The sequence below is a fragment of the Algoriphagus resistens genome, from assembly GCF_001442615.1.
GTDB lineage: Bacteria > Bacteroidota > Bacteroidia > Cytophagales > Cyclobacteriaceae > Algoriphagus > Algoriphagus resistens.
In genome coordinates this window covers 57672-115342 of the sequence record NZ_LMXN01000003.1, presented here as the reverse complement: position 1 = coordinate 115342, position 57671 = coordinate 57672, and the positions used below count along the sequence as shown (strand labels likewise).

The following is a 57671-nucleotide window of genomic DNA, read 5'->3' as shown; positions in this document are numbered from 1 at the left end:
GGCTTTCGTACTGATCGCATCTGTAAAGGGAGCTTCCCCTATGTATTTTCTGATTTCAAATGGGTTTGTCTCATAGAGCAATTCATTTTCCACAAAATGTGACCAGATTAATTCCTCATTGTCAAAGCTCTCAGCAATCGCTTCAGGGGGGTAGCCTATGATGTATTGATCCGAGGTGCAGGGCAAAATCGCTTTGGTGAAATGATAGGTTTTGCCGTAATAAATCATCTCTGCCAGCAGCGTATTGTCCAATGGATCGGTTTGATTATATCTTGCAGAAATAGCCATCACAATCATCGGAACGATGTATGGCTTATCGTATCGCTCGGCCATATATCTAGGAAGTTCAGGTTGGAATGTATGTGTGGGTGGTAGAAAATAATCGAGTCCTATGACAATCAAATCATCGGTAACGATCAAATCAGAATTGAAGCCGGACACAAAGGTGTAAACTTTTGGTACCTGAAATTCGGGGAAGTTATATTTTATGGCTTTGAAGGCATTTTCAAGTTCTTTTTCTACTTCTGAAATATCGCTAAAAACTACTTTGACAGAATCATATAACACATTCATGGAGGAATCTTGATGGATCGCAAGAAGCTCAGCAGCTAATGAATCGGAGTTTGGATAGAGATCCATCTGCAGGTATTCTTTGGTAAACTCTGGATGTTCTTCAAATAGGTATTTGAATTCCTCTGTTGATTTTGCATTGAAAAAATCCTTTTCTAATCGGCTGATAGTGACAGACAGATCTTGATCCATTATTTCCTGTGATAGCTCACAGCTTTCATCCTTTTTGCCGCAGGCGAAAGCAAAAAGTAGAAGTAAAGGAAGGAATAAATATCGTGTTGTTAGATTGCGCATGAATCAGTTTTTGTCAAAAATAGAAATTGGAAAGGTAACAGACTCAACGAATTGCCAATTAGCATTATTTGATAAGTATGCCAGCTACTTTCATCCGATCCCATTTAAATCTTCAATCTTAAATCAATTTCCTCTCACAGCTTTTAAAATCACATCAAAAACCGCTGTGGGCTTCATGGTCTTTTGACTTATTAAATTCTCATTTGCTACTAACAGAGGCTTATCCAGGTCATCCTCACTCAATCTACCGTGAGCGCCTTTCACTAAAGTAGCATCCAGCGGAATGACATCCATCAAGTACCGGAAACCTAGCTTTTTCTTTAGCACTTTTGATCCAACTGTAAGTATGGGGATTTTAATATCCGGATTCAAAACAAGTTCAACTGGATCATAGCCAGGCTTTTTGTGAATATCCACACAACGGGCATAGTCTGGAGCCTTCGCATCATCGAGCCAGAAATAATAGGTGAACCAGGAATCTTTGTCCGCCATCACAACCAAATCCCCAGAGCGCGTATGATTTATTTGGTGCTTCTTTTTTCCTTCTTCATCCAGAACCAACTCTACACCTGGAGTCTCTTCCAAAAGCTTTTTTACCTTGGGCAGAATTGCAGGATCGTTAACATGCACATGTGCCACTTGATGATCTGCCACGGCAAAGGCCTTGGAAGTTCCTGCGTCCAAAGTCTCTAGCCCACGCTCATCTTTCACCTGGATCCACCCTTGTTTTCTAAAAATGCGGTTTAAATGAACGGGCTTGCTTACCGAAGTAATCGCATATTCAGAGAGCAAAATCACCTGTGTGCCCTGTTTTTCAAAATAAGAAATCAAGTCTTCGGCAAGCTCATCTACCTCTTTCAGATACTTTCCGATTTTCTCAAAATCAATTCCATACTTCTGAAGGGAATAATCCAGATGGGGGATGTAGATCAAATTCAGCGTTGGATTATGCCATTCGTCTACTTTCTTGGAAGCTTCTGCGATCCACTTACTTGATTCGATACTTGCATTGGGGCCCCAAAAGGAAAAAAGTGGAAATTGTCCCAATTCCTTCTGAAGACGGTCGCGTAATTCCATTGGCTGGCTATGACAGTCGGGTTCTTTCCTACCATCGGCAAGATATAAAGGCCTAGGAGTCACTGCAAAATCAGCGCTGGAATACATATTGTACCACCAAAACATATTGGCAACAGTGAAAGTGGGATCTTCTTTTTTAAGTATTTCCCAGACTTTTGGCGACTGTACCAGCTTGTTTGATTGTCTCCAAAATTTGATTTCACATTCTTCTTGAAAGTACCATCCGTTGCCAACAATCCCGTTTTCACCTGGCATTTTTCCAGTTAAGTATACGGATTGTGCAGCACAGGTCACGGCTGGTAAAACCGGCTCAATTACCGCCTGCTTGCCTTTTTCAATCCACTTTTTCAGGAAAGGTGTATACTCTCCAATAACCCGGGGAGAAAGTGCGACGATATCTAGGACAACGGTTTTCTTCATTTCATTTCATTTTTTCGATTACCCACGCTAGCTCCCGAGCAATGGACTCGCCTATAGGCAGGCGCGAATTTTCAGGCAAAACCTCCCATGTGTATGTTTCCACTTCAAGATGATTAGTCAATGAAGGATCTTTTAAAATTTCATTAAGCACAATTAAAATATGATCCTGTGTAGATGCCAACGAACCGTAATTATCCAAAAAAACGGGGACGTGAAAATGGATTCTCCATTCCTTTTCTTCCGTGGAATCCAAAGCTTTCAATGCATCGGGTAAATCAGAATAGGAGTGCAGGCTGCCGTCCTTGGCTTTGGCAACCACCTGATGTAGGTAGGTGGATTCTTCAAAGGCTAAAAGATTTACTTTCAACAAATCACGGGCTTCCTGCGAATCTGGAACCAATGCTTTGAGCGCAGCAGAAATCTGGATCTTACCGATTTTGATGCCAGCTTTTTCAAACCTTGCGAAGGTATCTTCTGGTCTTTCATAGACTATCGCAAAGTGGCAGACATCATAACAAACCTGTATGTGTTCCTTTAAAAGAACCTCAGCCTGCTCTTGCGAAATATCTAATTTCCCGGCAAGCCAAGGTTTTCCTATGGGCAATAGCCAATCAGAAAAAAGCCAGACCATTTCATCAGAATTCTCCAAAATCCCATCCGGTTCCGGCTCAATGTCTAGGTGGAGGGTCTTCCCCGTTTGCTTTTTGATTTCGGCCAATACCGTCACCACTTCCAGCAAATGCTTGGTGGCAACTTCCATTCCGGCATTTAAGTCACTTTCATTCTTAAACCAATGTCTATAAGAGATGGGTGATGTGGAAATCCCCCCATCAAGCCCTTCGGGTAATAGCTGGGCTAGAATCCGAAACGAGCGAATTGTATAGTCCCGGCGATCTGTGGTAGTCCAATCTGGAAAATGAACCTGGTCTTTCACAGTAGTCCGGTGGAAATCTCCGTAAGGAAACCCATTTAAAGTGAAAACATAAGCATTTTCATCAGCAAGCCACTGTTGGAATTCCTGAAGATTGGATGGATTTTCCAGCATCAAACTCGCCTCATTTGACAGACGAAGTCCAATTCCCAATGCTTTGTTCGAACCCAGTCGTTCTTTAATCTCGGGAATGTACTTTTTCAGGTTTTCAAAAGTCGCATCCCAGGTTTCTCCAGGATGAATATTGCTGCAATAAGTGAGTTGAAAACCTTTGATTTCCATAAATGAACTAGATTTTAGGTGAACTAGCTGTTGATTAAAGTGCCGTTTCTTTGAAAATCTTTTAGCATGTCAACAGCTTTGAATATAAGTGCATGATCCATATGATGCACTTCTTCGCCTTTGCCAAGTTTGGTCAAAAGCATGATTGTTAATTGTCCTCCAAGATGCTCTTGGAATTCTTGAAGACCTTTTATCAGGTTTTCTCCGGCCAGCTCTGGCGCAAATAGCTCAAACCCTAAGTGCTTAAAAAGTGTTACAATCCTATTCAGGTCCTCCGCCGAGATCCATCCCTTTAGATGCGAATAGGTAGAGTCTAAGACTATTCCTATAGCCACCGCCTCGCCATGGCGGATACGGAATCTGCTCAGATGTTCTAATTTGTGCGCTGCCCAGTGCCCAAAATCCAAAGGTCTAGAGGAGCCAAATTCGAAAGGATCACTGCCTGAAATATGATCCAAATGCATCTGTGCGCATCGGATGATCAGTTTTTTCATCGGTTCCATATCTCGTTCTGCAAGGGCAGAAGCATTCGCTTCCATCCAGGTGAAAAAGCTCAAATCCTTGATGAGTGCCACCTTGATTGCCTCAGAAATCCCTGACCTCCAATCCCTATCGTCCAGAGTTTTTAGGAAATTAAAATCATTTAAAACAGCATAAGGAGGAGTAAATGTGCCTAGGTAATTCTTTTTTCCGAAGGCGTTCACGGAATTTTTCACCCCTACCGCAGAATCATTTTGCGAAAGTACAGTAGTAGGAATACGGATCAAACGAATCCCTCGATGGGAGATCGCGGCGGCGAAACCAACCATGTCGATTACTGCTCCCCCACCAATTACGGCTAGGTACGAATGGCGGTCTATTCCATACAAATGAGTTGCTTCCACAATTTGTTTGTAGATCGCTTCATCGTTTTTGCTGGCTTCACCGCCAGGTACCACGATAGGGTCTGAAGCCAAAATAAACCTATCCGTATGCGCCTGGGCGTAAACTTTGATCTGATCCAAAATACCAGGATGAGCCTGAGAAACTCCCTCATCTAAAACAAACAACACTTTGGACAGTCTATCTTTTGCCAACAGGTCTACAAATAAATCACTTGCAGGATCAAAGACATCTTCAGTGAAGCATACGGGGTACTGATACGGTACGGAAAACTTTTGTTGGATAATGGTATTCATAGGAAATAGGTGACTGCAGGCGCTGTTGTTTGGAATAATACAATTCCAAACTCCAATAAGTTTATTTTACCTCAGGTAACAGCAAATTTTTTGGCTAGCCAAAGAGAAATTGGCAGCAACAATAATACAATTATTCCAATCTTCCATCCTGCAAATGCAGCTGCAAGTGATGAGTTGACAATAATCAGAGAAATAACGGCAGCTTTGACTGATTTACCAATCAATTTTGGATCGTGTGTACGGATAGCTTTGATCAAAGGTGGGAAAACCATGTAGCTGAGTAAGGCGAGAAAGGGCAATACCTCCCAAATCTCAGTATTATGTAAGATCGGCATGCTTCCAATTGTAACAATCACAAACACATACATTAACAAGCCTGTGTAAAGCGCCATTCTGTTTTTGCCATGTACTTCCCCACGGCTGATCATGGTAATGGCAGCCACGTAGATCAAAGGGAGTAGTCCCAAAGGCCAAAATGTGAGTAAACTTTCAGGGACCACTGAAATACCGAGAAGTAAATTGCCGGTCCGGCAAAGTCCCATATTTATCGGACCCAAGAAATGCTGGTGCTTTCCCCAGTAATCATAAAGCACGGCCAGAAAAGCAACAGCCAGCGCAATACCGGCAGAGACCAGATTTACCTGAGCGGCTGCTAAAACTCCGATTAGTATAAGGAGAAGTGACATCCAAGCAGCAGATTTTCTGCTTACTCTTCCGCTTGGAATCGGTCTTTCGGGTCTTTCTACGGCATCCAGCTCAGCATCAAAAACATCATTAAACGCAACTCCTCCAGCATACAATCCAATTGTACTCAATGAAAGCCAGCCTAGGTTTATTAGAAGTTCATGAGTGCCTGATCCCCAATCAGCTACTAGTAGTGTCCATGTGCCGGCAATGGCAAAGCCCGCCCAAATATCTGCGATAGCAGTGACTACATTAGCCGGACGGGTGAGTTGTATATAGGCGAAAAGACGGGAAGAGCCCATAATTAATTTTCTACGATATCAGATGGTCCTTCTACCCTGGGGGTTTGGCCGCCCCGGAGTACAGAATTTCCACTCATTTTTTTGGTTTGATCCAACGGCGCGGCGTTTAACCAGTCCTGCTCATCCATTTGTCCACTTTGTCCAAAGGCAGTAAGCGCATTTTGGTAGGTTACTAATTTGATATGTTCTTCAGGAATTCCGGATTTGCGCATCAGGTCAGCAGTTTTTGGCACAGCCAAAGGATCAGAAATACCCCAATCCGCGGCGGAATTGACAATTATGCGCTCTGGACCATATTGCCTCACAATTTCTACCATGCGTTCAGAACCCATTTTGGTATGTGGATAAATTGTAAATCCTGCGTAATAACCACGTTCCAAAACTTCTTTCACAGTCTCCTCATTGTTATGATCAACGATGACCATCTTTGGATCAAGACCATGTTCTTCTGAAACATCCATACTGCGGATGGTGCCTTTTCTTTTATCCCGATGTGGCGTGTGAATAAGTACAGGAAGATCAACATCCTTGGCCAACTCCAGCTGCAGCCTGTAAAACTTATCTTCAGCTTCAGTCTGATCATCGTAACCGATCTCACCAATAGCAACAACACCTTCTTTTCCCACATACAGTGGCAATAGCTCCATCACCTGCTCAGCCAACGCTTCGTTATTTGCCTCTTTTGAATTCAAACCCATTGTGCAGTAATGTACTATCCCAAATTGACTGGCGCGAAAACGCTCCCAGCCCACCAAAGTGCTGAAATAATCTTTGAAACTCCCAACTTCCGTGCGTGGCTGTCCCAGCCAAAATGCAGGTTCAATCACTGCTACAATACCAGCTTTCCGCATGGCTTCATAGTCATCGGTGGTTCGGGATACGACGTGGATATGTGGATCTATATACATAGGTAGTTGAATTTAAAGTAGGAGAATGTAAAATTAGGGATTATACCCGGGTTCTTTGGAATTCTGAACCAATGCTTTCCCAAGCAAGGGTATCCATATCTAATGTGGAGACTTGATTGGGGTAAGACTCCAAGAGTTCTTGTGCAGGCAGATATGCAGATTCTCTTAAAGCCAAAAGCGCCGCTTTCATCTGAAGATTATCCTGTGTTTGTAAGGTTTTCTTTAGATCAGCCAAATAGTTTTCATCAACAAAAGGAGATACCAATCGCCAGATCTCAGGCATTACATCTCTTCCTGCTGCCCAGCGTTCATGCGCAAAATCACGCGCTATAGCAGCCAGCGCAGGGTTTCTTCTTTCTTCCAAACCTTTAATTCTATACAATGGACGCTGCATAAAGATCGCTTTCAACACCAGTTGATTCCAATTGGCCTGGGGGAAATATTTTGCAGGAAAAGGATTATTCAAAGCAATCGCATCGAATACCAACGAAATATTCGTCCTTAGCCCATCAATTGCCCTTGGTATCAAATCTTCCTGAAAAGGTAAAACCGGCAAGGCTGCAAAAAGTGCCTGGTGCTCGTACATATCGGCAGTTTCGAAGAGCTGGTTAATCGTATTAAACCAAGTTTCCTTTTCTGCCTGGTAGCTTAGTAAAAGCACTGTTCGAGCGGTTTGCAACTCATCCCAAAACTGTGGCTGAAGACCTGGGGTTAGGTGATCTGCCTGATCGATCTGCTCCCTGGAGAGGGTCAATTTAGCTTTTTTGAAGAATCGGGATGACTGGCTGAACGCCAAATATAACTTGACGGGAACAGCAGTGGTGCTGATTATTTGGGTTTGCTTACCCAGCCAGTCCAAGCCTTTGGCATTGCTTTGGGACTGGAGCAATCGGGTAAGATAGTCGCTTACTTGATCTTGCATGGTGAGAGTTGCCGATTAGGGATTTGCGTCAACTTTTTGATTTTCTAAAATTCGTGGAAATCTACCAGAATATCCACTTAGAAAATGCTCAGTGGTAGGAAAAAAATACCATTATTGACAAAAATCAGGTTTTGAGCATGTTTGATACAGCGTTTGTGAAGTTCTATTCTGGATCGGCATCACCTATGGAAACCTTCATATTGGCATAAAACCAAGAACACGACAAACAAAATTGAAAAAAATCTTTATTTTGAGGACGACTTCGGAAAGCCCATCCTTTAAGCTTAAAATCAAGTTGATACAAACAAAAATCCTAACAACATTGAGAAATTGATCATAAAATTCGAACAAAATGCGAAAATTACATCCATTCTTTATCATCGGAACTGTGGGAATGATCATTACATCCATACTACATATATTCTTGACTTTGGGCTTATCAATTCCATCAGCCCATTCATCTTTTTATGTCATCTATCCAATTTTTATTGCTTTTCTGGCCATCGGTTTTGGGCTAACATTAAAAAATCAAAGGGAGCTTGAAACAGCAAAGCAATAAAGTGAAGTCCCGGTAAATCTAAACCTATTGGCTTTAGAGCAACAGACGATCTTGTGTTTTGAAATATCTTCGAAATAAGACTTCGAAGCTTTGGGATCAGGTGCATGGATGAATCCTTGTTTCGGTTGAGAATTGGCAGTAAGAAGACCATTAGCCTAATCTAAATATAATGAAAACATTAGTAGTTGGAGCAAGCGGGGCAATAGGAAGACTTTTGGTGGAACAGCTTTTAGCATCAGGGCGAAGTGTTAAAGTCGTCGTTCGTTCTACAAGTGATTTTTTTGATGCTTGGCGTTATGACGGTCATTTGACAGTAATCAAAAGGAATATTACAGAAATCACCGTGGAGGAGATGTCAGAATTATTAGCAGACTGTGATTCTGTGGTGTCTTGTCTTGGGCACAATTTGACGTTGAAGGGAATCTATGGTAAACCCAGAAGGCTTGTAGCAGATACAGTAAGCGTGATAAGCGAAGCAATTTTAATAAATGCCTTTGAAATGCCCATTAGATTTGTTTTAATGAATACAGCAGGAAACGCTAACAGAGATTTAGATGAACCTCTTTCAACAGGACAAAAACTTGTGATAGGATTGGTTAGGTTATTTCTTCCCCCACATCAAGACAATGAAAAAGCGGCAGACTATTTAAGGATAAAAATAGGTCAGAATAATCGGTTTATTGAATGGGTCGTCGTCAGACCAGATACTTTAATTGACGAAGCAAAGGTGTCAGCGTATTCTTTGCACAATTCACCTACAAGAAGTGCAATTTTTGATCCAGGGAAAACCAGCCGCGTAAATGTAGGGCATTTTATGACAGCACTTGTATCAGATGATCAAATGTGGAGTAAGTGGAAAGGTAAAATGCCTGTAATTTATAATGTAACAGAGGAGATGAAATATGCAATATTATCCTCCAATCGCAATCATGCTTCGATTATCGGAATGAAGTGCTGGATCGGATAATTTTTCCATGCTATCCATTCCTGCGCGCACGGCTTTTTTCTTCAGGATAGATTCTAAAATCAGTTTTTCTACATCTTCCCCTGTACGCATTGCCGTTAGCAAATCTGTTTCCTTATTTGAGAAAAGGCAGTTTTTTATCCTGCCGTTTGCAGTGAGCCGTATTCGGTTGCAGGTTCCACAGAAAGGATTGGTTACTGAACTGATGATTCCAAAATCACCTAGATACCCGACTATCTTGAACTTCCGCGCGGTGAAATTCTCCTCATTTGGGAGGGAGCTTATTCGTTCTGTCCCGAAATAAGATCCCAATTGGCCTAGTACTTCTTTCTCAGAAACCATCTTTGAGCGATCCCAGCTATTGCCGTCAAAAGGCATAAACTCTATAAACCGTACGGATACATTGAAGTCTTTGGTAAGATTCACCAGATCGACCAACTCATCTTCATTAGTTCCTTTTACCAACACAGTATTGATCTTCAGATTGAATCCCTGATCATGAAGGAGTCTGAAATTATCCATCGTTTTAGCAAACCCTGTCCTTCGGGTAATATCAAAAAACCGATCTTCCCGTAAGGTATCCAAACTGAAGTTGATGTTTTTGACTCCCAGTTTCAGAAAGTTATCCACATGCCTGTCGATTAGTAAACCGTTGGTTGTCAGGGATAGATCCACGGGAAGCTTGGAGAGCCCTTCGAGGATATCGTAAATATCCTTGCGAAGCAGGGGTTCGCCACCAGTCAAGCGGATTTTATTCACACCCAGTCCGACAAATATTCTGGCAAATTCAAGTATTTCCTCTGCATTCATCAGCGAAGCTTTTGGACTTAGCGGAATTCCATCAGCAGGCATGCAGTATTTGCAGCGCAGATTACACTTCTCTATCAGGGAGATTCGCAGGTAATTGTGAATCCGCCCAAAAGTGTCTTTTAGCTCATGTATATTACTCGCTGGGCTCATGATTGGCTCCTTTTAATATTCTAAATACGTGCAGTAAATGTGGAAAAACTGCATCCATTGATTCCTTTGCACCATTGGTAGACCCCGGCAAAGCCAGAACTATGCTGTCTCCAATAGTGCCGGCCACGGATCTAGAAAGCATTGCAAAAGGCATAATTTTCTGTCCATAGCTTCGGATAGCTTCCTCTACACCAGGAATTCTCCGCTCCAAAATTGGTTCCAACGCCTCTGGGGTAACATCGCGCTGGGAAAGTCCTGTTCCACCTGTGAAAATAACCAATTGATGCTTCTCAGTAAGTTCAAAAGTTCGTTCCCGTATCAGCTCCAACTCATCCGGGATGACCTCATAGGAGTTTACTTGCACTCCATGTGACTTCAACTTATCCACAATTGCTTTTCCTGCGCGATCTTCTTTTATCCCCTTCGAAATGGAGTCTGAGCAGACTACTACCGCTGCTTGAATAGGGGCTGGGTTTTTATCTTTAAAACTTGATTTTCCTCCAGTTTTCTGAACCAAACCGATTTCTCGAATAGAAATTCCCTTGTCGATGGGTTTGAGCATATCGTACATGGTTAGGGCAATTACCGATGCACCGTGCATTGCTTCCACTTCCACTCCTGTCTTATACACTGTTTTTACTGTAATATAAATACGTATTTCCAACCCTTCTACCTCATACGCTACTGCGGTATATTCCACAGGCAATGGATGACAATCCGGAATGGTGATGTGGGTGTTTTTCACTGCGAAAAGCCCTGCAACTTTCGCCATTTCAAATACATTTCCTTTTGGAACGCGATTTTCAACTACTGCTGCGATAGTTTCAGCAGAACTGACATGGACAATCGCCTGGGCTTTTGCGGTGCGAAGTGTAGTGACTTTATGTGTGATATCTACCATTTATTTATCTTATTATCTGCAAGCATGCCCGTTGCCATATTTTCTTTGTTTTTCAGGTGGGAAGACCAAAGAAGGGTGACCGAAGTTACAGTAATGCTAATGTTTGCCATAGTATAAGTCGCTTTTAGTCTTTTACTGGTGCAATTGCGGATTTACAAATTTCCTTCAACTGTTTACTTTCCATTGATGCTCAGCATTGTCAAGTATCTCCTTGCCGAAGATCGGAACATGCTCCTTTACTTGATTGACTAGATACTCTGTGGCTTCATAGACCTGCTTCCTGCGCTTGGAGGAGACAAAGACGAAAATACAGATTTCTCCGACCTTCACGGTTCCCAGACTGTGGTAAATATGTAGGCAAGTCAAATCAAATTTTTCGAAAGCTGACTCGCGGATTTCATGTAGTTTTTCGTTAGCCATTTCCTCGTATGCAGTGTATTCAATTGCCACTACTTTCTGGTCCTCCACTTGGTCTGCCCGAACTTGACCCAAGAAAATATTGTGTGCTCCGATGCTATGCTTGCTTTGATGCTTGGCAATAGAATCAGCTATAAATTCGGAAGAAATCGCTCCTTCAATAAATACTTTTTTCATTTGTATATAGTTGATTTCTGATTCATATGAAATTCCTGAAAAACTTTTTCTATTACTTCTATGATAAATTAAGTTGTCTTGCTCATTTCATTTTTTATCAAGTTCAAAATATCCCTTGCTCCACCCCGAATGGCTTTTACGTTAGAGAAACCTGCCTTTTTCAGCAATTTCCCTGCTTTTATTGCTCTTCCCCCCGCTTGACAAAATAGTGTGATTTCACGCTCCTTGTCCAATTCGCCCAATCTACTTTCTAGTTCAGAAAGTGGGAGTTTATGGCAAAACCCAGAAGGAATCTCAGGTTTCTCGCCGACCTCTCTTACATCGAGAAGAATTCCTTTCATCGCAAAAGCCAACTCAGGATTTATCAAATCCACTTTTTCAATTCTGGAATTAAAAGAGGGGGCTACAGACTGACCCCCCAATTCGAAAATCTGCTGGTCGTTAGTGAGCATATTATAAATCAGGAGTCTCCCTGAAAGCACTTCTCCAATTCCCAGAATGATTTTTAGCGCTTCATTTGCCTGGAGCATTCCGATAATACCTACTGTTGTTCCCAACACCCCAGCTTCCTCACAGTTCAAAACAGCCTTCTCTTCCTTTGGGAAAAGACTGCTATATGAAGGGCCTCCCTTATAATTGAACACCGAAACCTGACCCTGAAATCTGAAGATAGATCCATAAATCAGAGGCTTTTTAAAGCTGCTGCTAGCCTTATCCAACGTGTATCGAACTTCCAGATTATCTGTGGCATCGATGATCAAATCATAGGAGCGAATCAAGCTTTCTACATTTCCCTCTGACAAAAACTCGGGAATTGCCACAATCTGAGCAGTGGAATTCATTTGCTGAAGGGTTTGCTTTGCAGCGTCTACTTTCAGTACCCCAATCGAACTCTCAGTATATAAAACTTGTCTATGAAGATTGCTTTCTTCTACACGATCCCCATCCACAATTCCGATTTTTCCTACCCCGGCAGCAACCAAATAGGGCAAAACAGCACAGCCCAAACCACCAGCTCCGATCACCAATACGCTACATGCTTTTAGCTTATTTTGGCCCGCAGTTCCGACTCCCGGAAGGATGATTTGTCGCTGGAATCTCTCCATATCAACCTCCTGCAAATGGTGGAAGCAAGGCAATCTCATCAGAATCTGAAAGGCTCAAAATCTGTTGCTTTGAGACGATCTTACGGTTGACGGCGACTTGGAAAGGAAATTTTCCAATAGCATATTTCGAATCCAGCAGGTCTAAGAGCTCAGCCAAACTCAACGTATTGTATTCAAGAGTTTCTGAGTCACTTTGTGCCGCTTCTGCGATATTTCCAAAATAGTTGACGGTAATCATAGCTTTAAGTTAATACAGATAGCCCGAATTAATTACTGAATGGCAAAGTATTGAGGTTTTGGAAAATAAATTCGTCCTCCAAAACCCAGTCTTCTTTGAGTTGTTTTCTCAACCTTGCCAAGTGCACCACCTCGCCGATCACTAGGACTGCAGGGGCTCCGATTCCTTGGTTTTCGCTGATTTCAAGAATATTCTGAATGGTTCCCACCACTTCCTTTTGTTCAGGCTGTGTTCCATTTTGGATAATGGCTACCGGCAAATCCTGCTTTCCAAAAGAAGAATAAATTTCCGTGATTTCCTTCAGTTTGGCCATTCCCATCAGTACGATCACTGTAGCAGACGATTGGGCTGCCAGGGTAAGATCTTTGGAAAGCGCTCTTTCGCTCGTCGTCCCTGTGATTACCCAAAAACTTTCGGCCACCCCGCGGCTTGTTACCGGGATACCCACGGATGCCGGAACTGCTACACTTGAAGATATTCCCGGGATCACTTCTACCTCTATTCCATGTTCCAAGGCATGGATTTCTTCTTCCTTTCCCCTGCCAAAAACAAAGGGGTCTCCACCTTTCACGCGAACCACATGACCAAATTCAATCGCGTAGCCCACGATCAGCTCATTAATCTCATCCTGAGTATGACTGTGATTTCCCTTTCTTTTACCTACAAAAACCAATAATGCACGATTGGCATGCTTAAGTATTTCCTCATTGACCAAAGAATCATAAAGAACAACATCTGCATTGGATAGCGCATTCACGGCTTTGAGTGTAAGCAACTCCGGATCGCCAGGGCCGGCACCAAGGAGGGTGACTTTCGGGGATTTTCCTGTGATGGTTTTCATTGGTCCAGTAGGTTTAGTGAGAGTAATTCGGCTTTGCTGTTGATGTTCTGGACCAGGGACTTCTGATCCGAATTGATGATAAGTTTGTGATGAGACATCAGATTCACCAACGGGCACAGCTTCAATTTATCTGCAGATATGGCGTCAACCAGGGTTTCTAGGGCTTCTTTTTTGTAAACACCGATTAACGGATAATCATTCTTACCGTCGCTGAGAAAAGTTACTGATGCTTCTTTCTTCTCTGATTCCTGCTTCAGATCCCAGAGCAGATCGGATGTGATCTTTGGCACGTCACAGCTGAGGATCAGATTTCGATCAGATCTGCTGTGGCTCAGTGCAGTATAAATTCCGCCTACAGGCCCCTTGTCTGCAAGGATGTCTTCTATCATTGGCAAACCCACCAAACTATAATCACCATTACTGGTGACCAAAATGATATTCGAAGTAAGTGGCATTATCGCCTCAATTATCCAGCGGATAAACGGTTTGCCCTTGTAAAGAACCAAGCCTTTTTCCGTTTGCATGCGGACACTTTTCCCTCCGCAAAGTACATATGCCGTTATTTCCTTTGGATTTTCCATGGACTAAACTGTCATCAGTTTTATAAATGCAATGAATAACACGATAGAAAGGATGTATTTCAATGTCACATTTGAGAACTTTTTACTGCCGTATATCGCCCCAAATGTACCGCCGACTACCGCCGCTGGAATTAAATAACTGGCCTCCATGGGGATCTCACCCCCGCCGAGCACAAAACCCAAGGCTCCGGAAACTGAGTTGACCCAGATGAATAGGGCCGAAACTGCCGCGGCTTCCTTCATGTTTCCCCACCGGAGCAACAATATCACGGGGCTGAGAATAATACCACCACCTATTCCGATCATCCCTGAGAAAAAACCTATTCCCAAACCGATTAACAGAGCTAAAGTCGTATTCACTGGTTCATTCCGGTCTGGATTTGTTTTGCCAAAAACTCCTAAAATCCTCAAAATCGCAATCAGAAGGAATACGCCAAGGATCTGCTTGTACAGCGTGGCATTGATCGTGATCATGCCTCCGGCAAAAGCTGCCGGGATAGATGTAATGGCAAATGGATAAAAGAGTTTCCAGCGAAAATGCTTGGCTTGACGAAAGAATATAAAGGAAATCCCGGCCACGAAAATATTTAAGATCAATGCTGTAGGTTTCATCACCAACAGCGGAATTCCAGCCAGAGCCATCATCGCGAGGTAGCCGCTGGCTCCTCCATGTCCTACGCTGGCATACATAAAAGCAACCACAGCGAGGATCGCAGAAAACACAATTATGAAAACAGGATCCTGAAAATCAATCATCTTAGTTTCTGTTTACAGCCAAGAATTGAACAGATTCACCTGCATTTAAGACTTCCAAATCCTCCGGAATCAAAACCAGGGCATTTCCCAAAGCATAAGAAATCAACATGCTAGAGGCTTGCTTGGGGTAAATTTCAACTTCTCCGTTTGTCTCTGTTCCGAGGATGAAGAGCGTCTTTCCAAACTTGTTAAATGTGGGGTGCTTCAGAACTCCTGTCTGGAAGTTCAAGTCAACATCTGGATTGCCTGACATGATTTTCAAGGCTGAAAGTGCATAAATCAGAAAGCAAGTCAACGAAGATGCTGGATTTCCGGGAAGTGCAAAAACTAGCTTATCCTGCTTTTTTCCAAACCAAAGGGGTTTACCTGGCTTTTGATTCACTTTGTAAAAAATCTCTTGAACCCCATTGGCCTGCAATGCTTCATTGACGAAGTCGTAGTCACCTACAGATATACCGCCAGAGAGTAGCAGAACATCAGCCTCAAGACCAAGCGCAACAGATTTCTTGGTTGCCTCCAGATCATCGGCAACTTTTAAAATCTGCACTGAATCGAATCCTCGTGACTTCAGCGCAGATTCCAGCATGATCGCATTGCTTTCGTAAATGCATCCGGGCTTCAGTTGACTTCCGGCCTCCTGAAGCTCATTTCCCGTTACGATAAGCGTAATTTTGGGTTTGTTAAAGACTAAAACCTCAGTGATCCCAAAACTGGCTAAAAAGCCAATAATGGATTCATTGACCCTTGTTCCGGCAGGCAATACTTGCTCACCCGCCTGTATTTGCTCTCCGACTTCCCGTACATTTGAATGTTTTTCCGGTAGTTGGTGAACAGTTATTTTACATCCATCCACTTCCACATGTTCTTGCATGATGACTGTATCGGCTTGATCGGGTACACGGGCACCAGTGAAAATTCGAACGGCTTGATTTTCTCCAAGTTCAAACTCTAATGCATCCCCTGCCTTGCATTCTCCGATGACTTCCAGCTCAGTGATTTTTCCACTTCGGAATGCATACCCATCCATGGCAGATTGCCGGAATGAGGGCAAACTAATCGGAGCCATAACTTCTTCCGCCAGAAAACATCCATAAGAATCCCTGAGAGACATTTTTACGGTTGGTAGCTGACCAGTATTGGTTTTAATTAAATCTAAGGCTTCAGATACTGAAATCATGTTGGTATGGAATCTTGGCTAAACTTATAAAAAATTACGTATAAATACTTATTTTTCTACGTATTTATTTGCTGGATTTCGCTTTTAGGAGCTCAATTCATTTCGATTAATGAAGCTCTGGTATTTTTCGCGCAAAAAAAAACGCTAATCAAAGCGTTTTTAATTCTTAAGCCTTCGTTCTTGTATTATCTTCAAAAAGCGAGCTCTTTCTGCGGTCAATTACTTATGAGAAAGCCATTTGCTGATTACTTTCCTAATGGAAAATTCAAATAGGATTACTCCAAAGCTAGTAGTTTAGATACTTTGCCCTTTCTGGGTGGGGCGGGTCTTCACTTAGCGTCCAACTTATTTACCAGCTACCTCCAGCTCCACCGCCGCCGAAGCCGCCTCCTCCGAAACCTCCAAAGCCTCCGCCTCCGCTTCCTCCACCAAACCCACCACCGCCGAAGCCGCCACCGGAAGATCTGCCACCGCCGCCTAACATACCTGCCAGCATAATTGTAGTCCAGAGATCTACTCCTCCGCCCCGGCCACCCATGTGGTTGTTATTGTCATTTCGATTTCTCAAAAGAGGAAGAATCACAAATATGAAAATTAAGAACAGGATCATGAAGATTGCTCCTCCACTATTGCCTTTGGATTCTAAATCCTCGGCTTTGTATTCACCGGACGCGAGCTTGAAAATCATATCTGTAGCCTCATTAAGACCTTCATAATAAGCTTCCTTTCGGAAATTGGGAAGTATCAAATTTTCTACAATACGCTTGGCCAACGCGTCAGGAACTGCTCCTTCCATGCCATAACCGGTTGCGATAAACACCTTGCGGTCATCCATTGCGGCCAGAATCAAGATTCCATTGTCATTTTCTCCACCTCCGATTCCCCAAGATTGGCCTAGGCGAAAAGCATAATCAGAAATGTCATACTGACCTACTGACCGCATTATCACGATGGCTATCTGGGTAGAAGTGCTATCGTTGTAAGCAACCAGTTTGCTTTCCAGTTGAGACACTTCTGCCGATGAAAGTGTATTGGTAAAATCATTCACCAACTTGGGCGGATTGGGTGCAGGAGGGAAATCCTGAGCCTGAAGGCCAAGTGGGAAAAACAATAAAATGAATAAAAGGGGACGGATCTTATGACCCAAAAGAAATATCATCAGGAAGCTCGTTTATGTCTGAATCACCCTGATAAGGGAAATGCGCTCCTAGTTGCTCTCCGGCCATATTGATGCCGTCGATCAGACCTTGTGTAAATTGACCCTGCTTGAATAAGGCGGTCATGTGTTCTTTTATTTTTTCCCAGAAATCGTCCGGAACCATTTCATTGATGCCTTTGTCGCCTAAAATCGCAAAGCGTTTATCGACTACGGCAAGATAGAATAAAACGCCATTCCGATCCTTGGTTTGATGCATTTTGAGGGTGTCAAACACCCGCACAGCACGATCGAGAACCTCGCCTTTGCAACGACTTTCTATGTGAACTTGGATTTCTCCAGAGGTGGAAACTTCAGCAGACCGGATCGCATTAACTATAGCTTCCCGGTCTGCTGTTGAGAATAATTTCTCAGCCATGATGATTTGTATTAAAACTGAACAGCGGGTGCATTTTCGGATCCTTCGGATGCTTCGAAATAACCTTTCTGTTCAAAGCCGTACCATCCCGCAAAGATGTTGTTCGGGAAAGTCCGAAGATTCGAGTTGTAATCCTGTACTGACTGATTGAAATTACGTCTGGCTACAGCGATTCTATTTTCGGTACCTTCCAGCTGAGCCTGTAGTTCCAGGAAGTTTTGGTTGGCTTTTAATTCGGGATAGCGCTCCACACTTACCAATAATCTTCCTAAAGCACCGGATAGTTGATCCTGGGCCCCTTGGAATTCTGCCAGCTTCTCAGGCGTAAGATTTGAGGCATCCACATTAACAGAGGTAGCTTTTGCCCTTGCCTCAATAACACCGGTCAATGTCTCTTGCTCAAATTCTGCATACCCCTTTACCGTGTTTACCAGATTGGGAATCAGGTCAGATCGACGCTGGTATTGTGTCTCCACCTCAGCCCATTGGCCATTGATCACTTCTTCTTTTTGGACGAAAGTATTATACGTTCCTACTGCCTTGGTATAAATAAAAATACCGAGCACCAGAAGGATACCAATAGGAATTAAGAATTTTTTCATGTTTTACGAATTGATTTTTACAACTTGATTACTCACGTATTTAACAGGTAGAGGTTTGATTATTTTCCTCTCTTCACTCAAAATTACCGCTTTTATCTTAATACAGCCCAAATGGCGCCTAAATCTGCTTTTGTAGAGTGAAAGTGAACGTATGATCTGTCCATTTGTTGAGATCATCTCCTTCGTACCTACGGATTTCCACTTCAACCTCCTTATTGGGCTCGGATCTGAGCAGCTTATTGATCTCGGCTAATTCCCATATAAATGTGGGCACTTTATTTATCGATAAAATTTCATCAAAAGCTTGGATTCCTGCACGGTGCGCAGGTGATCCTGGACGAAGATCCGATACATAGATCCTATTGTCATCATTTGGAATTTTCTTTAAAGACATTCCACTCATATCGTACTCAAATGGTGCGTAAAAATTTTCAGCTTTTCGCACCCAAAGTCTATTTCTCGGGTAATCAAAAATAAGCCGTGTTCTCCCCAATACTTCTGCTCCCAGGCTACCAAATCGTCCGGAATCCTTGATGACATAGCTGAAAGGGGTTTCATCGGGATAGGAGGTGAGTACCTCATCCAATTTGAAATTTGCAAGCTTCATATAATCCACCCGGCCGATGTATCCATACAATACTCCTCCCAGACTCTGGCCTAACGCTGATTCAATAAATAGCGGTGGCATGGTGATCTTCTCTGTGGTCTCCCGATTAAGAAGTAGGCCGTGATTGGCGCCAGTATCGATTAGCAGTTTAGGGTAAATGTGCGTACCGTCTTTTTGCTTTACTGCGGCATTGATGTACGGCTTGTTATCGTAGATGGTCATGTCTAGTTTTCTGTAGAGAAGCTGGGGCCACTTCAGTGCACTAGATTTGTAGAAAGTTATTTTACCTTCATCGTAATTGATTTTCACAGGATTGTATTTGAAAAACTCATATCCCAAAATCCCATAAATTGGAACGCCTGTGACTGATTCCAGCTCTAGAAATTCCTGCTCCAGTACTAGTAAACTCTGGAATATACCTTCTATCGGTCCTAGATCAAAGTGATTTATAGGAGAGACGGAGGCCATTAAATCATCCGTACCATCTGCACCTACGAGTTTTAATCTGCGTGTATATTCTAATCCCAGCGCATCTCCAAGTTTTTTGCTGAACAGAATATTTGACCGTACACCGGTATCTACCAGGAAGTTTATTGCTATGTTGTCATTGATCGAGACTGGAATGATGATCAGACTATTAGACGATTGGAAAGGGATACTAACTTTACGCTGCTCTTCTTTCATAAAGAATCCGGGTACTTGGGCAAGACACGGAATCCGTGTAACCAGAAGTAGTAGAAGTAATAGCAGTAATCGTATATTCATAAATTAATGAAAATCCAGATCTCACAAATAAGTTACTTTGTTTTACGAAATTTAGAAGCATGTATGCCAAAAACCAGTGTCTTTGTTTTTTTCTGTTTAGGGAAATCAGGACTCAAGTTTTAATTAGATTGAAACCAAATTACAGGGATTACACGTTTAGGTTTGCCAAAAAATGGATTATGACTCATCTTTAATTCAAATTAGTTTGAACCCATGGCAGACAAGGCCCTCATAGAAAAGGCTAAAAAAATCTTTGAAAATTTCCTCACCAAGCAAGGAAGTAGGAAAACCCCTGAAAGATTTTCAGTAATAGACGAACTTTATTCTCTTCCGGAAGACGAGCATATGGATGTGGAAGGGCTCTTCCTGAGCATGAGAAATAAGGGATATACGATTAGCCGCGCCACTATTTACAATACGCTAGACTTATTGGTGGAGAGCGGTTTGGCCGTAAAACACCAGTTTAAAGATAAGGTAGCCCTATACGAACAAGCGCTCACTTACAAGCATCATGATCACCACGTGTGTAATCAATGCCGTAAAATCAGAGAATTTTCCGATCCCAAAATCAATGAGATTAAGGAAGAAACAGGCAAATCGTTCAGATCCTCCATTACAAGCCATTCACTTGTTTTGTATGGGGATTGTGAAATAGAAAATTGTGAAAATCTTCAGGAATTTTAAGCAAAGACCTTTTTATAAATAGGCTTTCTGTACGCAAACTGTAGGTAAAAGGCCGGATAAAGCAAAAGGTTTAAAAGTCCCGAAGAGGCCTCAAATTCAATCTCATCTCCGATAATTGTGTGAGTTCCTGATTTGATAATCCTATGCCTATGTTTCCATCTTTTGAGAAAAAAGGGCAATTCTATACCCTCATCGATAAAGGAAAATTCCTTCTCAGAAGATTTATTTTCGGTGATTTCACTGGTCCAACGCTGCCTGAAAAGCAAAAAATTCAATTCCAGCGATACTAAATCCCCGGTTTCTGATCCGTCAAACCGGACTATTTTCACGGGCGGAAATGGCGGACTCAGTTTAGTGAAAAGAGCCTCATCAAAACCATTTTTCACGGAAATATAGTCTTGATTGACCTTAGTGGAAAAGTTGATTTTCATTTTTTAGAAGCTAAGAACAAATAAAAGAAAGAGGATAAGCCATATACCGTCCATATAATGCCAATAGAAGGTGAACAGGCGAACGCGCATTTTTTCAAATGGATTGGTTAGGACGATGAGCTTTTTAACTTCGTCTTTTCTGCTTCTGGAGAGTTGGAAGTAGAGAATCACCCCAAAAATCATCGCCCCCATGAGGTGGAAAATGTGAATTCCGCTCAACACGTATAGAAAGCTGCCGCTCGGAATGCCGGTGAATTCTATTCCTTTTGTTTTCAATTCATACCAGCCGATAACCTGCAAGACAGTAAAAACCAGGCCGAGTATAACCGTGTTTCTGAGTGATCCAAGCATTTTTTCTGTGTTTTCTTCCTGGAAAGCAAGTCTGATAGCAGTGGCAGAAAATCCACTGACCACCAACAAAAAAGTGGAAATGAGAAAGGCAATGGGCACTGTCTGATTCATTCCGACAAGAAGATTTCGGGAGGAAAACAGAAAAGCAAAGGCCAGGAACAGAAAGATAATCCCGCTGCTTACCATCCCCAGATAGAGGAGCATTTCATAGGGGTGAAGTCGTTCAATCCGCTGAAGCAGGGTGGTTTTTTGCTTATAATGAGCCATTACCTGAAAACAGCCAATAGTGATGAAGGTTCAGAAAAAAACGAAAAATATGGGATTGAATGTATCCTTATGTTCAGGTCATTTCACAGTCAAAAAGGAAATAGCACTGCCTCAGTTCATATGATACGAACGGGAAAGGCCATTACCTCATGCAGTGCATCGCAAATAGTAGTATGGACGTTAATGAGAAAAGAGCATCGGCGGGAAAGGTAAAAACAAAGAAAATTTAGGCTTAGAAATTTCTTTTAAAGTCAAACACAAAAAACTCCAGTTCTTCCGTTTCACGATTGTGTACCCACAATTTTCCATTGCTGACGAAATAATCGAAAATTTTCCCCTGAAAGTTTGATAGGTCTTCCTCATGAAGCAGCTTAAGCTCCTGATCAAAAATGAATAAGTATTGATGGGGGATATCTTTGATGTTTTGGCTTTCTGTCCATTTGGTGGCGACCCTATAATAAAGCTTATTGGTAACATCATAGACAATAGATCGAAAGCTGATTTCTTTCTCTCGCTGATTAAACATTAGTTTAGAACTTTCGGTACCTGACGCTACATTTTTTGGGTAGTTTCCAGGCTTTCTTTTTTCTACCAGCTTCAGATCATAATCAAAGAAGGTCGATTCCTCAGATATCGGATCAAGTGTGTATAAATCAATCCCATCGTTATGAAATACTGTGATACGATCATTCAAATAAACCGCATCTATTAGACTTCTCATTTCTCCCCCATTTATTCGGACAATTAAATCTTCCCTATATCTCATGCTGTCTATGGAAACTTCATGATAGATTGAGTCATCCATATCAAACCAGCCTAGCATCTGCTCTTGCTCAAAAGTACTGGTCAATCCAAACAAGTAGCTTTGATCAGGAGAAATGCGTAATGCCTGGAAGATTTTTTTTTCATCAGCTATATCAAAAAGGTTATCAACGTTCGCTGAAAAGTAAATCAGTTCTCCACTTTCATCAAGTTTCACGAAGTTTCTGGATGCTAGGAAAAAGAGTGTTTGATTGGCTGTGGGAACATAATCCTGAACCCGTGTTATTCCCTTTGGTCCCTCTTTATCAAGATCAATGGTAGAAATATACTCCTCATTGACAAGGTCTACTTTTTCAATAGCATGGGCAATGTTGTCGTAGAAGTGGAGAAAACGTTCATCGTGGGAAAGTTTAGGTTGTGCTAGTCCATAGCCTAGGAAAAACAAGTGCTTTTTCGCATCGATGTGAACAGTGTCTACTGTATAGGAGAAATCATAAGATTTCGATTGCTCGCCATTTTTCTCTGGATTACAGCTTAACTGGATAAATCCAAGGGCGAATACGAGGTATCTAATCATTATCGAAATTTGGCTTCAGCCTGATAAAAGCCAGTTGATTTTCTTTTTTCAAAAATGAATAGATCGATCCATCATGTACAAAAGTCTTTCCTTCGAAGTATTTGCCCATAATCGGAATACTGTTGTGCAGCTTTTGTTCATGGATCTGATCGAGCTTCTCATCAAAAACTGTTAATACATGTATATACTTCGTTTTCTGGGGATCGCTTTTGTCCAGTTCGCGACTGTAGCGGTAGAAGTTCTGGGCTTGATGATCTTTGACCAGAGGACCAAATACTACCTCATCATTTTTGCGCTTGACCCAGTACATATACAGGCGCTGGTTAGTGATGTCTTTTCGATATTTTCCGGATTTCTGATCGGCAGTGAACTGGCTGTGATATTGCTTATGGATCACAGAGTCACTTTCAGCATCATAATACCACAATTCATTGCTCGCAGAGGTAGATAGAATGATATCGGGACCATTTAAAAGCAGGAATTTCAGTTCAGGAGAACTGTTTCTTTTTCCGATATCATAATCTACCGTGATGGTATATTCTTTCAGTTGATCCCAAAAATCTATGGGAACTAACTTTAGGGTTTTATCCAGCAGATTTACCTTTGCGATTCCCAGTACATTTCCCCCGATTTTAAAGTTGCCATAGAAACTAGCCAGATAAGAGCCATCCGTGGAGATCTCTCCCAGGCCATCTATCTCTGTGTCAAAGGGGAGGCGGTCACCTGATAGCTGCCTGTTATTAAGCTCATAGGAGTCGGTTTTTTTACCATCAGGATTCAGTCTATGGATCACTCGATGTTCTTTGAAAAAGGTGTCGCCAAGTAGTGTTTTCTTGATTCCGAAGGGAAAATACTGCTTGACACTGTTTGGTCCCCGCATCTTGTAATAGATTACACTATCGAGGATTAGACTTTCCATATTGATTACCTCCACGCGACCGGATTCTGGAGTAAGGTTGTACAGACGACCTTCATTTACAGCATAATCAGACATGTTAAGATCCATATCCAGATAAACCTTCTCTTCCCCTGTGTCAATATACACAGTGTCCAGTACATAATTAAAATCTGGCATGACGTGGGCAGTAGCAAGTTGAACATCTACAGGTTTTTTCCTACAGGAGAAAAGTAATAGAAACCCACTTACGGCCCAGAATAATTTCATATGATTATAATTTGTCTTTTAAAGGCCATATGGAATCTCGCATGCATTATAATCATCCCAGTGTGTGACGCTTGAGTCATGCTCGATTTTATATTCTAAAAAGTAAGGTCAAATTTCCAGAATGCCAACTAATTACGGATGTTCATCAGCTTTAGTGGGGTCAGAAGTTACTCTTCTTCGAATTTTGGATGGAGTCTGACAAAGGCTAGTTCATCATCTATATTCAGGAAATTATAGAGTATTCCGTCTTTAAAGAATGGCCGGGATGAATTGTGGTAATTCTCAACTTCCTGTTCTTTTAGCATATTGAACTCTAAATCAAAAAATGTGAGGTAATAATCATTAGAGAATGTATCGTCACCATTATCTTTCCCTTCACTACTAAATCTCCAGTATAGGCTTTTGTCAGGTTGTGAAATGACTGGACCAAATTGTATTTGTTTATTCTTGTCCCCTGAAGCCTCAAATAACGCGTCTCTAGTTGTTACACTGATAGGGAAATTAAGAATTCGTTCATTGTCCGTGAGTTTGGAAGTGAATGTATGATGCGTCAAACTATCGGATTGTATATCATAGATATAGACTTCATTGAATGCTGTATTGCTAACAAGCAATTGCCTTTCAATAAATTGTGGAAAGAAACTTTCTCCGGTGGACATCGTTCCTCCTCCTTCCATTTCTAGAGTAATCTGAAATTTGTCCAAGTTGGCGAACATATCTAGGGGAACGAATTCAAGTTCCTTAGTTGCTACATCTAAAATCCCTAAGCCTTTAGAAGAAGCAGGGTACCTATTTCTGGAAATTGGTGCTACATATGTTTTGCCATCACCAGTAAACAATCCACGATGATTTAGTCTGCTTATTTCACCTAGATCATAGCCAGTTACATTCTTGGAGTCAAAATTATATTTTTCAACCAATTCCCCTTTTGGAGTGATTTCAATAATTTTATTGAAATCGTACAGCATAATGTTTCCATTATCTAAAACTTGAATCGAAGATATGTATCCACCGCCTACACCATTTGGGCCTTCTTTTTCCAGCTTTACGGCTTCTTTAAATTTCAGGTTGTCCAGATCAATAACCTCTACCCCGGATCATTTGAACCGGATTTGAAACTGTAGAGGTATTTCCCATCTGGTGAAAGACCAGAGCTGGAAAGTTTCCTATTAACATAGATAAATTCATCCCCCGCATCTACCATAACGGTGTCCACCTCATAGGAGAATTCAATGGAATTAGTTGCTGCTGTATTTTCCGCACTTTCTTTTGAAGCACAGCTGACTGATACTGCCAGAAGAAGCAGAAATAGAAGCAGGGTTTTATTCATAGCTTGGTTTGATGCGGATGAAGCCAAGCTCATCCTCGAGGTTGATGTAAGAGTATAGTGTTCCGTCTTTGAAGAAGGTGAGCGAGCCCGTTTCGGAATAGTCCACCTTTTCCTCGTGAAGCTGGTTGAGATCCTTGTCAAAAATGGTCAGCACATACTTAAAAGCTGCCGAATCGCCAATCATCCGATCTAGTTCTGAACTGAATCTCCAGAATTTTTCGTTTTGATCATCGAAGTGGAGTTTGTGAAAATTCACTTCCTTCATCCTACCCAGGTTAAGTTCTGATAGTTCTTCTTCGGAATTGGCTTTTTTCTGATAGTCACCTTTCTTGGCATCGGCGGTCAGGGTGGACTGAAATTGCCTTTTCTCTATAGAACCATCAGTGAGATCTATCAAATAGATTTCATTAAATGCGGTGGTAGAAGCAATTATTTTGTTCTTATATGGTAGAAACAGAACACCTTCTGTAAGTGATATTTTTGAATTTTCATTCGGACTGAAAACAATGGATAGATCTTCGATTCTTTCATATAAATCCAAAGGGATCTTTTTCAATTCTCTTGTGCGGAGGTTAATTATCGCTAAACCGCTTTTGGGGCCTTTGTTGTTCAGTAATCCGTAGCTGCTGTAAAAGAAATCACCGTCCTCGGACATAAATCCTTCTGGAAATACTTTTTCCAGTTCTAATAAGGGTTCACCTTTCAGAGAATCTGGTGTAAACCAATACTTACTTACTTGGTCTCTAGCGGAATTTAATTTGATTAAGTAGTTCCAGGCATTCAGGTATAGATCTCCATTGTCCGAGATATCCATCATCGGTATATAGGAATTGACAGCATCAATTCCTGTAGGACCTTCATTTTCGAGTTTGATGACTTCTTTGAGGCTCAAGCTATCAAGATCTATTACCTCCAGCTCTGGAACCCTTGCATTGAAGTTATATAGTGTCTTTTTGTCGGAACTGACTGCAGCTGTGTTAAGATAGTTCGTCAGATAGATAAAATGTTCATCACCTGGATCTACCTGAACAGTGTCTATTTCTACGGTGAATTTCAGATTATTGGAGTTGACTTTTTCAGAGCTGCTTTTTTGCGCGCAGGAGGTGAGAATGATAACTATGATAAATGGGAGTAACCTTTTCATAATATCTTAAAAATCAAAAGTGAATACCGCAAAGCCCAGCTCGTCTTCTACATTGACATAAGCCCAGAGCTTGCCGTCTTTAAAGAATGCGTCATAGGGTTGGGAACTTAGAGTTGGAAGTGATTTTTCACCAATAAGATTAAGGTCTTTGTCAAAGGCGAATAAATAAACATCACTTTTTGTTTTTTCATCCTCCGAGGATTTTTGTTTTACAATTGAGCCAAATCTGTAGTATTGATTGGATTTTTCATCTTTAAAAATCTTCCCAAAAGAGATGTCCTCGCTGGTTTCTTTGGCAACTTTTCTAAATTCCTCCATAGAGGAGAATTCATTGCTGGCTGGAATTTTTTTGGAGTTAGGTGTCAATTCAAACTGGTATGATTTGAAGGCTAATGAATCAGTCTCCGGCAGGTAGATGTATAAACTGTTGGTAGCATAGGAATGAATAATTGTTCTTCCGTCCTCTACATAAAGAACTATACTTCCGGCATTCGCCCCAGAATAGGAATTGCCATCTTTATAAATAAGAGAGAATTTTGCTAGAGGCTCAAACTCCGGTAAAGAGATAACCTTCCCCTTCAAATCTACTAAAGAGCCGACAGCAAAGCTGGTAACCTTTGAGGAGTCATTGACTGGCAAAGAATAAAGCTTTTGATTTTTAAATGAAGGTGTGAGAGAATATGAGATGGAGTACTCACTGATCCTGTCCGTATCTTCATACCCATCGATAGAGATTCTTAGGTCCCTTAATTTTTCACCTTCAATACTATATGCACCCGTTACTTCGAAGCCATGAATAAATATTTCCTGTTCATTTAAAACTTTCAGCGTTTGCGGCATATTGGGTACAGCATCCGGACCTTCCTTGGGGAGAGTTTGCTGGGATACCAACTTCAACTGATCCAGATCTATTACAGAAAAAACTGAGGACGAAGGTTGAATATGATAAAGGTATTTTTGATCACTCGAAATATCCGATTTGATGATTCCAAATCTCAGATCAATCAACTCATCTCCCGGATCTATCAGAACCGTATCCACGGAGAAAGTCAAGTTTTCCAGAATATTTTTCTTATCAGTAGATTCGGATTCTTTACCACTGCAGGCAGCTAGTAAAATGAGGATTGAAATCGTAAGTAATTTTCTCATATTTTTAAAAGTTAAAAGTGAATACTGCGAAGCCCAACTTGTCTTCGACATTGACATAGGAGTAGAGCTTGCCTTCTTTGAAAAAATAGGATCTCGGCTCAGTTTCTAATTCGTCTAGTTTGGTCTCTCCCAGCACATTGAAGTCCTTGTCGTAAGCGAAGAGGTAGAATTCATAGGTGCTGGGATCTCCTTTTTCCTTTCCCTCAAAGGTCTTTTTTCCGAAGCGCCAATACAATTCCCGGCTTTCATCCCACAGAATTTCTTGGTAATTCAACTGTGCATTGAGTTTTCTGCGGTTTTCTTTGACAGTGGCTTCATCAGTGGGATTTTTGACCAAATCCACCTGCATTACATTCGGGACAGTTTGATGCAGAATATTCTTAAATTCTATCGTATTTGCCTTCTTATCAAAGAGGTACAGTCCACTCATGGGGCTGCCAGATAAAATCAGCCTACCGGGTAAAGAAGTTGTATATCTGGACACTCCAAAATAAAAGAAGGTTGTGTACTCACCTGATTTAGTCTCAAATGTGCCGCTGAGATCGTCTATTAACTTCATCTCCGGGATAGGTATAACCTGAGCTTCCTTGGACTTCGGGTTAATAACAAATAGCCCATATTCACCAGCTTTTTCAAAGGATGGCTGAGTATAAATTTTTTGAGTATAAAAATCATAGATGGCGCCTCCGAAAAGCGCGGTGTAGTCTTTTGCCAATTCTGGTTCAATGCCTTCTGGAATTATTATTAGGTCCTCTGTTTTTTTTCCTTCCGTATTAAATAGACCCATTGTAGTATAACTTTGCATAAACAATTGATCTCTGGGACCTACCTCGAATCCTGTCAAGTAAGAACCAATACCATTAGGTCCTTCTATTTCAAAGTCAGTTTTTTTGACCAGTTTCAATTGATTCAAATCCACTTGCACCAATTTTTTCGGATCATTTTCAAAAAACATTAAAAGACTTTTATCCTCATTTAACCCTCTGGTGCCAAGCCCATAGTTGATGTTAAAGAAATCCTCTCCAGCATCGACTACCACTGTATCTATAGAAAAAGTCAGGTTTTCCAGAATATTTTTCTGATTGGTAGATTCGGATTCTTTACCACCGCAGGCGGAAAGTAGCGTAAGAAAAGAAATTGTGAGTAGTTTTTTCATTGGTTTAAAAGTTAAAAGTGAATACCGCAAAGCCCAGCTCGTCCTCTATATTGACATAGGAGTAGAGCTTGCCGTCTTTGAAGAAGGAAGAACTTGGTACAGATGTTAATCTCTCCACCTTGGTTTCACCGAGCACATTGAAGTCTTTGTCGTAAGCAAAAAGGTAAGGTTCAAGGGTGTAGGGATCATCTTTGAATTCACCTTCGAAGGTTTTTACACCAAACCGAAAGTACATTTTTCGGGAATCGTCCCACATTAGCTCCCAATAATTGATATGTTCAAATATTTTAGTTTGATTTTCACTTATTTGAGCTACTTCCGTAGGGTTTTTAATAAGTTCGAAATCCATCTTATTGGGAACAGTTTTATGCTGGATATCAATGAATTCTAGCTTTTCTGTTTGGGTGTTGTATCGATAAATGCCACTCATAGCACTGGTAGTCACGAATAATTCTCCGGGGAAAAATGTAAAGTAAGCCCCTACGCCGTAAAAGGAAATCATTCCGGATTCAGAGAGAAGGGTGCCACTGTAATCATCAACTATTTTCATTTTTGGTATAGGCAGAGATCGGGCGGATTGGGTTTCTGGGTTGAGAATGAATAAACTATACTCTCCGGCATCTTGAAAAGTCGGTTGGGTGAAAATTTTTCGGTTTTCGAAATCATATACTGCTCTGAAATAGAGAGCTCTATAGTTTTGAGCTAGGGCGGTATCGATACCAGAGGGAACAAATTTCAGGTCTTGGATTTTATTGCCGTTCTGGTTAAAAATCCCAGTGGTCACATAGCTATTCAAAAAAAGATTTCCATTAGGGCCTATTTCCATTTTAGATACATAAGATCCCATACCGTCAGGTCCTTCTACTTCAAATTCAGTTTTTTTCAGAACTTTCATTTTCTCCAAATCCACTTCGACTAGTTTGGGTGGTTTGCTCTCAAAAAAGAATAGCCGGGTCTTGTCCCGGCTGAGCCCATATTCTCCTAATCCGCCGGACAGATTCAAAAAATCTTCTCCAGAATTCACCATAACGGTATCAATGGTATAGCTCAATTCTTCCAGAATATTTACAGAAGAATCTGAGACTTTTCCTCCACAGGATGTAAGAAATGCCAGAATGGAAATAGTAAGTAGATTTTTCATGGGTTCAGAAGTTAACAGTGTACACTATAAAGGCCGGGTTGCCACCAACTACTCAAAGTCAACGACTGGTCGACCTGCAATCCCTCAAATTTTCTAACCTGGATTTTATAGGATTTCATATGCTTCAATTGTGAATCGAACTCCCTTACATCAGTAAAACCCAAGAAAAATGTTTTGCCATCTGCACTGGTGATTAATTGACGAGGACGCCCGGTGCCAGTGGGACCTTCTTTTTCCGTCTCTGAGGATCGTTCGCAGGAAAAACAAAATAATGCTAAAATGATCAGTGCTTGTTTTTTCATGCGTTTATAGGTTAAAAGTGAATACTGCGAATCCGAGCTCGTCTTCAACATTTACATTAGAATAGAGCTTTCCGTCTCTGAAGAAGGCACCGAAAGGAATCCTGGATAACCCATTTACTCGAGTTTCTCCAATTAATTCCAAGTCTTCGGAATAAGCGATAAGGAATATTTCAAAGCCTGTAGCCCAACCATCGGGATCAAAATCAATGGCCCGACTCGCAAACCGGAAATAGCGCTCGGACTTATCATCCCATAAGAAGCTCCAGTAGCTGATTTTATGAGTTAATTTTTTTAATTCCTCCTCAAACTCTACTCTGTTCCCCACTCTATTTTTTACCTCACCTGTTTTTTCCGAAGGAACAAACTCATGTGGAAATTTTCTATAAAAAAGGCTGTCTAGGCTAGGGGCGTAACTATATGTTTCATTCCCAACTGAGCAAGAAATAAGTGCTAGTTCATTTAACTGTTGCAAGGTTATGGATTGGGCTTTCTGCTCACCATCACTTTTAATAAGGTATTTGTTAGCCCACTTAAACTCAGTAAGCTCCACCATTTTTTTCCTTTTTCCAAGTGAATCTATTACAGCAAAATAATAGTCTCTTGTTTCAAAGTTCATTGGCAAAGAATACAAGTCCCGCCGCTTTGGATCCAGGATTATTCTATTTCCAATTGAGGAAGGTTCTACAGGGAAGCTATCTACTAAGTCCTCTTTATCAAGATTCCATGATTTGGTTTTCAGGCCTTGTCCAGAAATAATGGAAGGACTTTGGAGATTTGGAAAGAAAAAGTCTCCATTTGAAAGTGCATAAAAGCCAACTGTAGGTCCAGGGCTGTTTGGGCCATCTTTCTCTAGAGAAAAGGAATTTACTAAATTCAGATGGTCCAGATCAATTTTTTGAATCTTTAGTTTATTTAGAAAATAGAAAAAGCGGCTGTCCGGTGATGGTGAGATGTTATATCTAAAGGAAAAATCTAAAATTTCATTTCCGGTATCTACAAGTACAGTGTTTATTGAGTAAGTCAGATTCTCAAGTATATTTTCTGACTTTGGGTTGTCAGCCCTGTCTGACTGGGAGCAGGAAAAAAATAAAGTAAGACATATAAAAAGTAACGGTTTCCGCATTCTAAAGAGTTTAGAAGGGAAAATAGTTAATTCACTGCAGAATAGTTAGTTAATATATCTAAAAATATAATTTTTTAAGGTCGGGAGAAGTCAGTCCAGCGCCTAAAGTTACGTATCTCAGGCCTCTTTCTTCTCCGATCTTCCACCTTGTTTAATCTACCGATTCCATCAAGGTACGAAAAGGCATCGCCTTTTCTCCATACCTGGCCTGGGTCTCGTAGCGTAGGCCATTGGCAAAGCGGCTTTCATATTCTATCAGTTTTTTGGTAGACTCCGCAAAAAACTGCACGCTGTAATTAGTGACACTATCATCCGGGCTATTGAGCAGACGAAAGAATCGGTGTTCTATAAATAAACCGGTAGCAAAAACATCAGGAATATGGGTATCCTTCATCCACTGGACAAAGTCATCTTCTATGTCGTTGGAAACGGTGAAAGTGATGTTGTAAAGAATCATATCAGGGGATTTTGGAAGGAATTTCGTTTTTTTGCAAATGGATTGGAGATTTCAAAGTTAGGAATCCAAAACCAAAAATTGAATTTACTTCACGCAAAGCTCCCGAAATATGCATAAAATAGCCCAGGTACCCCCAGAGGCTCAGAATAGACGATTGCTTATTGCAAAAGTTGTGGTGGTCGCTTTATATGTGGTGGGAGCTATAGGTCTGAGTTTACCGGAGTTTCAGGGATATTTTCTGATACTTACCCCTGCACAACTGTTGGCTTCCCTTGTGCTGATTTTAGGATTTCACAAAGGATGGAATGATGCTTTTCCCATCTTCGCCGCGGCAGCATTTTGGATAGGTTTCGGGGCTGAGCTCATTGGAATCCATGGCGGTTACTTATTCGGGGATTATGTTTACGGCCCTACATTAGGCCCCATGCTATGGGAAGTCCCTGTTGTGATCGGGATCAACTGGTTTATTTTGGTTTATCTGACTGGGAGCGTTTTTCACAAGGTCACGGATAATGACTATTATGCGGCAGTCCTTGGGGCTACGGCAATGACAGTGATTGATTACATCATGGAGCCGGTGGCGGTGACCCTAGATATGTGGTATTGGAAGTTTGATATTATCCCGGCAGGGAATTACTTCTCCTGGTTTGGCGTAGCTTTTCTGATACATCTGATCTATCGGAAAGCCAATTTCGAGAAAGAGAACCCACTTGCAGCTTGGATGCTGGTAAGTATGATTCTCTTCTTTGCTGTTCTGAATTTCACCCTTGAAATTTGATTAAAAAAATATAAATAAGGGAGAACATGACTTTGGCTAAAACAATAAAAGAACTTGTGAGTTTGTTACTCTGATGATTGAAGCGATTGGTTTTATCATTTTGGGATTTGTATTGATGGAATTTTCCGGCTGGGTGATTCACAAATACCTGATGCATGGGCCTTTGTGGATAATACATAAGACGCATCATGAGCATTCAGATTCCTTTTTTGAGCTGAATGACCTGTTTTCTCTCCTGTTTGGGAGTATTGCTGTACTCCTGATCGTTAAGGGTGTAGGAGAATTGGATTATAGATTTTGGATAGGAATTGGGATCACTGTCTATGGCATGCTGTACTTCTATCTTCATGATATCCTAATCCACAGGAGGGTAAGGTGGCTGGAAAGGCCCAAAAATGAGTTTCTCAAAGGGGTTTTCAAAGCTCACCAAGCTCATCATCAGTGCAGGGAAAAAGAGCGTGCAGTTTCATTTGGGTTGTTTTTGGTGCCCAAAAAATATTTTAAGAAGCAAGAACAGTGAGCAATTACTCAATAAAAGATCTGGAGCAACTGTCAGGGATAAAAGCGCATACGCTTAGGATATGGGAGCAGCGTTATAGTTTACTAAACCCTAAAAGGACTGAAACCAACATCCGCTTTTACGATGATGAAGATCTGAAGCGTATATTAAATGTGGCTATGTTGAATGCCAAGGGCATCAAAATCAGCAAAATTGCCGCAATGAGCGCGCAGGATATAGCGCAGGCAATCATCAGATTCAGCGATCAATCTGTGGACCATCAGGATCAGATCCAGGCACTCACGCTCTGTATGATCGAATTGGATGAAGATAGATTTGAGAAAGTTCTTTCCACCAATATTCTGAAGCTTGGATTTGAAGAAACTGTACTGGAAGTGGTCTATCCGTTCCTCTCCAAAATTGGAATTCTCTGGCAAACAGGAGCAATCAGTCCAGCTCAAGAGCACTTTATCTCCAATCTCATCCGGCAAAAACTTATCGTAGCGATAGACGGGCAAGTGGGTAAAGGAATGGGAAAAACTTTTATGCTTTTCCTTCCGGAAGGTGAGCTACATGAGCTCTCTCTACTTTTCAGCTCTTATCTGATCAAAAAACATGGCCATAAAGTGATCTATTTGGGGCAAAGTACACCTCAGAATGATTTGGTCTCTGTGTACAAACTTCAACAGCCCGACTTCTTACTTACCATCATTACGTCTAGTCCGTCCGGTGACAATGTTCAGGATTATATCAGTTGGCTTGGAAGGGAATTTTCCCAGAGTAAAATATTTGTGACTGGCTTGCAGGCACTGGAACAGCCGATTCAAATCCCAACCAATATCCAATTGCTGACTTACGCAAAGGAAATTAAGCATGTTTTGCTTCAAATGGAGCCTAAAACTGTTTAGTAAAATATTATTTATATTAAACAAAAGTGTTCTAAGAAGAACACTTTTTTTATGCCTTGAAGCAATGTGTGATGGCGATATACTTGCTTTTCAGACTGTTTTGAATATGTTTTGTTTAACACTCGCGATTAATCGTTAAATGTTTCTTGCATTTTTGTTTAATCATTTTTATATTTGATTAAACAAAAATCTGTTTGCTATGACTTCCATTGAATTCGGTTGCTCGCTCAATCAACTCTCAGGTGTACTAAAGCCATTTGCACTTAAATTGACCAAAGACCTGGACGCTGCTAATGACCTGCTTCAGGACACCATGGTTAAAGCATACACCAATCAGGACAAATTTGCTGATGGGACGAATCTAAAAGCCTGGCTCTACACCATCATGAAGAATACGTTCATCACCAGTTATCAGAAGATGGTGCGCAGGGGGACTTTCGTAGATACCACCGATAACCTGCATTTCATCAACTCGAGTGGCGCTTTAATTGAAAACTCGGTATATGGTGCCTTTGCTATGGAAGATATCTATGAAGCAATAAATAAGCTCGATGAAGTTTTTAGTACGCCATTTTTACTTTACTATAGAGGGTTCAGATATCATGAGATCGCTGATCGGCTTAACATTCCCATCGGAACTGTGAAAAATAGAATACATATTGCCCGCAAATACCTCAAAGAAGATTTGAGGGTTTATAAGCACCTAAGCTAGGCAAATGAAATTCAGCATTTCGCAGTGGGGACACGGAATGATTGTTAATCAGGCAGGTTTCCATTGTCTGCCCCGGCTAATCGGGGTGACTACAATAAAGAATTTATAAACACGTGAAACAAAAACATGCTGTAGTGATAGGCGCTGGGTTTGCCGGGCTTTCTGCCGCAACTCATCTTGCTATCAATAATTTTTCTGTCACACTCTTGGAGAAAAATGATTCTCCGGGAGGAAGAGCGCGAAAATTTGAAAGCCAGGGATTCACTTTTGACATGGGACCGAGCTGGTATTGGATGCCGGATGTTTTTGAGGATTACTTTTCACATTTTGGCAAGAAGCCTACTGATTATTATGAGCTAATCCGTCTAGATCCTTCCTATTCGGTGATTTATGGGAAGGATGATGTACTGGATATCCCTGCAAATCTGAATGAGTTCAAAGCCAGATTGGAGGAAATAGAGCCCGGGGCGGCTGTGCAGCTGGATAAGTTTTTGGCGCAAGCCAAGTATAAATATCAAGTGGGAATTCACGATCTGGTGAAAAGACCCAGTAGATCATTGATGGAGTTTGCTTCATTGGCACTGGTGAAGGACGTGATGCGAATGGATATTTTCCAGTCCATGTCCAGTCATGTCCGCAAATTTTTCAAATCTGACAAAATCATCCGGCTGATGGAATTTCCTGTTCTTTTCCTAGGAGGAACGGCCGGGAATATCCCTGCGCTTTATAGTCTTATGAACTATGCGGATATTGCTTTGGGCACGTGGTATCCTAAAGGTGGAATGCATGAAATCATCAAGGGAATGGTTGCTTTGGCAGAAGAAAAAGGGGTGAAAATCCAATACAATGCTGAAGTAGAAGAGATAGAAATCGAACAGGGTGAGGCCAAAAGAATAAGGCTAACCACCGGTGAAAAAATTAGAACAGATGTTGTCATCGCAGGTGCAGATTACCATCATGTAGATAAGCATCTGGTCAATCCTAAGTATAGCAACTACAGTGAAGAGTATTGGGATAAACGGGTGCTGGCGCCCTCCAGTTTGATTTTTTATCTGGGAATCGGCAAGAAATTAACAAACCTGCGTCATCATAATTTATTCTTTGATGAGCCACTGGCTCCTCATGCCGATGCGATCTACACCAATCCAAGGTGGCCGGAAGCGCCGCTATTCTATGCGTGTGTCCCTTCTGTTACTGATGGAATGGTGGCCCCGGCGAATATGGAAAATTTATTCTTACTTATTCCGTTGGCCCCGGATCTGGAAGATTCTGAAGAGATGCGGGAGAAATATTATGAAATGATCATGGACAGAATGGAAGAAATCACCGGTCAGGAAATCAGGTCTCATGTGGTCTTCAAGCGCTCATATGCACTTTCTGATTTCAAGGCAGACTATCATGCCTATAAAGGAAATGCTTACGGGCTGGCGAACACGCTAAAACAAACTGCATTGCTGAAACCCTCGCTTAAAAACAAAAAGGTCAGCAATCTGTTCTATACAGGTCAGCTCACGGTTCCCGGTCCTGGCGTCCCACCTTCGTTGATTTCAGGGTATGTTGTTGCAAAAGAGGTGATTAGGGAGAATTCATAGGAATAAAGTATATTCAAAGTCATGGATGCAAAAGAGTTATTTGACCAAACCAGTTTAGAGTGTGGCAAGCTGATCACACAGCGCTATAGCACCAGTTTTACGCTTGGGATTCAAACGCTGGACAAAAAATTCCATGCACCTGTATATGCTATTTATGGATTTGTGCGCTATGCAGATGAGATTGTAGATACATTTCACGAACATGACAAAGCAAAATTGCTTGCCAAATTCCGACGCGAAACGTATGAGGCAATTAATTCGAAGCTTTCGTTGAATCCCGTGCTTCACGGCTTTCAATTGATCGTAAACAAGTATGGTATTGAGCTGGGGCTGATCGAATCTTTTTTCCAAAGCATGGCAATGGATCTGGACTTCAGTACCTATAATGACAGCCGATATCAGGAATATATTTATGGTTCTGCCGAGGTAGTCGGGCTGATGTGCCTGAAAGTATTTGTGGAAGGAGATGAGGCGATGTATCACCGGTTGCAGCGGCCGGCAAGGATGCTGGGTTCCGCTTTTCAGAAAGTCAACTTCCTTCGGGATATTAAGAGCGATTATGAGGAGCGGGGAAGAGTGTATTTTCCTGGGGTTACTTTTGAGCTGTTTGACAAACCGGCCAAGGGTATGATCGAAGAAGATATACAGAAGGATTTTGACGAAGCGCTGACCGGTATCTCAAATTTGCCGGAAGGAGCCAAGTTAGGGGTGAAAGTAGCGTATCTCTATTACCAGAAGCTATTTGACAAGATTAAGGGATTATCCGCTTCCACTATTACGAAGGAGCGGATCAGGATTCCCAATTCTCAGAAATTTACCTTGCTTGTGGGGACTTACTTCGGAAGCAAACTGGGATTAAGCTGATTATGGGAAACTATCTCTATCTGGCGGTAAATCTTTTCGCCGTTTCGTTTCCACTAGTTAGATCCTTTGAGCCGAAAATCAGGTTTGTGAGCAAATGGGGTGCTTTGTTTCCTGCCATAGCAATCACGGCTGCGTTTTTCTTGGTCTGGGACCATTGCTTTACAGTGATCGGAGTTTGGGAATTCAACCCAAGGTATTTACTGGGGATTTACATTTTTCAGCTTCCAATAGAGGAATGGCTATTCTTCATTACAGTACCTTTTGCCTGCGTATTTATTTATGAAGTATTGATTTATTTTTTTAAAAAAGACATATTTCAACCTTTCGCAAAACCCGTAATTTTCGTTTTTATCCCGGTTTTGCTGTTTGTGGCATTTTTCAATCTAGACAGAATGTACACTTCTGTCAATTTCTTCATTGGAGCTTTTGCACTTGGAATCCATTGGCTGATCTTCAGGGACCAATACCTTGGCAGATTTATTTTTGCCTATTTGGTGCATTTGATCCCGTTTATTATCTGCAATGGGATTTTGACCGGAGGCCTCACTGATGAGCCTGTTGTAATCTACAATGATGCAGAAAATCTAGGCATTAGAATCTGGACAGTTCCCTTCGAGGACACGGTGTATTCTATGACATTGCTACTGATGAATGTGTCTTTATTTGAATTTTTCAGAAAGAAGGAAACAATTCAAGCTGCTTAAGGTTATTAGTTTATGAAGAATCTCCAGGTACAAATTGATGCGCATTCCGGCTTCTGTTTCGGGGTAGTCTACGCTATCGAAATGGCGGAGGAGATTTTGGATGAAGAAGGGAGCTTGTATTGCCTCGGCGATATTGTCCACAATGATGAAGAGGTAAACCGGCTGAAGCAAAAAGGATTGAAGATTATCAATCATGAGACTCTGAAGGAACTTCATGGTCAGAAAGTGCTTATTCGGGCCCACGGTGAGCCTCCATCAACCTACGAGCTTGCAATCAAAAATAATCTTACACTTATCGACGCAAGCTGCCCTGTGGTGTTAAAACTTCAGCACAGAATCAAGAATTCTTTTGACAAAGGAGACGCTATTTATATCTACGGGAAGCATGCCCATGCAGAAGTAATAGGACTACTTGGCCAGACAAATAATGAGGCCGTAGTGTTTGAGGATATTTCCGAATTGGATTTAGCGGCAGTTCCCAAAAACATTACGCTCTATAGTCAGACCACAAAAAGCACGGACAAATTCTACGGGATCAATGATATTCTTAAAAAAGCTGACATCGAAGTTAACGCCAATGATACAATCTGCAGACAAGTATCTAACAGAGACAAAGAACTAAGGGATTTTGCGGATAAATTTGATAAAATAGTGTTCGTGAGCGGCACCAAATCATCCAACGGAAAAGTGCTTTTCAATGTTTGTAAATCCACTAATCCGAATACGTACTTTGTATCAAATTCCGAACAGATTGACTCGAATTGGTTTGAAGAAAACGATCGTGTAGGAATTTGTGGAGCCACATCTACTCCCATGTGGCTGATGGAGCAGGTGAAGGAAAGAATCCAGACTTTTTGAGAAATCTTTCCCAACTTGCCACTATGAAGCCGATCACATCTGTGTCTATGGACCCAAAAGGAAGTTTGATAGCTTTGGCAATAATTGGCCTGTGGTTTTCTTGTTTGGTTTTTCTTCTGAATTATGAGATTTTCTGGGACGACCCATTGATCTACTTAGGCATTTTGATCCAAATGCACCTCTATACCGGTCTTTTTATCACGGCCCATGATGCGATGCATGGTTTGGTGTCTACCAATAAAAAACTAAATAAGACGATGGGATGGATTGCGGCCTTGCTTTTCTCTTTCAATTTCTATAGCAGGCTTTTTACTAAACATCACGAACACCATAGGTTTGTGGCTACAGATCAAGATCCCGATTACCACGATTCGGATAATTTTCTGGTTTGGTATTACAGCTTTATTAAGCAATACGTCACAATTTGGCAATTCCTGTTGATGGCGGTGACTTTTAATGTTCTCAAGTTATTTCTTCCAACTGAAAATCTGATTTTATTCTGGATGTTTCCCGCAGTGTTATCCACACTTCAGCTCTTTTATTTTGGGACCTACCTGCCCCACAAAGGAGAGATTGGCAACAGGCACCATTCTTCCTCCCAGACAAAAAACCACTTGTGGGCCTTTGTTTCCTGCTATTTCTTTGGTTACCACTATGAGCATCATGATTCTCCTGCGACGCCCTGGTGGAGATTGTGGAGGGTAAAGGAGTTTCAAAGCAAAAAACATGATTAATTCGATTGGCAGTTATCAACACAAATTAATGAGGCTATTCCTATTGGTTATTTTCTTTCTATCGAGTTTATTGATGGCTTTTTCTCAGGGGGTAATCCGGGGGAAAGTACTAAATAAAGTAAATAATCAGCCGATTGCTTTTGCCAATGTAATTGTATTAAATACCGAATTCGGGGCTATTTCAGATGAAAATGGCTTCTATGAGATCACCAACGTTCCTACAGGATTATACAATGTGCGGGCAAGTTTTGTGGGGTTTAAATCCAGGACCGTCTTTGAGGTTCAGGTGACGTTGTCCCGTTCGGTCCAATTGGATTTCGAACTCGAAGAAGACGCTTCCGAACTCTCTGAAGTAATAGTCAGCTCCGAGTTTTCCCGATCTGAGGAGACACCGCTTTCCGTAAGAAAACTAAATTCTAACGAAATCGAGCGGTATCCGGGAGGAAACAGAGATATATCCAAAGTAATTCAGGCATTGCCTGGGGTAGCGAGCACTCCGAGTTTCAGAAATGATATTCTGATCCGTGGTGGAGCGCCAAATGAGAACAAGTTCTTCATCGATGAGATCGAAGTACCGGTCATCAATCACTTTGCCACCCAGGGTTCCTCTGGTGGGCCGGTAGGGGTTTTGAATGTGAATCTGATCAAAAATGTGGACCTGATTGCGGGGGGATTCCCTGCCAATCGCATGGATGCGCTGAGCTCATTTTTTGAAATTCAGCTTAAAGAAGGCAGGAGGGATAAAATGGCCACCCAGCTTACGCTGGGCGCTTCAGAGTTGACTTTATCCAATGAGGGTCCATTAGGTGAAAAAACCACCTATCTGCTTTCTGCAAGGAGGTCCTATCTGCAAGGGCTTTTCAAACTTTTAGGATTGCCTTTTCTGCCTACTTTCAATGATTTTCAGTTGAAAACTATCACCAAGATCAACGATAAAACAGAGCTTACCTTTATAGGTGTTGGAGCCATCGATAAATTTGCGCTGAACCAGGATATTCCGGAAAATGAGACCGAGGAGGAGCGTGAAAACCGACTCTATCTTCTGGATGTGCTTCCAGTGCAAGATCAGTGGAATTATGCTACCGGGGTGAAGCTAAAGCGATTCCATGAAAATGGATTTTGGACTTTCGTGCTAAGCAGGAATATGCTGAACAATTACTCAGAAAAATACAGTGCTAACGATGAGAGTTCACCGGACAACTTGCTTTTTAATTACCTTTCCCAGGAATCTGAGAATAAATTCAGGGCAGAGAATAGCATTTTTAAACCTGGATTTACTTTCAAGTATGGCGTTAATTACGAGTATTCTAGGTATTACATCCAGAATTTTGATCGATCCACGTTAGCCAATACCGGTGAAGTAATCAATGTGGAATCTACCTCAAAATTCAACCATTACGGGGCATTTGTCTCTGCGAGCAAGTATGTCAACGATGAGCGGTTGCTAATCACCGGAGGCGTTCGGATGGATGGAGCTGATTTTGGGGAGACTGCCAAGAATCCTTTAAACCAATTCAGTCCCCGCGTTTCGTTCTCGTATCAACTTAAACCGAACCTCTTTGTGACTGCAAATTCGGGGATTTATTATCAGAAACCTTCTTACACAGTCCTTGGGTTTAAAGACAGTGCAGGAGAACTGGTCAACCAGCTTAATGATGTACGGTTTATTCGGAATTCCCAGCTGATTGCAGGGATAGAATGGCTGATCCGGGATAAAAACCGCCGTTTCACTGCAGAGGTATTTTATAAGAAGTACAGCAATTACCCATCATCAGTAAGAAATGGGATTTCTCTTGCAAACCTAGGGGCAGACTTTGGCGTCATTGGGAATGAGCCCGTAGAGAGTAATTCTGAAGGAAGGGCTTACGGTGTGGAAATGTTGGCCCAGCAGCGTCTTTTCAATGATTTCTACGGCATTGCATCATTGACTTTGGTCCGCAGCGAGTTCACTAACCCAAATACCGAAGGCTATATCCCTTCCTCCTGGGACAATCGCTTTATTGTAAGTTTGACAGCCGGAAAGCGCTTTGGAAAAGATTGGGAGATTGGGGGGAGATGGAGGTTTTTGGGAGGCGTACCGTATACGCCTTACGACTATGAAGAATCAAGCCTAATCAGTACCTGGGATCTGAGAAATCAGCCTGTTCTGGATTATTCGCAGATCAATGCCATCAGACTTAAGGGCTTTCACCAGTTGGACCTGAGGCTGGACAAAAAGTACTACTTCAAAAAATGGAGTCTCAATTGGTATGTTGATGTACAAAATGTATATAATTTCCGGGCCGAACAGCCACCACTGTTGGTGCCTGTAAGAGATACTGAGGGAAATATTTTGGTGGATCCAAATGATCCGGGCCGTTACCAGCTAAAGTATCTTGAGAATCCAGCGGGGTCTGTTCTACCTACTGTAGGCATAATCGTGGATTTCTAATATGCTGTCAGCGAATCGAGGAGTTTGATTATTCTCGCAGACCGGATATCCAGGTCTTCGATCCGGTAGATGTATTCTATCCAATAGTCCTGATCTGATTTGGGCAGTTTCTTAAAAAGTGCAAGTTTGCCAGGATCGTCATTGAGGCAATCAATCAATTCTTGGGGAAGTTTATCAGAAACTTTTTCCTGGAAAAACGTAATCTTCACTGTGTCTCCTTCTTCCTTGCCAATCGCCTTTCTTATCGGTTTTGCTACAGGAAGAAATACGAATCCATTGCCCATTGGCAAAAGATGCTTTCCTTCGAAAGCAAAATCATCGATAGTTCCTGATACTTTCATCATCCCAAAAGCCTTTCCGGTCGTGATGATTTTGCCAGGGAGTTTAATAAAAGTCCAGCCTCCTTTACCGGGAAACCTCTCAAGCAAAAAAGTGCCTTCTACGATAAGTTGCATGGAAAAAGAGCAGACGTTTGGCCTGCTCTAATAGGTTTAATTTGTTGATCCACTTCCGTCATTACCAAATCTCCATCTGATATTCAGGCCAAATTGATCAGCAAGAAAGTCAGTATCTTCAACAATTCTCAGATTGGGCCGCCAGTCTGCGCCGATCACTATTGGAACACCTTCAAAAGCATACTCAATTCCGATTTCCCCCGCCACTCCAAACGCAAATGGGTCACCGAAATAAAAGGATGGCCCAAAGCCCAGGTAGTAATTAAAATCACTGGTGGATACCGGACGATAAATAGGATTCCAAAGTGCGTCAAGCCCGACTCCATTTCCGCCAAAGCTGACGTCGGCATGAATTCTGCTGAATTGGCCTAAACCAAACACACCATCGATGGCAACGTTATTACCAGAAAAATTACCAAAACGGATTCCGACTTCTTGGGCATTGCTTTCCATAGCTGCTACGCAGGCAAAAAACCCTACTAGAAATAAAATCTTTAAATATTTCATTTTAATAAAGGTTAAGTAATATTGAAATTAATCTCTATGCAAATAATTAATTTTTTCTGGGATTTCATTCATTTGGTGACAAGTTTTTATACACAATCCCTGCCAAAACTGCTCCTACTATGGGCGCCACCCAAAATAGCCAAAGCTGCTGCAAGTAAATCCCGCCCGCAAAAATAGCTTGTGAAGTACTACGAGCAGGATTGACCGAAGTATTGGTGACCGGAATACTGATCAGGTGGATCAGCACCAGTGCCAACCCTATCGCAATACCAGCGAATCCTGCGGGAGATTTGGGATAAGTAGAACCTAAAATTATTGTCAGAAACATAAAGGTCATTACCACTTCTGTCACTAGTGCCGATACCATATTATAACCTCCTGGAGATGCCTCTCCAAACCCGTTTGCAGCAAAACCCCCAAGGTCCACACCAGCTTTTCCAGTGGCGATTATATAAAGGATCCCCGCACCGGCCAGTCCGCCCAGGACTTGTGCAATGATATAACCTATCACGTCTTTACTGTCAAATCTTCCCCCTACCCACAATCCCACAGTGACCGCCGGATTTAGGTGACATCCCGAGATATGACCGATCGCATAAGCCATTGTCAATACAGTCAGACCAAAAGCAAATGAAACTCCGACGAAGCCAATGCCCAATTCTGGGAAACCCGCCGCCAATACGGCACTTCCGCAACCTCCTAGCACCAGCCAGAAGGTTCCAATAAATTCTGCTACAAGTTTTTTCATGAATATTTGAGGTTAGTTGTGTATTACTGAAATTAAAATATTATTTCAGATTAACCTTAAATATGTTATTGAAATTTTGTTATGATTAAATTAAGGAATTATACTATGGTTGTCCGCACTGACACCAGCTCCGCCATTTTTTCACTTAAGGAGCAGAGTGCTTCCCGGCCAAGGGGCGAGAAGAGGTAGGGAAGAACAAAGTAGTCTTTCTGTATGCCTTAATTAACCCTGATATGATTAGGACAGTGACTAACTAAGGAAAACCCCGCTCGCCTTTGACATTTTCTAACAACGTTTGTCACCTAAAAGATTTCTGGCATGCTATTAACCGGAAATAGCTTGTTCTGCTTATCTTTCTTTGGCTTTCAAACTGGAAAGATGGCATTAGAACCTAACTCAGAAGATCCAAGCAAACAGACAGCAGGCTTTGGACACCATACAGCCACCAGGCATCTGAGATAACGAACTCGTACTAATTACTAGGTAGCTGACTTAGCGCATTATGTAAAAATATAAACTCATGAAAATTTTTGAATGCGGCAATTGCTCGCATGCCTTGTATTTCGAAAATGGAAGCTGTGAAAAGTGTGGACATCTCGCTGGCTATCATGATTCCAGTTTGACTATACTGACTTTTGACCCGGCAACTTCTGGGTTGATTTCAGATAGCAACGGAAAAGCATTTAAGTACTGCCAAAATAAAGAGTTGGGCGTTTGCAACTGGCTGATTCCCGGGGACGATGCGCATACATATTGCAGGGCCTGTGCGCTTAATCGAACAATTCCCGACTTATCCGACAGTGAAAACTTTTCGAAATGGCAGAAACTGGAAGTTGCAAAGCATCGCTTGGTTTATCAGCTTGCAAAGCTTGGGTTGGAGATCTTACCTCAAGAAAGTAACCCTGAAGCAGGTCTGTGCTTTGATTTTATTTCCAGACAAGGAGATGATCAATTGATGACGGGCCATGCGAATGGCGTGATTACAATTCTTCTTTCGGAGGCGGATTCAGTGCATAGAGAGCAAATGAGAAAGCAAATGTCTGAGCCTTATCGTACGCTGATTGGGCATTTTCGTCATGAAGTGGGACATTATTATTGGGACAGGTTAGTGGCTACAGACCAAAATGTCCTTTTTGAATTTCGAAACCTCTTTGGGAATGATCAGGAGGACTACGGACAGGCGTTGAATAATTACTACCAATCGGGAGCTCCCACTGACTGGCAGCAAAATTACATTAGCCAATATGCGAGTTCGCATGCATGGGAAGACTGGGCAGAGACCTGGGCTCATTACCTCCATATAATGGATATGGCTGAGACAGCTTATTACTATGGGATTTCTGTAAAACCAAAAGTTCGGGAAAAGAGCCTGCGAGGAGCTTTTAAATTTGATCCTTACAGAGAAAGGGATTTTGACAAAATCTACAAAAGCTGGGCGCCGGTTTCTTTTGCAATCAATAGCCTTAACAGAAGTATGGGCGTGCCCGATGCGTATCCTTTCGTGGTCAGCCAGCCGGTAATATCCAAAATGAAGTTTATCCACAGTCTGATGCTTCATCAGTAGTTTCTTACTTTCTAAAGAAAAAGTAAACTGCCAACACCAGAAAAACAGAGCCAATGAGATGGTTTAACTTGAATGTTTCTGTTTTGAAGGCCAGTAAAGAGAATATCATAAAAACCACCAGCGTAATGACTTCTTGGATGACCTTCAGCTGAACCAAGGAAAATGGGCCTCCATTTCCGCTAAAACCGATTTTATTGGCTGGTACCTGAAAGCAATACTCAAAAAGTGCAATCCCCCAGGAAATCAAAATGATAGAAACCAGCCCAAGTTTGTTGAACCATTTCCATTCAGCGAACTTCAAATGCCCATACCAGGCAAGAGTCATGAATGTATTAGAAAGAACAAGGAGCGAAATAGTGAGAACTGCCTTCATGGGAAAATGCGGTAAGAATCCCGCAAATTTCAACAATAATGTAATCCCTTGTATTGGCTTGGCTACTCTAAATTTTTACCATTGACCACCACATTTTTCACCTCAAATCCATCGACCATTGAAGTGTCAAATCCAGGGTTTTTGGTAGTGATAGTCAGGTTCTCAAATTTAAAATCTGACAGTCGATCATGCTCAGTAATCGCAACATCGAAAAAGATCTCGCAATCCAAGTTAATATTTCTCATCGTGATGTGATCTGAGTAGGAGAGCGGAACTTCTTCTTTTCCTTTTAGATCAAAAAACTGTGTCCAAGGTTTCACATAAATAAAACTTCTGGCCTGTCCCTGGATATTCTCCACGGTGATGTATTCGTAGTGTTGAGGTGTATCTGGGCGCATTTTCAGCCAAAGTAACCTAACGGCATCTTGCACTTTGATATTCCGCATGAGCACGTTTTTATTGTGGATAGATTCGCTGCCATTGGTAAGGGCCGAGTGGCAGAAGCCAAATTCACTGTCTTCGATAATGATATTTGTGTTTTCGCCGTTGTTTGGATCTTCGTCTGCCCAAGGTCCTTTGCCCCCTTTCAGCGCTATCGCATCATCATTCACTGCGAGGTAGCAGCCTTTGATCAGGACATTGGAGACCACATCCAGATCAATCGCATCAGTGCTTGGAGCCTTCACCGGAGTATGGGGAGAGGTGATCCGTACATCCAGAATTTTGATATTTCTGCACTGATAATAATGGCTGCTCCAAAAGCCAGCATTGATCAGCTTCACATCCTGCACTTGCACGTCGTTGCTTTTCCAGATAAACACCAAGCGAGGCCGGGAAACCTCCAGGTTTGTACAGTTTGGATCTTCTTTTCTCCGCTGCCAAAATGCCTCCCAAAACTTCAGTCCGTTTCCATTGATTGTGCCACCTCCGGAAATCGTAAAACCATCGACTCCATAAGCATTTACCAAAGCTGCATAATAATCCAGATTTTGTCCTTCCATGCGGGAAGGGATCAAAGGATAATCGGCGATATCATCAGAACCTTTCAGCACGGCACCTTCAGCCACATGAAGATGAGTGTTTGGTTTGAAAAACAAGGCTCCACTCAAAAAAGTCCCTTTTGGAACAATTACTACACCGCCTGTTTGTGCTGCCTGATCAATCACCGCTTGGATTTGCCCGGTCTGCAAAATGCTGCTGTCATTTTTTACCCCAAAATCAGTAAGTACATACTGTTCTCCAAGGTCTTCCAGTTTCACTTTTGTATACTCGTGAAACCATGGAGAAATCTCACTTCCATCAGGCCAAAGATCTTTAGAATCTACTTGGGCAAAGGAGCAAAGTGTAAATCCGTACAGAATTAGAATCAGGAATAATGGGTTTTTCATTGGAAGCAAAAATGGACTTATTGAGTCTAATGATTTGGGATTTAGGTTAGAGATGCTTGATAAATCTCTTCTATGGCAGTGGAGAGTACATCAGAAAACTCTTCTGGACTTTGGTCCACTTTCAATTCATCCAGCAAAGCACGGGAGAAACTGGCGATCATTCCGTGGTTTTCTGAAAGCATGCGGGTAGCCCGATCTAGGTCATATCCACCTGAAAGCGCAAACACTCTCATCACATTTTCATGCTGGATCAGTTCTGTATAGAAATTTGCTTCGGTGGGGATGGTGAGTTTTAGAATGATTTTTTGATCATCACCAAGCATGTCCAGTTCGGCCAAGATAGCTTCGCGAAGAAGGGATTCAATAACTACCTTCTCATCGGCCTGAATGTCCACTTCAGGTTCCAGGATTGGGATTAGCCCGTTCTCGAGAATAATTTTCCCGATATCAAATTGCTGCTTCACGATTTCGATGATTCCCGATTCATTGTTACCACTGATGAATGAACGCATTTTAGTGCCAAAAATCCCTTTATCCTTTGCGTCCTGAAGCCGCTCAGGGAGATTTGGGATCTCTTTCATAAGTTTCACCCCGTTTTCAATTTTTTGTAGTCCTTTATCGATTTTCAGAAAAGGCACAATGTTTTTCTTCCAGAGAAATTCAGTTACGGGTAAATCGTTCACAAAACCGTTCATTGTTTTTTCAAAAAGAATGACTCCCAGTATTTTATCACCTGTAAAGGCTGGGTCGCTCATTACACGTACCCGCATTTCGTGCATCAAACGAAACATTACCTCTTCTCCAGAATATTCTTCTTCCTGGATACCATAGCCCAAAAGTGCCTGGGGGGTACTGCCCCCGCTTTGATCCAGCGCTGCGATGAAGCCTTTTCCTTCCGTTATCCGCTTTAGTTGCTTTTCAAATTTTTCCATGTTGCAGTATAAGTTGGTTGATGGACTTTTAAGTTAAGTATCTTCGAAGTGGAATGGAAATGAACGGCTAGTTACTTGATTAGGATTCTTAAGTTTTGCTATTTTCTGTAACCGAATGGTACGATCGATTCAAAAATCAGGAGTATTCATGGTCGTTTTTCGGACTGCTTATATCCAGGTCGTGAAGATCTCACTTTGAATACGATATTGTGTCCTGCAGAGTCCCCTTTTTAACGGAATAAATTAAAATTTCCAGCAGGGCTAATTTATCATGCTCGTGCCGAGCTAAGCAGCTTTCTCAGCTTTTTGGATATCAATTACCTCTATGGTCCCGGGCTCTCAGCCTATTTCATTCCCAACTTCTAAATCTCCTTCTCTGCACTTTTTTTAAGTAGCTACCATTCAGAGCTCATCTTTGGAGGTAGAATAAGTGTCGATAGCATCAAAAAATAGAGGAGTAAAAAGGAATCTGTCTCTGATAGATAATCATTTCTCTTTGTGTAACTTGAGTTATGCCTGTCTTCGCCGGGCAGGCGTAGACATCGAAGAGTGGTCTGAATTTTTCCTTTAAGAAAAAAGCGACTGGGAAAATCTTCCAAGTCGCTTTTTCATACTTTACCTTCTATTAATTTTTCAGTGAAGCCATGTCAATGACAAAGCGATAATGCACATCGCCGGCGATTGTTCGTTCATAAGCTACGTTGATCTGATCCATGCTGATTACTTCTACATCCGAGACTATTCCATGTTCTGCACAGAAATCCAACATTTCCTGGGTCTCTTTGATGCCGCCAACTAAAGATCCGACTAAGCTTTTTCTACCAAAAATCAATGAACCGGCGTGGATTTGTTCCATCTCAGGAGGAACGCCAAGAAGTACCATTGTTCCGTCTGTTTTTAATAAATGCAAATACGCATTATAATCGTGCTGTGCAGAAACGGTGTCAATGATTAAATCAAATCTGCCTGTCATTTTCTTCATGTTCTCAGAATCTGTGGTGAGCTCAAAATGATGGGCACCCAATGCATCTGCATCCTTTGCTTTTTCGGGAGATCTACTGAGCATAGTCACGTCGGCTCCCATTGCAGCTGCTATTTTCACCGCCATATGACCCAATCCTCCTAATCCCACAACGGCAACCTTATCTCCTTTTTTTACATTCCAGTGCTTCAATGGAGAATAAGTTGTGATTCCAGCGCAAAGAAGTGGTGCAACAGCCTCGAGAGGTAACTTGTCAGGTACTCTTAAGACAAATTTTTCAGTTACCACAATATGTGTGGAATAGCCACCGTACGTTATTGTTTTCTTGTCCTGAAGAAAAGAATTATAGGTTTGGGAATGGCCATTTTCACAGTATTGCTCAAGGTCTTCTTTACAATTGTGACAGTATCCGCATGAATCCACAAAGCAGCCTATACCCACCGTATCTCCTAGGTTATGTTTGGTAACCTGGGCACCTATTGCTGTTACTTTTCCGACGATTTCATGCCCGGGAACTATTGGATACATGGTTCCTCCCCACTCATTTCGTGCGGTATGGATGTCAGAGTGGCAAACCCCGCAATACAAAATTTCAATTTCTACATCTAAAGGTCCTGGGTTTCGTCTTTCAAGATCAAAAGGGCCGAGTGGTTGATCAGCTTGATGCGCTGCATATGCTTTAACTTGTGTCATAAAAAATCTTTAAGGGTTAAGTTTTCTATGAGGTCATAACATTTGAAGAACGTATTAAGTTTTGGAGACTGGAATTTTGTATAAAAATCAAAAAAAACCTGTAATCTAGAGACAGCAGGCATCAGTAAAGACATCAAAATTATGCGAGCTCTTTCGCTGCATCCTGGTCCAAAAACCAGACTAACTCTCCGTGGCTCGGCTGGACGAGGTTTGCTGGGTAAAGTGCAAAGTCTCGTTCTTTTTTGATGATCTCTCTTACTTTCTCAGCTTTGCCGGATCCAGTCACCAAAAAAACAACAGCCTTGGCATTATTTACAATTTTTCCAGTGATGGATACACGTTGCTGACCAGAATCCGGATGGGTAGCCACCACGCAATTTTCCTTAGCATCCCATAATTCTATGGAGTTTGGAAAAATAGAGACCGTGTGACCATCATCTCCCATGCCAAGCATGACCAAATCGAATTGGGGTATTTCATTTTCCTTTGGCAGTTCAGTATCCAACACTTGACTGTAGCGCTCCGCTTCTTGAGTGGGATTATTTTCTCCCAGAACCCTGAAAACATTGAATGAGGGGATCTCGATTTTTGAGAGCAGGTGATCGACAGTCATCTTATAATTGCTTTCAGAGTCAGTAGGAGGTACACATCGCTCATCTCCCCAGTAAAACTTGATTTTTGACCAATCGATTTCACTTCCAAAGTGAGCCGCAAGATAATCAAATACAATCTTCGGTGTACTTCCCCCGGAAAGCGCCACGTGGATGGTTTTATCACCAGAAGCCAATTCTCTGAAATATTCAGAAAACTCCTTGGCTACTTGCTCTTTGGTATCGGATATTTTTAGTGTCATTGGATTTGAAAATTTATGATTGCGACTTTACAGTCTGGACTAGTTAAGTTTTTTACCCTTTTAGTGAAAGGCTAAATTATAAACTGCGCTCTCCGTGAAATTCTCTGCGGACTTTACGGTTAAAAAGAATTACAGAATGCAAAAACCTGTTTCGTCTGTCAGGCGATTGCCCGGATTTCTCCAGCCAAAATGGCCATCAAACATGTCATCAGAATTTCTTGGCCCCCAAGTTCCAGCCGCATAGCCGTAGGTAGGGACATCTTCATTTTCCCAATATTTTAGAATTGGATCCACAAATTTCCATGCAGCCTCTACTTCGTCAGCCCTTGCGTAGAGTGTGGTATCGCCTTGCATAGCATCCAAAAGTAATCTCTCGTAGGCGTCCATTATCTCTGCAGAGTCTAAGTCAGAATAGTAGAAATCCAGATTTGCCTGCTCCACCTGGAAGCCTAATCCTGGCACTTTCACGCCAAATTTCATCAAAATTCCCTCATCCGGTTGAATGCGGATGATAAGCTTGTTGTCCTTCTTATACACGTCCTGGCTTTTGAAGACTTCGTGGGCGGGAGACTTGAAGTGGATCACCACTTCGGTCACTTTGGTGGGCATATATTTGGCCGTGCGCACGTAGAACGGCACATCTTTCCATCTCCAGTTGTCCACAAAAAACTTTACCGCAGCAAAGGTTTCTGTCTTGGAATCAGGATCCACCCCTTCTTCCTCACGATATCCCTTTACTTTTTTGCCATTGATTGTGGAGGCTACATATTGACCTTTCATGGTATGTGTGGCCAGTTCCTCATTATTCTTCATTATCCGAAGGGATTTCAGTGCCTTCACTTTTTCATCCCTGATTTCTTCCGCGCTGGAGTTGATCGGGGGTTCCATTACGATCAAAGATACTACCTGGAGTAAATGGCTTTGGAACATGTCCCGCAGTGCACCGGATTTGTCATAATAACCGCCACGCTTTTCCACGCCTACTGTCTCAGCATTGGTGATTTCCACATGGTGGATGTATCGGCGGTTCCAGGTGGGTTCGAAAATGGAATTTGAAAAACGCGTTACAAGTAGGTTCTGGACGGTTTCTTTACCCAAATAATGATCAATTCTATAGACTTGCTGTTCATTGAAATACTTGTGCAAACCTTCGTTCAGCTCTTTTGCAGACTCCAGACTATAGCCAAACGGTTTTTCTACAATGATGCGTTTCCAGCCAAGAACCTCTTGTGTAAGGTTCACCTCACTAAGATTTTTAGCGATTACTTCATATAAACTTGGCGGGGTGGACAGGTAGAAAATATAATTATCATCACACCCTTTTTCTATGTTCAGCTGATGAATTCTCTTTGCTAAGCCATCATATTTGCTGTCGTAATTGTCTCCTAAATCCTCATAAAACATCTTGTCAGCAAAAGCAGTGATAAAGTCTATTTCTTCTTTACTGATTCTGTCCTTTAAAAACTCACTTTCCTGGATTATTTTAAGCCGAAATTCCTCATCGCTCATGGCACTTCGGCTGGCTCCCAGAACCACAAAATTTTCGGGAAGATGCTTTCCTTTATACAAATTATAGATTGCCGGAACCAGTTTACGTGCGGTCAAATCTCCTGACGCACCAAAAATTATTAGCATCTGGTTTTGTGTTTTTTTCATCGGTTTGGGCGTATTTTTATGTTTTTTGTATCAAAACCCTGTTTTGAGGGATCACAAATTTATCAATCTTACTAGAAAGCCAACCTGCAATCCATTAATTTTGAACGCAAGAGATGCAAAAATAACCCATATTTATTTCTAACCTTGCAAGCGAGAAGAGGGAGAAGGAAATTTGAAAAACAACAATAAGAAACGATGGAGTACACGAATTATGATTTTGGATTAGTTGGCCTTGGTGTGATGGGGCGCAATTTTATTTTGAACGTTGCTGACAATAATTTTAAGGCTTTTGGCTACGATCTGGATCCTGAGAAAGTCGATGCGCTGAAAGAAGAAGGCGGGGATCTAAAGAAGGTGAGTGCATCTACGGATATTGGGGTTTTTGTAAAAGCGTTGACTTCTCCTCGGAAAATCATGCTTCTTGTACCCGCAGGGAAAATAGTGGATCAGGCAATTGAGAGTCTTTTGCCACTTTTAGATAAAGGGGATATTATCATAGATGGAGGAAATTCGTTTTTCACGGATACAGATAGAAGAGAGGCTTATCTGAAAGAAAAAGGTATCCACTTCTTTGGTTCTGGTGTATCAGGAGGTGCTGAAGGCGCAAGAAAAGGCCCCAGCATCATGCCTGGAGGAGACAAAGAAGCTTATGAATATGTAAAGCCGATTTTTGAGGCAGTTTCTGCAAAGTATAAAGGTGAGCCATGTGTTGCTTATTTGGGGCCAAAATCGGCCGGAAACTATGTAAAGATGGTGCACAACGGCATCGAATACGCGATGATGCAGCTGACTTCAGAGATTTATGATTTGCTTAAGAAATCCTGTGATCTTACCAATGAAGAACTTCATCAGGTTTATGATTCTTGGAATAAAGGACGGCTACAGTCTTTCTTAGTAGAGATTACTGCTGAAATTTTCACCCAAAAAGACGAGTTGACTTCAGCGGAACTGGTGGATATGATATTGGACAAAGCCAAGCAAAAAGGAACCGGAAAATGGACATCCCAGAACGCGATGGATTTGGGAATTCCTGTTCCTACCATAGATATGGCGGTAAGTATGCGGGAAATTTCTGCGCTGAAAGATGAGCGGGTTCAGGCCGACAGATTATACGCTAGACCGGAAGTAGCTACTATAGCAAAAGAGGAGTTGATCGCTCAGGCGGAGCAGGCCTTGTATTTCTCTTTCATCATCGCTTATGCGCAGGGGCTGCATCAGCTGATGTACGCTTCCAAAGAGTATGGTTACGAGTTGGACATGTCCACTATCGCCAAAATCTGGAGAGCAGGCTGTATCATTCGTGCAGGGCTCCTAGCAGATATCGCAGAAGCTTATTCTACCGATAATTCCATTCCTAATTTGTTACTTTCCTCTTCCTTTGTACCAAAAGTCCAGGGAACCTTATATGCAGTTCGTGAGGTAGTGGCTTTTGCGGCAAAAAGTGGTATTCCCGTCCCAGGCCTGTCCAGCGCTTTGAGTTACTTTGACGCGTATACTTCCAGTAAACTCCCACTAAATCTTATCCAGGCTCAGCGGGACCACTTTGGCTCCCATACCTATGAGCGAACTGATCGCGAGGGGATTTTCCATACCAAATGGGGAAAGTAATATTTTTCTGGGATCAGTCTCTGTTTTCAGAGATGTAGTAATACAAAAGCTCCTAAGGAAACTTGACAAGCTTTTGTATTAAGGAGTTATGAGTCCTGGAAGATAAAATTAATCAATTGCGTTTTCCGCGAAATCCTCGATGAACTCAGCGGTTAAAATAAAACCTCCCGATCACTCAGGAGGTTTTTGCGTTTATATACCGGACTACAATAATTTAGGCAATTTTACTTTTCCTGGATAAAGGCTACCTAGGATTTGACCAATTACTACCTCTTTAGGCTTCTTAGGCCTTCGAAGTAAATAAATAGCCATACCTGGCATCTTTTAGACGCCCAGATGCTAATAGATCACTTTTACCATGCTTGTGATTACAGAAGCCATACGGATGGATTCGAAGATTCTTTCTTCGCTGGTTCCCAATTCGATCAGATGATTCTCGTGCGAGGCCACACACATCTGGCAGCCATTCACGGCAGAAACTGCTGTGGAGATCAGCTCAAAAAATTCTTTTCCCAGCACAGGATTCATCATGATGTTCATACGAAGTCTTGCAGGGATTTGACCGTACTTTTCCTTTTCCACGAAGTGACGGAACCTATAGAGCACGTTATTGCTGCTGAGCAAGGAAGCACAGGCTACAGCCTCTCCGATTTCAGCTACAGTTGCTTCGTTTTCCTCAGCCAATTTTCTAAAAAATCGCTGAAGCGGGTTGTTTGCCGCATTTGCTGCCAGTGCCAGACCCATCAAAGCCACTTCCTTTTGAGAAAGCTTTTCTCCTTTCAGGATGGTCTTGAAATTAAGTTTTAAATCTTTCACATATCTGGAATCAGCATCACCCAGATTTCTCAAAGATTCATTGGTAAATTCTTCATTCAGCCCCACTACTTCGAAAAGCTCGGCGACTGACTGATTGATATTTAATACTTCCATGATGTTAGATTTAGGTTTGAAACGAGCAAAGGAGATCCTGAGATCTCCTTTGCTGTAATAGATTTGGGATCTGAATTAGTTCAGGTTTAGCGTAGCTTCTCCTTTTTCCCAGTTGCATGGGCAAAGCTCGTCTGTCTGAAGCGCGTCAAGCACTCTCAATACTTCTTCTACATTTCTACCTACCGAAAGATCGTAGGCAGATACCCAACGGACGATTCCTTGAGGATCGATGATGAAAGTAGCTCTGTAAGCAATTTTCTCGTTTGCTTCAAGGATACCAAGTTCTTCTGCAAGAGACTTAGATGTATCGGCTAGCATAGGGAATTTAAGGTCACGAAGATCTTCGTGGTTGTTTCTCCAGGCCAAGTGAACGAATTCAGAGTCAGTAGAAGCACCTACCAAAACTGCATCTCTGTCAGCAAATTCACCTGCATTCTTATTGAATTCAGCGATTTCTGTTGGACAAACAAAAGTAAAATCCTTTGGCCACCAGAACATCACCATCCATTTGCCATCAGCAGTATGGATATCGTTGCTGATCGTCTTGAACTCTTGTCCTTTTTCTCTGGATACAACTGCGGTTTTTTCGAAAGCCGGGAATTCAGCTCCCAGGCCAAGCATTCTGCTGTTCATACTATTTTAAGGTTTAGTTTTCAAATTTGTTAAACAAAGTTGTCTCACATTTTTTCATAAATCAAATTAATATTACTTATCTATACATAACTTTAAGTTATATGACAATAACACAATTGGATTATATCGTTGCCCTTGATAATTTCAGGCATTTTGTAACAGCTGCCGAAAGCTGCAATGTATCGCAGCCAAATCTGACTACACAGGTGAAAAAGTTGGAAGAAGAGATCGGTGTCAAAATTTTTGATCGTGATTCGAAGCCACTCCAGCCGACGGTAGCAGGGAATTTGGTGCTTATGAAAGCCAGAAAAATTCTTAAAGAAGTTTCAGAATTAAGGGAATTTGTGCTCACGGAGAAAGAATCTCTTCAGGGGGAATTTACGCTCGGGGTGATCCCCACAGTTTCACCCTACCTGCTGCCCTTGTTTCTTCCGGAATTTGTAAAGGCAAACCCTCAGACAAAACTGAAAATCCGGGAGATGCAAACCGTAGAGATAATCCAGGAATTGCAGCGTGGCACGCTGGATGTTGGCCTGCTTGCCACGCCATTGGAAGAAAAAACGATTCGGGAAATCCCGCTTTTCTACGAGCCTTTTCTCCTATATCTCCCCGAAGGGCACCCTTTTCTAAAAAGAAAGCATTTTATCCCAGCTATGCTGGATCCGAACCAGATTTTGGTGCTTGATGAAGGGCATTGTTTTCGAGACCAGATTCTTTCGATTTGCAACAGCAAAGCCTCTAAAAACAACTTTGGGTTTGAATTCCAAAGCGGTTCTATCGAATCTCTGATGAGATTGGTGGATAAAGGTGTTGGCTATACGCTGGTGCCAGAGATGTCAGTGTTGGAGAAAAAGAATGCAGATTTACTGAGAAGGTTTGATGCTCCGGAACCCGTACGGGAAATCAGTCTGGCGGTAGCCAAGAACTTCACCAAAAACGTGCTTATCCAAGCGCTCCGAAAATCAATCTTGCTTTCTATACCTGACCGCTTCCAGAAAGAAGATCAGTATAGGATGGTTAATTGGAAATGAATGCATTACTCTGACCTCAGGGAATCAACAGGATTTGCCATTGCTGCGCTGACTGACCTGAACCCCACAGTAAGAAATGCTATCAGGAATGTACCCAATAATCCACTGAGAAATAACAAGGGTCCCAAGCTGATCTTGTAAGCAAATTCTTCCAAAACCATAGTCATCACAAAACCCGCCAAGGGAGCGGCCAGAGCAAATCCTATAAGAATGAGTTTGATAAACTCTTTGGTAAAAAGCCAAACAATACTTGGTACAGAAGCTCCCATTACTTTGCGCACTCCAATTTCTTTGGTTTTATTATTTGCCATAAAAGTTACAAGTCCAAAGAGCCCAAGGCATCCGATAAATATGGCCATTCCAGAGAAGAAGGCTAAAACAATTGAGGATTTGCGCTCCCCTCTATAAAGGTTTTCCACGTCGTCATCAAAGAAACTATATTCGAAAATGTACTCTGGATATGCTTCCTCCCACAGGTCCTGAATAGTTTGTATGTCCTGATGAATGTCTGCATTGGCAAGTTTCAAAGATAGATTTTTGAATCCATTGAGATTATTAATCATCATCAGCGGTTTTATAGCATCACTTGGAGAGGTGGAGTTAAAATCCTTCACAACTCCTATTATAGGCAGTTTATTTCCCCAGAGTTCAATTTCATTCCCCACCAGCGCATTATACTCCGTAAATCCAGAGGCCCTGGCCAAAGCTTCGTTTACTACGTACCCAGACATCGTATCAAGATCAGACAGGCCAGTGCCTGCCAGCAATTCTATTCCAAATAGTTCCAGGTAATCACCATCCACTTCTTTAACCTGTGTGTTGATCGGTTCATCACTTCCTGCTAGGGTGAAACTGGTTCCCAAAACACTATTCGCTGCCGGTGGAGTATTATTTAGACTTACTTGTTCCACGCCTGGGATCCGAAGTATTTCAGATTTTAACGTACGCATAGTACTTTGACTTTGTATGGAGTCATTGTTTTCCTGTACTGGAATAGGTATATTGACAATAGCATCTTTGACAAATCCCATGTCTCTTCGCTGCATGTATTGGAACTGATTGTATATTACCAGTGTCGCAATGATGAAAAACTGTGAGATGAAAAATTGAGCTACTATTAAGCTTCTTCTTAGGGTAAAACCTGAATTTAATTGCTTGGAAGGGCCTGATATAATATGGCCAGTTCGACCTCCGGAGATAACCCAAGCCGGGTACAAGCCTGACAGCACGGTGACTGCTATTACCAGCACTACCAAATAAATCCAAAGGAATATGTTTGAACCGAAATCTAGGGAAAGGTTGAGATCTAAATAATTGTTTACTAAGGGGAGCAGTGCTTTTCCCACAAAAACTGATGTCACACATGCCATCAGAGTTACCAGAAAAGTCTCCCCCAGAAGTTGTGC

General features: G+C 41.8%; 61 protein-coding genes (2 of these 61 cut by a window edge). 16 read left to right on the top strand and 45 right to left on the bottom strand.

The genetic code is table 11. The annotated features are described in order from the left end of the window. From gldB to AS141_RS06770, 7 genes are all read right to left on the bottom strand, one after another. Positions 1 to 864: the 5' portion of a gliding motility lipoprotein GldB gene (gldB, locus tag AS141_RS06800; RefSeq protein ID WP_057936896.1), read on the bottom strand. Its footprint begins 150 nt before the window's first position; 864 of the gene's 1014 nt are visible here — the first part of the coding sequence; it begins with the start codon at positions 862 to 864; its stop codon lies beyond the left edge, outside the window. A gap of 123 nt (positions 865 to 987) precedes the next feature. Then, positions 988 to 2361 (bottom strand): alkaline phosphatase family protein, encoded by a 1374-nt coding sequence (locus AS141_RS06795; protein ID WP_057936895.1) that lies wholly within the window; start codon positions 2359 to 2361, stop codon positions 988 to 990. 1 nt (position 2362) lies between these two features. Continuing rightward, positions 2363 to 3574 (bottom strand): metabolite traffic protein EboE, encoded by a 1212-nt coding sequence (eboE, locus tag AS141_RS06790; protein WP_057936894.1) that lies wholly within the window; start codon positions 3572 to 3574, stop codon positions 2363 to 2365. A gap of 23 nt (positions 3575 to 3597) precedes the next feature. After that, a complete protein-coding gene (locus AS141_RS06785; RefSeq protein WP_057936893.1) occupies positions 3598 to 4752 on the bottom strand; it encodes a 3-dehydroquinate synthase in 1155 nt (384 codons plus the stop codon). A gap of 71 nt (positions 4753 to 4823) precedes the next feature. Continuing rightward, positions 4824 to 5738, bottom strand: a complete 915-nt coding sequence (eboC, locus tag AS141_RS06780) for a UbiA-like protein EboC (RefSeq protein ID WP_057936892.1) — start codon at positions 5736 to 5738, stop codon at positions 4824 to 4826. Between the two features lie 2 nt (positions 5739 to 5740). Then, positions 5741 to 6646: a TatD family hydrolase gene (locus AS141_RS06775; RefSeq protein WP_057936891.1), complete on the bottom strand. Its 906-nt coding sequence runs from the start codon at positions 6644 to 6646 to the stop codon at positions 5741 to 5743. Between the two features lie 40 nt (positions 6647 to 6686). After that, complete coding sequence (locus AS141_RS06770; RefSeq protein ID WP_057936890.1) at positions 6687 to 7568, bottom strand: EboA domain-containing protein; 882 nt, start codon at positions 7566 to 7568, stop codon at positions 6687 to 6689. Positions 7569 to 7920: 352 nt separating this feature from the next. Here AS141_RS06770 and AS141_RS06765 point away from each other — a divergent pair, with 352 nt between their 5' ends. Both AS141_RS06765 and AS141_RS06760 read left to right on the top strand, forming a co-directional pair. Then, positions 7921 to 8127 (top strand): hypothetical protein, encoded by a 207-nt coding sequence (locus tag AS141_RS06765; protein WP_057936889.1) that lies wholly within the window; start codon positions 7921 to 7923, stop codon positions 8125 to 8127. Between the two features lie 169 nt (positions 8128 to 8296). Then, a complete protein-coding gene (locus AS141_RS06760) occupies positions 8297 to 9094 on the top strand; it encodes an NAD(P)-dependent oxidoreductase (protein WP_082632208.1) in 798 nt (265 codons plus the stop codon). Here AS141_RS06760 and moaA read toward each other — a convergent pair. The 13 genes from moaA to AS141_RS06695 form a co-directional block, all read right to left on the bottom strand. Then, the gene (moaA, locus tag AS141_RS06755; RefSeq protein ID WP_057936888.1) at positions 9038 to 10051 is read right to left on the bottom strand and encodes a GTP 3',8-cyclase MoaA; all 1014 of its coding nucleotides are present in this window, start codon (positions 10049 to 10051) and stop codon (positions 9038 to 9040) included. The two genes, AS141_RS06760 and moaA, sit on opposite strands and share 57 nt — an antisense overlap. After that, on the bottom strand, positions 10035 to 10952 hold the full coding sequence (moaCB, locus tag AS141_RS06750) for a bifunctional molybdenum cofactor biosynthesis protein MoaC/MoaB (protein ID WP_057936887.1): 918 nt from the start codon (positions 10950 to 10952) through the stop codon (positions 10035 to 10037). Before moaCB ends, moaA begins: the two co-directional genes overlap by 17 nt. Positions 10953 to 11117: 165 nt before the next feature. Then, entirely contained in the window at positions 11118 to 11546 is a 429-nt protein-coding gene (locus AS141_RS06745) for a molybdenum cofactor biosynthesis protein MoaE (RefSeq protein WP_057936886.1), read from the bottom strand. Positions 11547 to 11614: 68 nt separating this feature from the next. Continuing rightward, the gene (gene moeB, locus AS141_RS06740) at positions 11615 to 12652 is read right to left on the bottom strand and encodes a HesA/MoeB/ThiF family protein (RefSeq protein WP_057936885.1); all 1038 of its coding nucleotides are present in this window, start codon (positions 12650 to 12652) and stop codon (positions 11615 to 11617) included. Position 12653: 1 nt separating this feature from the next. Continuing rightward, positions 12654 to 12890, bottom strand: coding sequence for a MoaD/ThiS family protein (locus tag AS141_RS06735; protein ID WP_057936884.1), 237 nt, complete (start codon positions 12888 to 12890; stop codon positions 12654 to 12656). Between the two features lie 28 nt (positions 12891 to 12918). After that, on the bottom strand, positions 12919 to 13731 hold the full coding sequence (gene cobA, locus AS141_RS06730; protein WP_057936883.1) for a uroporphyrinogen-III C-methyltransferase: 813 nt from the start codon (positions 13729 to 13731) through the stop codon (positions 12919 to 12921). Then, on the bottom strand, positions 13728 to 14312 hold the full coding sequence (locus AS141_RS06725; protein WP_057936882.1) for a molybdenum cofactor guanylyltransferase: 585 nt from the start codon (positions 14310 to 14312) through the stop codon (positions 13728 to 13730). Before AS141_RS06725 ends, cobA begins: the two co-directional genes overlap by 4 nt. A 3-nt stretch (positions 14313 to 14315) precedes the next feature. Further along, positions 14316 to 15068: a sulfite exporter TauE/SafE family protein gene (locus tag AS141_RS06720; protein ID WP_057936881.1), complete on the bottom strand. Its 753-nt coding sequence runs from the start codon at positions 15066 to 15068 to the stop codon at positions 14316 to 14318. A 1-nt stretch (position 15069) separates the two neighbouring features. Beyond that, positions 15070 to 16245, bottom strand: coding sequence for a molybdopterin molybdotransferase MoeA (locus AS141_RS06715; RefSeq protein WP_057936880.1), 1176 nt, complete (start codon positions 16243 to 16245; stop codon positions 15070 to 15072). Between the two features lie 349 nt (positions 16246 to 16594). After that, entirely contained in the window at positions 16595 to 17404 is an 810-nt protein-coding gene (locus tag AS141_RS06710; RefSeq protein ID WP_057936879.1) for a TPM domain-containing protein, read from the bottom strand. After that, entirely contained in the window at positions 17382 to 17819 is a 438-nt protein-coding gene (locus AS141_RS06705) for a TPM domain-containing protein (protein ID WP_057936878.1), read from the bottom strand. The genes AS141_RS06710 and AS141_RS06705 overlap by 23 nt, the downstream gene beginning before the upstream one ends. 11 nt (positions 17820 to 17830) lie before the next feature. Continuing rightward, positions 17831 to 18421, bottom strand: a complete 591-nt coding sequence (locus tag AS141_RS06700; RefSeq protein WP_057936877.1) for a LemA family protein — start codon at positions 18419 to 18421, stop codon at positions 17831 to 17833. A gap of 118 nt (positions 18422 to 18539) precedes the next feature. Next, on the bottom strand, positions 18540 to 19793 hold the full coding sequence (locus tag AS141_RS06695; RefSeq protein ID WP_057936876.1) for an aspartyl protease family protein: 1254 nt from the start codon (positions 19791 to 19793) through the stop codon (positions 18540 to 18542). Between the two features lie 213 nt (positions 19794 to 20006). On the opposite strand from AS141_RS06695, the gene AS141_RS06690 reads away from it, so the two are divergent. Further along, positions 20007 to 20477, top strand: a complete 471-nt coding sequence (locus tag AS141_RS06690; protein WP_057936875.1) for a Fur family transcriptional regulator — start codon at positions 20007 to 20009, stop codon at positions 20475 to 20477. On the opposite strand, the gene AS141_RS06685 is transcribed toward AS141_RS06690, so the two are convergent. The 13 genes from AS141_RS06685 to AS141_RS06620 all read right to left on the bottom strand — a co-directional run bounded on the left by AS141_RS06685 (position 20474) and on the right by AS141_RS06620 (position 31832). Continuing rightward, positions 20474 to 20908, bottom strand: coding sequence for an SRPBCC family protein (locus AS141_RS06685; protein WP_057936874.1), 435 nt, complete (start codon positions 20906 to 20908; stop codon positions 20474 to 20476). The genes AS141_RS06690 and AS141_RS06685 overlap by 4 nt on opposite strands. Positions 20909 to 20911: 3 nt before the next feature. Further along, a complete protein-coding gene (locus tag AS141_RS06680; protein ID WP_057936873.1) occupies positions 20912 to 21526 on the bottom strand; it encodes a cytochrome c oxidase subunit 3 in 615 nt (204 codons plus the stop codon). A 232-nt stretch (positions 21527 to 21758) separates the two neighbouring features. Then, positions 21759 to 22865, bottom strand: coding sequence for a DUF4221 family protein (locus tag AS141_RS06670; RefSeq protein ID WP_057936871.1), 1107 nt, complete (start codon positions 22863 to 22865; stop codon positions 21759 to 21761). Further along, positions 22858 to 24030, bottom strand: a complete 1173-nt coding sequence (locus AS141_RS06665) for a DUF4221 family protein (RefSeq protein ID WP_057936870.1) — start codon at positions 24028 to 24030, stop codon at positions 22858 to 22860. Before AS141_RS06665 ends, AS141_RS06670 begins: the two co-directional genes overlap by 8 nt. A 167-nt stretch (positions 24031 to 24197) precedes the next feature. Continuing rightward, positions 24198 to 25073 (bottom strand): DUF4221 domain-containing protein, encoded by an 876-nt coding sequence (locus AS141_RS06660; protein WP_262480995.1) that lies wholly within the window; start codon positions 25071 to 25073, stop codon positions 24198 to 24200. 44 nt (positions 25074 to 25117) lie between these two features. Next, positions 25118 to 25360: a DUF4221 family protein gene (locus tag AS141_RS27225; protein ID WP_057936868.1), complete on the bottom strand. Its 243-nt coding sequence runs from the start codon at positions 25358 to 25360 to the stop codon at positions 25118 to 25120. After that, positions 25353 to 26504 carry a DUF4221 family protein gene (locus AS141_RS06650; protein ID WP_057936867.1) on the bottom strand — a complete coding sequence of 384 codons (1152 nt, stop codon included), beginning with the start codon at positions 26502 to 26504 and terminating at the stop codon, positions 25353 to 25355. Before AS141_RS06650 ends, AS141_RS27225 begins: the two co-directional genes overlap by 8 nt. A gap of 6 nt (positions 26505 to 26510) precedes the next feature. Beyond that, the gene (locus AS141_RS06645) at positions 26511 to 27653 is read right to left on the bottom strand and encodes a DUF4221 family protein (RefSeq protein ID WP_057936866.1); all 1143 of its coding nucleotides are present in this window, start codon (positions 27651 to 27653) and stop codon (positions 26511 to 26513) included. Positions 27654 to 27657: 4 nt separating this feature from the next. Then, positions 27658 to 28809 carry a DUF4221 family protein gene (locus tag AS141_RS06640; protein WP_057936865.1) on the bottom strand — a complete coding sequence of 384 codons (1152 nt, stop codon included), beginning with the start codon at positions 28807 to 28809 and terminating at the stop codon, positions 27658 to 27660. A gap of 4 nt (positions 28810 to 28813) precedes the next feature. Next, positions 28814 to 29950: a DUF4221 family protein gene (locus AS141_RS06635; protein WP_057936864.1), complete on the bottom strand. Its 1137-nt coding sequence runs from the start codon at positions 29948 to 29950 to the stop codon at positions 28814 to 28816. A gap of 11 nt (positions 29951 to 29961) precedes the next feature. Beyond that, entirely contained in the window at positions 29962 to 30252 is a 291-nt protein-coding gene (locus AS141_RS06630; protein WP_057936863.1) for a DUF4221 family protein, read from the bottom strand. Positions 30253 to 30256: 4 nt separating this feature from the next. Continuing rightward, entirely contained in the window at positions 30257 to 31375 is a 1119-nt protein-coding gene (locus AS141_RS06625) for a DUF4221 family protein (protein WP_057936862.1), read from the bottom strand. 151 nt (positions 31376 to 31526) lie between these two features. After that, on the bottom strand, positions 31527 to 31832 hold the full coding sequence (locus AS141_RS06620; protein WP_057936861.1) for a DUF4286 family protein: 306 nt from the start codon (positions 31830 to 31832) through the stop codon (positions 31527 to 31529). A 109-nt stretch (positions 31833 to 31941) separates the two neighbouring features. Here AS141_RS06620 and AS141_RS06615 point away from each other — a divergent pair, with 109 nt between their 5' ends. The 10 genes from AS141_RS06615 to AS141_RS06570 all read left to right on the top strand — a co-directional run bounded on the left by AS141_RS06615 (position 31942) and on the right by AS141_RS06570 (position 41912). After that, on the top strand, positions 31942 to 32610 hold the full coding sequence (locus AS141_RS06615; RefSeq protein WP_057936860.1) for a carotenoid biosynthesis protein: 669 nt from the start codon (positions 31942 to 31944) through the stop codon (positions 32608 to 32610). Positions 32611 to 32683: 73 nt separating this feature from the next. Continuing rightward, the gene (locus AS141_RS06610; protein WP_057936859.1) at positions 32684 to 33130 is read left to right on the top strand and encodes a sterol desaturase family protein; all 447 of its coding nucleotides are present in this window, start codon (positions 32684 to 32686) and stop codon (positions 33128 to 33130) included. Continuing rightward, on the top strand, positions 33127 to 34017 hold the full coding sequence (locus AS141_RS06605; RefSeq protein WP_057936858.1) for a MerR family transcriptional regulator: 891 nt from the start codon (positions 33127 to 33129) through the stop codon (positions 34015 to 34017). The genes AS141_RS06610 and AS141_RS06605 overlap by 4 nt, the downstream gene beginning before the upstream one ends. Positions 34018 to 34216: 199 nt before the next feature. Continuing rightward, positions 34217 to 34729, top strand: a complete 513-nt coding sequence (locus AS141_RS06600) for an RNA polymerase sigma factor (protein ID WP_057936857.1) — start codon at positions 34217 to 34219, stop codon at positions 34727 to 34729. A gap of 113 nt (positions 34730 to 34842) precedes the next feature. Next, positions 34843 to 36321, top strand: a complete 1479-nt coding sequence (locus AS141_RS06595) for a phytoene desaturase family protein (protein ID WP_057936856.1) — start codon at positions 34843 to 34845, stop codon at positions 36319 to 36321. A gap of 21 nt (positions 36322 to 36342) precedes the next feature. Continuing rightward, positions 36343 to 37185, top strand: coding sequence for a phytoene/squalene synthase family protein (locus AS141_RS06590; RefSeq protein WP_057936855.1), 843 nt, complete (start codon positions 36343 to 36345; stop codon positions 37183 to 37185). Positions 37186 to 37187: 2 nt separating this feature from the next. Next, on the top strand, positions 37188 to 37889 hold the full coding sequence (locus tag AS141_RS06585) for a lycopene cyclase domain-containing protein (protein ID WP_057936854.1): 702 nt from the start codon (positions 37188 to 37190) through the stop codon (positions 37887 to 37889). Positions 37890 to 37901: 12 nt separating this feature from the next. Continuing rightward, on the top strand, positions 37902 to 38747 hold the full coding sequence (locus AS141_RS06580; protein ID WP_057936853.1) for a 4-hydroxy-3-methylbut-2-enyl diphosphate reductase: 846 nt from the start codon (positions 37902 to 37904) through the stop codon (positions 38745 to 38747). 23 nt (positions 38748 to 38770) lie between these two features. Then, a complete protein-coding gene (locus AS141_RS06575) occupies positions 38771 to 39481 on the top strand; it encodes a fatty acid desaturase (protein ID WP_057937226.1) in 711 nt (236 codons plus the stop codon). A 28-nt stretch (positions 39482 to 39509) separates the two neighbouring features. Next, positions 39510 to 41912: a TonB-dependent receptor gene (locus AS141_RS06570; RefSeq protein WP_057936852.1), complete on the top strand. Its 2403-nt coding sequence runs from the start codon at positions 39510 to 39512 to the stop codon at positions 41910 to 41912. Here the strand turns inward: AS141_RS06570 and AS141_RS06565 are convergent. The 3 genes from AS141_RS06565 to aqpZ form a co-directional block, all read right to left on the bottom strand. Then, positions 41909 to 42367, bottom strand: a complete 459-nt coding sequence (locus tag AS141_RS06565; protein ID WP_057936851.1) for a DUF1905 domain-containing protein — start codon at positions 42365 to 42367, stop codon at positions 41909 to 41911. The genes AS141_RS06570 and AS141_RS06565 overlap by 4 nt on opposite strands. Positions 42368 to 42403: 36 nt before the next feature. Next, positions 42404 to 42874 carry a hypothetical protein gene (locus AS141_RS06560; protein ID WP_057936850.1) on the bottom strand — a complete coding sequence of 157 codons (471 nt, stop codon included), beginning with the start codon at positions 42872 to 42874 and terminating at the stop codon, positions 42404 to 42406. Between the two features lie 64 nt (positions 42875 to 42938). Then, entirely contained in the window at positions 42939 to 43622 is a 684-nt protein-coding gene (gene aqpZ / locus AS141_RS06555) for an aquaporin Z (RefSeq protein ID WP_057936849.1), read from the bottom strand. A 520-nt stretch (positions 43623 to 44142) separates the two neighbouring features. On the opposite strand from aqpZ, the gene AS141_RS06550 reads away from it, so the two are divergent. Further along, a complete protein-coding gene (locus AS141_RS06550) occupies positions 44143 to 45186 on the top strand; it encodes a zinc-binding metallopeptidase family protein (protein WP_057936848.1) in 1044 nt (347 codons plus the stop codon). A 4-nt stretch (positions 45187 to 45190) separates the two neighbouring features. On the opposite strand, the gene AS141_RS06545 is transcribed toward AS141_RS06550, so the two are convergent. The 6 genes from AS141_RS06545 to zwf form a co-directional block, all read right to left on the bottom strand. Then, a complete protein-coding gene (locus AS141_RS06545) occupies positions 45191 to 45559 on the bottom strand; it encodes a DMT family protein (protein WP_057936847.1) in 369 nt (122 codons plus the stop codon). Positions 45560 to 45621: 62 nt separating this feature from the next. Next, positions 45622 to 46947 carry a rhamnogalacturonidase gene (locus AS141_RS06540; protein WP_057936846.1) on the bottom strand — a complete coding sequence of 442 codons (1326 nt, stop codon included), beginning with the start codon at positions 46945 to 46947 and terminating at the stop codon, positions 45622 to 45624. Between the two features lie 41 nt (positions 46948 to 46988). Then, positions 46989 to 47879 (bottom strand): fructose bisphosphate aldolase, encoded by an 891-nt coding sequence (locus AS141_RS06535; RefSeq protein ID WP_057936845.1) that lies wholly within the window; start codon positions 47877 to 47879, stop codon positions 46989 to 46991. Between the two features lie 625 nt (positions 47880 to 48504). After that, a complete protein-coding gene (locus tag AS141_RS06530; RefSeq protein WP_057936844.1) occupies positions 48505 to 49554 on the bottom strand; it encodes an NAD(P)-dependent alcohol dehydrogenase in 1050 nt (349 codons plus the stop codon). A 139-nt stretch (positions 49555 to 49693) separates the two neighbouring features. Then, on the bottom strand, positions 49694 to 50407 hold the full coding sequence (gene pgl, locus AS141_RS06525) for a 6-phosphogluconolactonase (protein WP_057936843.1): 714 nt from the start codon (positions 50405 to 50407) through the stop codon (positions 49694 to 49696). 129 nt (positions 50408 to 50536) lie between these two features. Further along, entirely contained in the window at positions 50537 to 52063 is a 1527-nt protein-coding gene (gene zwf, locus AS141_RS06520; RefSeq protein WP_057936842.1) for a glucose-6-phosphate dehydrogenase, read from the bottom strand. Positions 52064 to 52258: 195 nt separating this feature from the next. On the opposite strand from zwf, the gene gndA reads away from it, so the two are divergent. Next, positions 52259 to 53671 (top strand): NADP-dependent phosphogluconate dehydrogenase, encoded by a 1413-nt coding sequence (gndA, locus tag AS141_RS06515; RefSeq protein WP_057936841.1) that lies wholly within the window; start codon positions 52259 to 52261, stop codon positions 53669 to 53671. Between the two features lie 339 nt (positions 53672 to 54010). Here the strand turns inward: gndA and AS141_RS06510 are convergent, their stop codons facing one another. Together AS141_RS06510 and AS141_RS06505 are read right to left on the bottom strand one after the other, a co-directional pair. Next, complete coding sequence (locus tag AS141_RS06510; RefSeq protein WP_057936840.1) at positions 54011 to 54601, bottom strand: carboxymuconolactone decarboxylase family protein; 591 nt, start codon at positions 54599 to 54601, stop codon at positions 54011 to 54013. A gap of 75 nt (positions 54602 to 54676) precedes the next feature. Next, entirely contained in the window at positions 54677 to 55234 is a 558-nt protein-coding gene (locus AS141_RS06505; protein WP_057936839.1) for a peroxiredoxin, read from the bottom strand. 101 nt (positions 55235 to 55335) lie between these two features. On the opposite strand from AS141_RS06505, the gene AS141_RS06500 reads away from it, so the two are divergent. Then, entirely contained in the window at positions 55336 to 56265 is a 930-nt protein-coding gene (locus AS141_RS06500) for a hydrogen peroxide-inducible genes activator (protein ID WP_057936838.1), read from the top strand. A 5-nt stretch (positions 56266 to 56270) separates the two neighbouring features. Here AS141_RS06500 and AS141_RS06495 read toward each other — a convergent pair whose 3' ends face one another. After that, on the bottom strand, positions 56271 to 57671 hold the 3' portion of the coding sequence (locus AS141_RS06495; protein WP_057936837.1) for an ABC transporter permease. It continues 1005 nt past the right edge of the window; the window shows 1401 of its 2406 coding nt (coding positions 1006-2406); the start codon falls outside the window, past its right edge; it ends in the stop codon at positions 56271 to 56273.

Bases quoted from the DNA above. Each gene is read 5' to 3' on its own strand.
- AS141_RS06735 (WP_057936884.1), bottom strand. From the start codon at position 12,890: ATGATTACCGTCAACTATTTTGGAAATATCGCAGAAGCGGCACAAAGT.
- AS141_RS06705 (WP_057936878.1), bottom strand. From the start codon at position 17,819: ATGGCTGAGAAATTATTCTCAACAGCAGACCGGGAAGCTATAGTTAAT.
- AS141_RS06795 (WP_057936895.1), bottom strand. From the start codon at position 2,361: ATGAAGAAAACCGTTGTCCTAGATATCGTCGCACTTTCTCCCCGGGTT.
- AS141_RS06635 (WP_057936864.1), bottom strand. From the start codon at position 29,950: ATGAAAAATCTACTTACTATTTCCATTCTGGCATTTCTTACATCCTGT.
- AS141_RS06760 (WP_082632208.1), top strand. From the start codon at position 8,297: ATGAAAACATTAGTAGTTGGAGCAAGCGGGGCAATAGGAAGACTTTTG.
- AS141_RS06725 (WP_057936882.1), bottom strand. From the start codon at position 14,312: ATGGAAAATCCAAAGGAAATAACGGCATATGTACTTTGCGGAGGGAAA.
- AS141_RS06685 (WP_057936874.1), bottom strand. From the start codon at position 20,908: ATGAAAATCAACTTTTCCACTAAGGTCAATCAAGACTATATTTCCGTG.
- AS141_RS06665 (WP_057936870.1), bottom strand. From the start codon at position 24,030: ATGAAATTATTCTGGGCCGTAAGTGGGTTTCTATTACTTTTCTCCTGT.
- moaA (WP_057936888.1), bottom strand. From the start codon at position 10,051: ATGAGCCCAGCGAGTAATATACATGAGCTAAAAGACACTTTTGGGCGG.
- AS141_RS06545 (WP_057936847.1), bottom strand. From the start codon at position 45,559: ATGAAGGCAGTTCTCACTATTTCGCTCCTTGTTCTTTCTAATACATTC.
- AS141_RS06650 (WP_057936867.1), bottom strand. From the start codon at position 26,504: ATGAAAAGGTTACTCCCATTTATCATAGTTATCATTCTCACCTCCTGC.
- AS141_RS06560 (WP_057936850.1), bottom strand. From the start codon at position 42,874: ATGAAATATTTAAAGATTTTATTTCTAGTAGGGTTTTTTGCCTGCGTA.
- AS141_RS06775 (WP_057936891.1), bottom strand. From the start codon at position 6,646: ATGTATATAGATCCACATATCCACGTCGTATCCCGAACCACCGATGAC.
- aqpZ (WP_057936849.1), bottom strand. From the start codon at position 43,622: ATGAAAAAACTTGTAGCAGAATTTATTGGAACCTTCTGGCTGGTGCTA.
- AS141_RS06510 (WP_057936840.1), bottom strand. From the start codon at position 54,601: ATGGAAGTATTAAATATCAATCAGTCAGTCGCCGAGCTTTTCGAAGTA.
- AS141_RS27225 (WP_057936868.1), bottom strand. From the start codon at position 25,360: ATGAATAAAACCCTGCTTCTATTTCTGCTTCTTCTGGCAGTATCAGTC.
- AS141_RS06640 (WP_057936865.1), bottom strand. From the start codon at position 28,809: ATGAAAAAACTACTCACAATTTCTTTTCTTACGCTACTTTCCGCCTGC.
- AS141_RS06720 (WP_057936881.1), bottom strand. From the start codon at position 15,068: ATGATTGATTTTCAGGATCCTGTTTTCATAATTGTGTTTTCTGCGATC.
- AS141_RS06680 (WP_057936873.1), bottom strand. From the start codon at position 21,526: ATGGCTCATTATAAGCAAAAAACCACCCTGCTTCAGCGGATTGAACGA.
- AS141_RS06615 (WP_057936860.1), top strand. From the start codon at position 31,942: ATGCATAAAATAGCCCAGGTACCCCCAGAGGCTCAGAATAGACGATTG.
- cobA (WP_057936883.1), bottom strand. From the start codon at position 13,731: ATGAAAACCATCACAGGAAAATCCCCGAAAGTCACCCTCCTTGGTGCC.
- zwf (WP_057936842.1), bottom strand. From the start codon at position 52,063: ATGAAAAAAACACAAAACCAGATGCTAATAATTTTTGGTGCGTCAGGA.
- AS141_RS06570 (WP_057936852.1), top strand. From the start codon at position 39,510: ATGAGGCTATTCCTATTGGTTATTTTCTTTCTATCGAGTTTATTGATG.
- AS141_RS06610 (WP_057936859.1), top strand. From the start codon at position 32,684: ATGATTGAAGCGATTGGTTTTATCATTTTGGGATTTGTATTGATGGAA.
- AS141_RS06540 (WP_057936846.1), bottom strand. From the start codon at position 46,947: ATGAAAAACCCATTATTCCTGATTCTAATTCTGTACGGATTTACACTT.
- AS141_RS06645 (WP_057936866.1), bottom strand. From the start codon at position 27,653: ATGAGAAAATTACTTACGATTTCAATCCTCATTTTACTAGCTGCCTGC.
- AS141_RS06700 (WP_057936877.1), bottom strand. From the start codon at position 18,421: ATGAAAAAATTCTTAATTCCTATTGGTATCCTTCTGGTGCTCGGTATT.
- AS141_RS06600 (WP_057936857.1), top strand. From the start codon at position 34,217: ATGACTTCCATTGAATTCGGTTGCTCGCTCAATCAACTCTCAGGTGTA.
- moaCB (WP_057936887.1), bottom strand. From the start codon at position 10,952: ATGGTAGATATCACACATAAAGTCACTACACTTCGCACCGCAAAAGCC.
- AS141_RS06550 (WP_057936848.1), top strand. From the start codon at position 44,143: ATGAAAATTTTTGAATGCGGCAATTGCTCGCATGCCTTGTATTTCGAA.
- AS141_RS06630 (WP_057936863.1), bottom strand. From the start codon at position 30,252: ATGAAAAAACAAGCACTGATCATTTTAGCATTATTTTGTTTTTCCTGC.
- eboE (WP_057936894.1), bottom strand. From the start codon at position 3,574: ATGGAAATCAAAGGTTTTCAACTCACTTATTGCAGCAATATTCATCCT.
- AS141_RS06565 (WP_057936851.1), bottom strand. From the start codon at position 42,367: ATGCAACTTATCGTAGAAGGCACTTTTTTGCTTGAGAGGTTTCCCGGT.
- AS141_RS06590 (WP_057936855.1), top strand. From the start codon at position 36,343: ATGGATGCAAAAGAGTTATTTGACCAAACCAGTTTAGAGTGTGGCAAG.
- AS141_RS06765 (WP_057936889.1), top strand. From the start codon at position 7,921: ATGCGAAAATTACATCCATTCTTTATCATCGGAACTGTGGGAATGATC.
- moeB (WP_057936885.1), bottom strand. From the start codon at position 12,652: ATGGAGAGATTCCAGCGACAAATCATCCTTCCGGGAGTCGGAACTGCG.
- AS141_RS06620 (WP_057936861.1), bottom strand. From the start codon at position 31,832: ATGATTCTTTACAACATCACTTTCACCGTTTCCAACGACATAGAAGAT.
- gndA (WP_057936841.1), top strand. From the start codon at position 52,259: ATGGAGTACACGAATTATGATTTTGGATTAGTTGGCCTTGGTGTGATG.
- eboC (WP_057936892.1), bottom strand. From the start codon at position 5,738: ATGGGCTCTTCCCGTCTTTTCGCCTATATACAACTCACCCGTCCGGCT.
- AS141_RS06710 (WP_057936879.1), bottom strand. From the start codon at position 17,404: ATGATATTTCTTTTGGGTCATAAGATCCGTCCCCTTTTATTCATTTTA.
- AS141_RS06670 (WP_057936871.1), bottom strand. From the start codon at position 22,865: ATGATTAGATACCTCGTATTCGCCCTTGGATTTATCCAGTTAAGCTGT.
- AS141_RS06625 (WP_057936862.1), bottom strand. From the start codon at position 31,375: ATGCGGAAACCGTTACTTTTTATATGTCTTACTTTATTTTTTTCCTGC.
- AS141_RS06530 (WP_057936844.1), bottom strand. From the start codon at position 49,554: ATGACACAAGTTAAAGCATATGCAGCGCATCAAGCTGATCAACCACTC.
- AS141_RS06695 (WP_057936876.1), bottom strand. From the start codon at position 19,793: ATGAATATACGATTACTGCTATTACTTCTACTACTTCTGGTTACACGG.
- AS141_RS06690 (WP_057936875.1), top strand. From the start codon at position 20,007: ATGGCAGACAAGGCCCTCATAGAAAAGGCTAAAAAAATCTTTGAAAAT.
- AS141_RS06745 (WP_057936886.1), bottom strand. From the start codon at position 11,546: ATGAAAAAAGTATTTATTGAAGGAGCGATTTCTTCCGAATTTATAGCT.
- AS141_RS06580 (WP_057936853.1), top strand. From the start codon at position 37,902: ATGAAGAATCTCCAGGTACAAATTGATGCGCATTCCGGCTTCTGTTTC.
- AS141_RS06505 (WP_057936839.1), bottom strand. From the start codon at position 55,234: ATGAACAGCAGAATGCTTGGCCTGGGAGCTGAATTCCCGGCTTTCGAA.
- pgl (WP_057936843.1), bottom strand. From the start codon at position 50,407: ATGACACTAAAAATATCCGATACCAAAGAGCAAGTAGCCAAGGAGTTT.
- AS141_RS06770 (WP_057936890.1), bottom strand. From the start codon at position 7,568: ATGCAAGATCAAGTAAGCGACTATCTTACCCGATTGCTCCAGTCCCAA.
- AS141_RS06500 (WP_057936838.1), top strand. From the start codon at position 55,336: ATGACAATAACACAATTGGATTATATCGTTGCCCTTGATAATTTCAGG.
- AS141_RS06585 (WP_057936854.1), top strand. From the start codon at position 37,188: ATGGGAAACTATCTCTATCTGGCGGTAAATCTTTTCGCCGTTTCGTTT.
- AS141_RS06535 (WP_057936845.1), bottom strand. From the start codon at position 47,879: ATGGAAAAATTTGAAAAGCAACTAAAGCGGATAACGGAAGGAAAAGGC.
- AS141_RS06575 (WP_057937226.1), top strand. From the start codon at position 38,771: ATGAAGCCGATCACATCTGTGTCTATGGACCCAAAAGGAAGTTTGATA.
- AS141_RS06715 (WP_057936880.1), bottom strand. From the start codon at position 16,245: ATGATTTCAGTATCTGAAGCCTTAGATTTAATTAAAACCAATACTGGT.
- AS141_RS06785 (WP_057936893.1), bottom strand. From the start codon at position 4,752: ATGAATACCATTATCCAACAAAAGTTTTCCGTACCGTATCAGTACCCC.